Origin of the sequence: Flavobacterium litorale, assembly GCF_019613795.1 — a bacterium.
Lineage (GTDB): Bacteria > Bacteroidota > Bacteroidia > Flavobacteriales > Flavobacteriaceae > Flavobacterium > Flavobacterium litorale.
Genome location: NZ_CP080429.1, coordinates 1,545,280 through 1,602,950, shown reverse-complemented (window position 1 = coordinate 1,602,950; position 57,671 = coordinate 1,545,280). Strand labels below are relative to the sequence as shown.

At 36.2% G+C, this 57,671-nt stretch carries 53 protein-coding genes and 1 tRNA gene (2 of these 54 only partly in view); 24 read left to right on the top strand and 30 right to left on the bottom strand.

Annotated elements, in window-relative coordinates; all coding sequences use genetic code 11:
* Together K1I41_RS07220 and K1I41_RS07215 are read left to right on the top strand one after the other, a co-directional pair.
* On the top strand, positions 1-79 hold the 3' end of the coding sequence (locus K1I41_RS07220; RefSeq protein ID WP_220639706.1) for a FecR family protein. The gene continues 815 nt to the left of window position 1, outside the view; the window shows 79 of its 894 coding nt (coding positions 816-894); its start codon lies beyond the left edge, outside the window; the stop codon is at positions 77-79.
* Complete coding sequence (locus K1I41_RS07215) at positions 76-2,613, top strand: TonB-dependent receptor plug domain-containing protein (RefSeq protein ID WP_220639705.1); 2,538 nt, start codon at positions 76-78, stop codon at positions 2,611-2,613. Before K1I41_RS07220 ends, K1I41_RS07215 begins: the two co-directional genes overlap by 4 nt.
* 95 nt (positions 2,614-2,708) lie before the next feature.
* Here K1I41_RS07215 and K1I41_RS07210 read toward each other — a convergent pair whose 3' ends face one another.
* The 5 genes from K1I41_RS07210 to argS form a co-directional block, all read right to left on the bottom strand.
* Positions 2,709-4,097 (bottom strand): peptide-N-glycosidase F-related protein, encoded by a 1,389-nt coding sequence (locus tag K1I41_RS07210; RefSeq protein WP_220639704.1) that lies wholly within the window; start codon positions 4,095-4,097, stop codon positions 2,709-2,711.
* A gap of 113 nt (positions 4,098-4,210) precedes the next feature.
* Entirely contained in the window at positions 4,211-5,878 is a 1,668-nt protein-coding gene (locus K1I41_RS07205; RefSeq protein ID WP_220639703.1) for an MBOAT family O-acyltransferase, read from the bottom strand.
* Complete coding sequence (locus K1I41_RS07200; protein ID WP_220639702.1) at positions 5,865-7,310, bottom strand: LysM peptidoglycan-binding domain-containing protein; 1,446 nt, start codon at positions 7,308-7,310, stop codon at positions 5,865-5,867. Before K1I41_RS07200 ends, K1I41_RS07205 begins: the two co-directional genes overlap by 14 nt.
* Positions 7,300-8,784 (bottom strand): SGNH/GDSL hydrolase family protein, encoded by a 1,485-nt coding sequence (locus K1I41_RS07195; RefSeq protein WP_220639701.1) that lies wholly within the window; start codon positions 8,782-8,784, stop codon positions 7,300-7,302. The genes K1I41_RS07200 and K1I41_RS07195 overlap by 11 nt, the downstream gene beginning before the upstream one ends.
* Positions 8,785-8,798: 14 nt before the next feature.
* Positions 8,799-10,583 (bottom strand): arginine--tRNA ligase, encoded by a 1,785-nt coding sequence (gene argS, locus K1I41_RS07190; protein ID WP_220639700.1) that lies wholly within the window; start codon positions 10,581-10,583, stop codon positions 8,799-8,801.
* 257 nt (positions 10,584-10,840) lie between these two features.
* Between argS and K1I41_RS07185 the strand changes: the two genes are divergently transcribed.
* A complete protein-coding gene (locus K1I41_RS07185) occupies positions 10,841-13,252 on the top strand; it encodes a TonB-dependent receptor (protein ID WP_220639699.1) in 2,412 nt (803 codons plus the stop codon).
* Positions 13,253-13,359: 107 nt separating this feature from the next.
* Here K1I41_RS07185 and K1I41_RS07180 read toward each other — a convergent pair whose 3' ends face one another.
* The 3 genes from K1I41_RS07180 to K1I41_RS07170 form a co-directional block, all read right to left on the bottom strand.
* A complete protein-coding gene (locus K1I41_RS07180) occupies positions 13,360-13,875 on the bottom strand; it encodes a L,D-transpeptidase family protein (RefSeq protein WP_220639698.1) in 516 nt (171 codons plus the stop codon).
* 74 nt (positions 13,876-13,949) lie between these two features.
* Positions 13,950-14,963, bottom strand: a complete 1,014-nt coding sequence (locus tag K1I41_RS07175) for a 3-oxoacyl-ACP synthase III family protein (protein WP_220639697.1) — start codon at positions 14,961-14,963, stop codon at positions 13,950-13,952.
* A 94-nt stretch (positions 14,964-15,057) separates the two neighbouring features.
* Positions 15,058-16,020 carry an ABC transporter ATP-binding protein gene (locus K1I41_RS07170; protein WP_220639696.1) on the bottom strand — a complete coding sequence of 321 codons (963 nt, stop codon included), beginning with the start codon at positions 16,018-16,020 and terminating at the stop codon, positions 15,058-15,060.
* A gap of 306 nt (positions 16,021-16,326) precedes the next feature.
* On the opposite strand from K1I41_RS07170, the gene K1I41_RS07165 reads away from it, so the two are divergent.
* A complete protein-coding gene (locus K1I41_RS07165) occupies positions 16,327-16,947 on the top strand; it encodes a hypothetical protein (protein ID WP_220639695.1) in 621 nt (206 codons plus the stop codon).
* Between the two features lie 68 nt (positions 16,948-17,015).
* Here K1I41_RS07165 and K1I41_RS07160 read toward each other — a convergent pair whose 3' ends face one another.
* Complete coding sequence (locus tag K1I41_RS07160; RefSeq protein WP_220639694.1) at positions 17,016-17,711, bottom strand: YiaD family glycine zipper/OmpA-like lipoprotein; 696 nt, start codon at positions 17,709-17,711, stop codon at positions 17,016-17,018.
* A gap of 56 nt (positions 17,712-17,767) precedes the next feature.
* A complete protein-coding gene (locus tag K1I41_RS07155; RefSeq protein WP_220639693.1) occupies positions 17,768-18,217 on the bottom strand; it encodes a lipocalin family protein in 450 nt (149 codons plus the stop codon).
* A 237-nt stretch (positions 18,218-18,454) separates the two neighbouring features.
* Between K1I41_RS07155 and htpG the strand changes: the two genes are divergently transcribed.
* The 5 genes from htpG (at position 18,455) to K1I41_RS07130 (ending at position 24,827) form a co-directional block, all read left to right on the top strand.
* The gene (gene htpG / locus K1I41_RS07150; RefSeq protein WP_220639692.1) at positions 18,455-20,341 is read left to right on the top strand and encodes a molecular chaperone HtpG; all 1,887 of its coding nucleotides are present in this window, start codon (positions 18,455-18,457) and stop codon (positions 20,339-20,341) included.
* An 88-nt stretch (positions 20,342-20,429) separates the two neighbouring features.
* On the top strand, positions 20,430-21,773 hold the full coding sequence (locus tag K1I41_RS07145; RefSeq protein WP_220639691.1) for an nSTAND1 domain-containing NTPase: 1,344 nt from the start codon (positions 20,430-20,432) through the stop codon (positions 21,771-21,773).
* Positions 21,774-21,783: 10 nt separating this feature from the next.
* Positions 21,784-22,197, top strand: coding sequence for a DUF2721 domain-containing protein (locus K1I41_RS07140; RefSeq protein ID WP_220639690.1), 414 nt, complete (start codon positions 21,784-21,786; stop codon positions 22,195-22,197).
* Positions 22,198-22,263: 66 nt separating this feature from the next.
* Complete coding sequence (locus K1I41_RS07135; protein WP_220639689.1) at positions 22,264-23,646, top strand: DUF1800 family protein; 1,383 nt, start codon at positions 22,264-22,266, stop codon at positions 23,644-23,646.
* Positions 23,647-23,657: 11 nt separating this feature from the next.
* Entirely contained in the window at positions 23,658-24,827 is a 1,170-nt protein-coding gene (locus tag K1I41_RS07130) for a DUF1501 domain-containing protein (RefSeq protein ID WP_220639688.1), read from the top strand.
* Here the strand turns inward: K1I41_RS07130 and K1I41_RS07125 are convergent, their stop codons facing one another.
* On the bottom strand, positions 24,828-25,442 hold the full coding sequence (locus tag K1I41_RS07125; protein ID WP_220639687.1) for a murein L,D-transpeptidase catalytic domain-containing protein: 615 nt from the start codon (positions 25,440-25,442) through the stop codon (positions 24,828-24,830).
* 144 nt (positions 25,443-25,586) lie between these two features.
* Between K1I41_RS07125 and K1I41_RS07120 the strand changes: the two genes are divergently transcribed.
* The 8 genes from K1I41_RS07120 to K1I41_RS07085 all read left to right on the top strand — a co-directional run bounded on the left by K1I41_RS07120 (position 25,587) and on the right by K1I41_RS07085 (position 32,680).
* A complete protein-coding gene (locus K1I41_RS07120) occupies positions 25,587-26,483 on the top strand; it encodes an EamA family transporter (RefSeq protein ID WP_220639686.1) in 897 nt (298 codons plus the stop codon).
* 281 nt (positions 26,484-26,764) lie between these two features.
* A complete protein-coding gene (locus K1I41_RS07115; protein ID WP_220639685.1) occupies positions 26,765-27,037 on the top strand; it encodes a DUF2805 domain-containing protein in 273 nt (90 codons plus the stop codon).
* 110 nt (positions 27,038-27,147) lie between these two features.
* Positions 27,148-27,429 (top strand): DUF2089 family protein, encoded by a 282-nt coding sequence (locus tag K1I41_RS07110; RefSeq protein WP_220639684.1) that lies wholly within the window; start codon positions 27,148-27,150, stop codon positions 27,427-27,429.
* Positions 27,429-28,019: a hypothetical protein gene (locus K1I41_RS07105; protein WP_220639683.1), complete on the top strand. Its 591-nt coding sequence runs from the start codon at positions 27,429-27,431 to the stop codon at positions 28,017-28,019. Before K1I41_RS07110 ends, K1I41_RS07105 begins: the two co-directional genes overlap by 1 nt.
* Positions 28,016-29,416 (top strand): alpha/beta hydrolase family protein, encoded by a 1,401-nt coding sequence (locus tag K1I41_RS07100; protein ID WP_220639682.1) that lies wholly within the window; start codon positions 28,016-28,018, stop codon positions 29,414-29,416. The genes K1I41_RS07105 and K1I41_RS07100 overlap by 4 nt, the downstream gene beginning before the upstream one ends.
* Before the next feature lie 97 nt (positions 29,417-29,513).
* A complete protein-coding gene (locus tag K1I41_RS07095) occupies positions 29,514-29,810 on the top strand; it encodes a hypothetical protein (RefSeq protein ID WP_220639681.1) in 297 nt (98 codons plus the stop codon).
* A gap of 139 nt (positions 29,811-29,949) precedes the next feature.
* Positions 29,950-31,827, top strand: coding sequence for a T9SS type A sorting domain-containing protein (locus K1I41_RS07090; protein WP_220639680.1), 1,878 nt, complete (start codon positions 29,950-29,952; stop codon positions 31,825-31,827).
* Positions 31,828-31,948: 121 nt separating this feature from the next.
* On the top strand, positions 31,949-32,680 hold the full coding sequence (locus tag K1I41_RS07085; RefSeq protein WP_220639679.1) for a DUF4369 domain-containing protein: 732 nt from the start codon (positions 31,949-31,951) through the stop codon (positions 32,678-32,680).
* 497 nt (positions 32,681-33,177) lie between these two features.
* On the opposite strand, the gene K1I41_RS07080 is transcribed toward K1I41_RS07085, so the two are convergent.
* From K1I41_RS07080 to K1I41_RS07035, 10 genes are all read right to left on the bottom strand, one after another.
* Positions 33,178-33,251, bottom strand: a tRNA-Thr gene (locus K1I41_RS07080).
* A gap of 79 nt (positions 33,252-33,330) precedes the next feature.
* Positions 33,331-33,597 (bottom strand): hypothetical protein, encoded by a 267-nt coding sequence (locus tag K1I41_RS07075; protein WP_220639678.1) that lies wholly within the window; start codon positions 33,595-33,597, stop codon positions 33,331-33,333.
* Between the two features lie 56 nt (positions 33,598-33,653).
* Positions 33,654-34,622 (bottom strand): type I phosphomannose isomerase catalytic subunit, encoded by a 969-nt coding sequence (locus K1I41_RS07070; RefSeq protein WP_220641827.1) that lies wholly within the window; start codon positions 34,620-34,622, stop codon positions 33,654-33,656.
* The gene (locus K1I41_RS07065) at positions 34,619-35,029 is read right to left on the bottom strand and encodes a 6-pyruvoyl trahydropterin synthase family protein (RefSeq protein WP_220639677.1); all 411 of its coding nucleotides are present in this window, start codon (positions 35,027-35,029) and stop codon (positions 34,619-34,621) included. Before K1I41_RS07065 ends, K1I41_RS07070 begins: the two co-directional genes overlap by 4 nt.
* 28 nt (positions 35,030-35,057) lie before the next feature.
* A complete protein-coding gene (gene idi, locus K1I41_RS07060; protein WP_220639676.1) occupies positions 35,058-35,603 on the bottom strand; it encodes an isopentenyl-diphosphate Delta-isomerase in 546 nt (181 codons plus the stop codon).
* Positions 35,604-35,736: 133 nt separating this feature from the next.
* Positions 35,737-35,889 carry a DUF2256 domain-containing protein gene (locus K1I41_RS07055; RefSeq protein ID WP_220639675.1) on the bottom strand — a complete coding sequence of 51 codons (153 nt, stop codon included), beginning with the start codon at positions 35,887-35,889 and terminating at the stop codon, positions 35,737-35,739.
* Positions 35,864-37,171, bottom strand: a complete 1,308-nt coding sequence (locus tag K1I41_RS07050; protein WP_220639674.1) for an ABC1 kinase family protein — start codon at positions 37,169-37,171, stop codon at positions 35,864-35,866. The genes K1I41_RS07055 and K1I41_RS07050 overlap by 26 nt, the downstream gene beginning before the upstream one ends.
* 3 nt (positions 37,172-37,174) lie before the next feature.
* A complete protein-coding gene (locus K1I41_RS07045; RefSeq protein ID WP_220639673.1) occupies positions 37,175-37,834 on the bottom strand; it encodes a TetR/AcrR family transcriptional regulator in 660 nt (219 codons plus the stop codon).
* Positions 37,835-37,965: 131 nt separating this feature from the next.
* The gene (locus tag K1I41_RS07040; RefSeq protein ID WP_220639672.1) at positions 37,966-39,534 is read right to left on the bottom strand and encodes an NAD(P)/FAD-dependent oxidoreductase; all 1,569 of its coding nucleotides are present in this window, start codon (positions 39,532-39,534) and stop codon (positions 37,966-37,968) included.
* A gap of 134 nt (positions 39,535-39,668) precedes the next feature.
* On the bottom strand, positions 39,669-40,742 hold the full coding sequence (locus K1I41_RS07035) for a DUF2891 domain-containing protein (RefSeq protein ID WP_220639671.1): 1,074 nt from the start codon (positions 40,740-40,742) through the stop codon (positions 39,669-39,671).
* A 79-nt stretch (positions 40,743-40,821) separates the two neighbouring features.
* Between K1I41_RS07035 and K1I41_RS07030 the strand changes: the two genes are divergently transcribed.
* Complete coding sequence (locus K1I41_RS07030; RefSeq protein ID WP_220639670.1) at positions 40,822-41,058, top strand: hypothetical protein; 237 nt, start codon at positions 40,822-40,824, stop codon at positions 41,056-41,058.
* A 4-nt stretch (positions 41,059-41,062) separates the two neighbouring features.
* Here the strand turns inward: K1I41_RS07030 and K1I41_RS07025 are convergent, their stop codons facing one another.
* The 3 genes from K1I41_RS07025 to K1I41_RS07015 all read right to left on the bottom strand — a co-directional run bounded on the left by K1I41_RS07025 (position 41,063) and on the right by K1I41_RS07015 (position 44,415).
* Complete coding sequence (locus K1I41_RS07025) at positions 41,063-41,659, bottom strand: MarR family winged helix-turn-helix transcriptional regulator (RefSeq protein WP_220639669.1); 597 nt, start codon at positions 41,657-41,659, stop codon at positions 41,063-41,065.
* 136 nt (positions 41,660-41,795) lie between these two features.
* A complete protein-coding gene (locus tag K1I41_RS07020; protein ID WP_220639668.1) occupies positions 41,796-42,026 on the bottom strand; it encodes a thioredoxin domain-containing protein in 231 nt (76 codons plus the stop codon).
* 190 nt (positions 42,027-42,216) lie between these two features.
* Positions 42,217-44,415, bottom strand: coding sequence for a RecQ family ATP-dependent DNA helicase (locus K1I41_RS07015; protein WP_220639667.1), 2,199 nt, complete (start codon positions 44,413-44,415; stop codon positions 42,217-42,219).
* Between the two features lie 88 nt (positions 44,416-44,503).
* On the opposite strand from K1I41_RS07015, the gene K1I41_RS07010 reads away from it, so the two are divergent.
* The 3 genes from K1I41_RS07010 to lptB all read left to right on the top strand — a co-directional run bounded on the left by K1I41_RS07010 (position 44,504) and on the right by lptB (position 47,136).
* Positions 44,504-45,469 carry a KpsF/GutQ family sugar-phosphate isomerase gene (locus K1I41_RS07010; protein WP_220639666.1) on the top strand — a complete coding sequence of 322 codons (966 nt, stop codon included), beginning with the start codon at positions 44,504-44,506 and terminating at the stop codon, positions 45,467-45,469.
* Positions 45,470-45,505: 36 nt separating this feature from the next.
* Positions 45,506-46,291: a twin-arginine translocase subunit TatC gene (gene tatC / locus K1I41_RS07005; protein WP_220639665.1), complete on the top strand. Its 786-nt coding sequence runs from the start codon at positions 45,506-45,508 to the stop codon at positions 46,289-46,291.
* Positions 46,292-46,380: 89 nt separating this feature from the next.
* Entirely contained in the window at positions 46,381-47,136 is a 756-nt protein-coding gene (gene lptB, locus K1I41_RS07000) for an LPS export ABC transporter ATP-binding protein (RefSeq protein WP_220639664.1), read from the top strand.
* Between the two features lie 26 nt (positions 47,137-47,162).
* Here the strand turns inward: lptB and K1I41_RS06995 are convergent, their stop codons facing one another.
* The 3 genes from K1I41_RS06995 to K1I41_RS06985 are packed head-to-tail and all read right to left on the bottom strand — an operon-like array spanning position 47,163 to position 49,256.
* Complete coding sequence (locus K1I41_RS06995; RefSeq protein ID WP_220639663.1) at positions 47,163-47,546, bottom strand: 2-dehydro-3-deoxyphosphooctonate aldolase; 384 nt, start codon at positions 47,544-47,546, stop codon at positions 47,163-47,165.
* Between the two features lie 51 nt (positions 47,547-47,597).
* Positions 47,598-48,512 carry a glycoside hydrolase family 25 protein gene (locus K1I41_RS06990; RefSeq protein WP_220639662.1) on the bottom strand — a complete coding sequence of 305 codons (915 nt, stop codon included), beginning with the start codon at positions 48,510-48,512 and terminating at the stop codon, positions 47,598-47,600.
* Positions 48,513-49,256 carry a CDP-alcohol phosphatidyltransferase family protein gene (locus tag K1I41_RS06985; RefSeq protein WP_220639661.1) on the bottom strand — a complete coding sequence of 248 codons (744 nt, stop codon included), beginning with the start codon at positions 49,254-49,256 and terminating at the stop codon, positions 48,513-48,515. It lies immediately after the preceding gene.
* Positions 49,257-49,355: 99 nt separating this feature from the next.
* Between K1I41_RS06985 and K1I41_RS06980 the strand changes: the two genes are divergently transcribed.
* The 3 genes from K1I41_RS06980 to K1I41_RS06970 all read left to right on the top strand — a co-directional run bounded on the left by K1I41_RS06980 (position 49,356) and on the right by K1I41_RS06970 (position 52,391).
* A complete protein-coding gene (locus K1I41_RS06980; protein ID WP_445156337.1) occupies positions 49,356-50,429 on the top strand; it encodes a putative type IX sorting system protein PorV2 in 1,074 nt (357 codons plus the stop codon).
* A gap of 15 nt (positions 50,430-50,444) precedes the next feature.
* Complete coding sequence (locus tag K1I41_RS06975; RefSeq protein WP_220639660.1) at positions 50,445-51,578, top strand: lipoprotein N-acyltransferase Lnb domain-containing protein; 1,134 nt, start codon at positions 50,445-50,447, stop codon at positions 51,576-51,578.
* Positions 51,579-51,653: 75 nt separating this feature from the next.
* A complete protein-coding gene (locus tag K1I41_RS06970; RefSeq protein WP_220639659.1) occupies positions 51,654-52,391 on the top strand; it encodes a tyrosine-protein phosphatase in 738 nt (245 codons plus the stop codon).
* 40 nt (positions 52,392-52,431) lie between these two features.
* On the opposite strand, the gene K1I41_RS06965 is transcribed toward K1I41_RS06970, so the two are convergent.
* The 3 genes from K1I41_RS06965 to K1I41_RS06955 form a co-directional block, all read right to left on the bottom strand.
* Entirely contained in the window at positions 52,432-54,822 is a 2,391-nt protein-coding gene (locus K1I41_RS06965; RefSeq protein ID WP_220639658.1) for a GumC family protein, read from the bottom strand.
* A 5-nt stretch (positions 54,823-54,827) separates the two neighbouring features.
* Positions 54,828-55,604, bottom strand: coding sequence for a polysaccharide biosynthesis/export family protein (locus tag K1I41_RS06960; RefSeq protein ID WP_220639657.1), 777 nt, complete (start codon positions 55,602-55,604; stop codon positions 54,828-54,830).
* Between the two features lie 108 nt (positions 55,605-55,712).
* Positions 55,713-57,671, bottom strand: partial view of a polysaccharide biosynthesis protein gene (locus K1I41_RS06955; protein ID WP_374106907.1) — the 3' portion only. Its footprint extends 18 nt past the window's final position; the window shows 1,959 of its 1,977 coding nt (coding positions 19-1,977); the start codon falls outside the window, past its right edge — the gene reads right to left on this strand; it ends in the stop codon at positions 55,713-55,715.

Below are 57,671 nucleotides of genomic sequence, written 5' to 3'. Positions count from 1 at the left end.
TGCCCTAGATAATATTACAACAGCTTATAATTTAAAGCTTGAAAAGGCAGGAGATAAAATCGTATTAACCTCTGAATGAGATTAAACATAAAGTGTTTACTTCTTTTTATACCCATAGTATTTTTCACCCCCAAAACCTTTGGGCAGGATGAAACGCAGCGTATTGCCTTAAAGCAAGTGCTTGATAGTATTGCGGCACAACACCACGTTAAATTTAATTATACCGAAAAAGATGTTTTTGGACATAACATATATCCCCCAAAAACAGCACAACCACTACGCTCAAAACTGGTTTATATAGGCAACAGAACGGGACTTAGCTATAAGGAAAATGGCGACTATATAATACTATATAAAAACAGCACAGCAGAAAAGAAAAAGTTTTGCGCCTATATTACAGATGAATTTAACACCATTATACAAAATGCATCCGTACAGATAAGCGACACTAAAAGTATTGTAGCGGGAGTTGATGGTTATTTTGAATTGAATACGGAGCTCCCCGAAATAATATACGTAGGTCATTTAGGTTACCAGCCTGTTGGCATAGCAGTAACTGAATATACGGGTGATTGCATTAACATAAAGCTGTCATTAGCCCCTTTAGAGTTAGAAGAGTTAGTTACAGAACGATACCTTACATCGGGTATCTCTAAAAAGAAAGATGGTAGCTTTTCAATCACCCCAAAAAAATTCGGTATACTTCCTGGGCTTATAGAGCCCGACGTGCTACTTGCCATGCAGCAACTACCAGGTATAACGAGTATAGACCAAACTGTATCCAACATTAATGTAAGGGGCGGTAGCCACGACCAAAACCTATTTATGTGGAATGGCATTCGGTTATTCCAGACAGGACATTTTTTCGGACTTATATCAGCAATTAATCCCAATATTGCCTATAATATTAAAATTGCCAAAAATGGTACTTCTGCCTTTTATGGCGAAAGTGTTTCAAGCGTTGTTGACATATCTTCACAAAAATCACAAATCGAAAATGGTACCACAAGCATTGGCACAAATATGATTAACGCTGATTTTTATACAAAATTAAAAGTTTCTGAAAGTGCCAATCTCGAAATCTCTGCACGTAGATCGTTTACCGATGTTCTTGATTTTCCTACCTATACCGAATATTCAGAGAGAATATTTCAAAACACCGTAGTAACCGAACTTGCTAACAGTACCGATGTAAACTATAAAAGTGATAAAGAGTTTTACTTTTACGATTTTACAGGACAATACCACCAAAAGTTTGGCGAAAAGCACAATGCCTATTTACATGTAATTGGTATTAACAATAACCTCGATTTTACGCAGGGTACACTAAACGCAACTAACCTAATAACTACCGTTAGTAGCCTGGACCAGCAAACACTTGGTGGCTCTGCAGGACTGGCAACACAATGGACCGATACACACAGTACAAATTTTAGTGTTTATGGTACATTGTACGAAGTAGATGGTACAGATGAATCGTTAGAAACAGAAGAAAGAGTACGACAAGAAAATAAAATACAGGGATACGGTTTTAAGTTTAGCAACACCAACAGGCTTACCGATATGTATAAACTCCATTCGGGATATCAGTTTGACCAACTGAAAGTAGAAAATACAGATGCTGTTGATAGCGAAATACAAACACGAGAAACCAATCAGGTTTTGCGTACGCATGCTTTTATTGGTGAAATAGAATACGACCCCGAGACGGAAGATATATATGTACGTACAGGATTACGGTTTAATTATATTGAACAATTAAGGGCAATATACATCGAGCCGCGATTGCAATTTAATTATCATATTGATGATGCTTGGCAAATGGAAATATTGGCAGAGTTAAAAAGCCAAACCACATCGCAGGTAGTGGAGCTACAAGCTGATTTTTTGGGTTTAGAAAACAGGCGTTGGATATTAGCTAACGATATGGATGTACCCGTACAAAACAGTAGCCAAGTATCTGTAGGGGTTGCCTATAAAGAAAAAGGCTGGCTAATATCTGTAGATAATTTTTACAAACGTGTAAACGGTATTACTACTTATGGGCAGGCTTTTCAGGATCAGTTAGAACAGGTAGATGCCAGAGGGAGTTACAGGGTTTTTGGTACCGAGTTTTTAATACAAAAACAATACAAAAACTTTTACGCTTGGTTAAGCTATACTTGGAATAAGAACGATTATAAATTTGATGATATAGAGCCAAGCAGGTTTAGTAGTAATTTTGAAATAAGTCATAACATCAACTCTGCTGCGATATACGAGTGGAAAAACTTTAAAATTGCACTGGGTTCAAGGTGGTTTACTGGACGCCCCGCAACAGAGCCATTGCTAAACATACCTGTTTATGATAACGAGGGTACACCATCGGTATTATACGAATTCCCTAACAGTAGCAACCTAGATGATTTTTTCCAAGTAGATTTTTCTGCATCCTACCGTTGGGATATAAACAGTAAAGTACGTATGCAGTTTGGGCTATCGGTACTCAATATATTTAACCGTAGTAATATTATTAACCGCTACTATCGTATTAATGCCAACGAGGATATTGAGGTAGTTAATACCTTTGCGTTAAACCGTACACCCAATGCACTAGTAAAAATTAGTTTTTAAAACAGCACCTACTCTGCTCAAACAATAAAACATACTAAAAAAAGCCACTCCTAATCGAGTGGCTTTTTTTATATGAGATACAGTTTAGTACTAAACTATTTCTTTACTATTTTTTGAGTAGCAGTTGTACCATTGGTAAAGGCTGCCGTTACAATGTAAATACCCGATTGTAACTCTGAAAGGTCGGCAGTAGCAGTAGTACCTTTGTATACTGACTGACCTAGTGTATTGGTTACCGTTACATTTTGTACCGTAGTTCCGCTAGTAGTGTTTATGGTTAAAACATCTACAACTGGATTAGGATATACACTAAATGTTGCAACATCAAAAGTATTGGTGCTTAATGCAGGATTATCGCTCTGGATGTATACTGACATTGGGAAATACCCTTGCTCATCTGCAAATTGTGCATCTGGTACTTCTATTCTAAAGCTGTGCTCACCTGCTTCAAGCTGACCAAGTGATACGCTACGAACTGGAATTTTATCTCCTGGACACCAGTTATTCCAAGACCATGCAGCATCAGTATGAGGTCTGGGGTAAGCAGGGGTTGTAGAACAGTCGTAGTAAATGCAGCTTGGCTGTGTATTATACTCAAAGAAAGGTCCACACGAAACACCACCTGGCTTATACATTAGTACTTGCTCTTCATCAAAATAAATAAAATGGTTACGTCTAATATACTCTTCACCACCTGCGTTAGCTCCGTGGTTTGACGTAATAATGTAAAGATTAGCGTTATTTACTGGCTCATCTAACGTAAAATCAATTGTTCTTACTGTTTCGCCAAGTACATCTGTACCCTCTAACGTATAATTTTTCAATTCATATTTATACGATAATGGCAATAGGAAGTTACCTTCATTCTCAATACTGTTATCAAAAGTAGAGTAAAATTCTAATGAGCCCATATATACATCGTTTCTTCCTGCACAGCCTGGTATTTCTACCGCAGCACCACCCTGACCAGGACCACCTTGGTAGCCATATACTTCAAGCTCTATCCATATATCGTACATCGCTGTAATAGCTTCGTCATGAAAAATTGATGTCAAATTATCCAATTCGTACACATACGGTACAGAGTCTGGATTGGTAACGTTCATGTCCATGAAAGGAGTAATAAAACGACCTATCTCAATGCGCTCTACCTCATTATACTCATACGTTGTTGCACCTTTAGGTACCAATGCCAAATTCACATTACCAATCCTGTCATAATTATCACACAAAGGGTGTAATGTAACCGTCATAGTAAGTTTATTACCAAAAGCAGCCAACTGCTCCTCGGTAAGCATTTTAGAATAAGATGAATTGCTGTTTCTGATGGTACCTTCAGGAATAGGCTCATCTACAGTAGCTCCGTACATACCATAATACACAGCTTGATCAAACAAAGTAAGTGTATATGGGTCTTGCGCCAATGCTGTTTTACTTGCAAAAAACGATAAACAAAGTGTTAAATAGAGTAGTGTTTTTTTCATAATGTAAACAATTTAAGCAGCCAATTTAATACTTTTTTTACTTATTACTAAATATAATTTACCCAAAATTACATTATCAATAAAAATGCAAATACATCTCTAAATTATGGTTCTTAAAACTGGAAGTAAATAAATGGTTGCGATTCTGCTGATGCTGTTGCATACACCAACCAATATATTACGCCTAATATAATAGCTTTTCCGAGTAATGGTGTTTTATTAAAAGTATTGCGCATGGTGTTAATTATACCATCGGGTAAAAAGTGCCATACGTAACCTATTAGCATCAATAAAAATACGTTTTGGTACGCTATAAAAATGGTTTTCCATTTAACAAGGTCAAATGTTACGTTACCAATGTTATTAATAACATCCAAAGCCAAGCTAAAATCTTTCGCTCTAAAAAATATCCAACAAAACGCTACAAAATGAAATGTTATAATTACAGATACGAATTTTAGAAATCTGTTATTTTTAGTAGGTATACCTTCTTTTTTAGTTGGAAAAAACTCGGTAACTATTCGGTGTACCGCTAACCCAATACCATGCAAGGCACCCCAAACAATAAAACGAAGGCTAGCCCCATGCCATAAACCTCCCAGTAACATGGTAGTAAGTAAGTTTACGTTAGTAACCATTGTTTTTTGTTTGTTTTTAGCCAATGTAAACGAGAGTATAAACAACGCTAATGCGCTACTACCTATAATTATTGGCCAGTAGCTATTATTTAAATTAACTATGCCCCAAACCATTACGGCAATAAAAAATACTATGGGGAACAGGAATCCTGCAAAGGAGCCGCGACGGTTACCCCCTACCGAAATGTAGAGGAAATCTTTTAACCATGTGGATAACGAGATGTGCCATCTGCGCCAAAACTCGGTAATATTGGCTGATTTGTAGGGCGTTCGGAAGTTGGGTGGCAACTGAAACCCTAAAAGTAATGCTATACCAATAGCCATATCGCTATATCCCGAAAAATCGCAATAAATCTGGATGGAGTAACCATATACTGCTAGCAGGTTCTCAATAGCAGTATAACTATTGGGAGCATCAAAAACCCTATCGACAAAGTTTACAGAGATATAATCGGATATTACTGCCTTTTTTATGAGCCCGCCTATTATTAGGAATAAACCATAATTGACTTCTTGTTTTGTAATGGTAAGTTTCTCGTATATTTTAGGAATAAAGTCTTTTGCACGTACAATAGGTCCTGCTACCAATTGCGGAAAAAACGAAACAAAGAATAAATAGTCGGGTAAACTTTTGGCAGGTGTTATTTCTTTACGATAAATCTCTACCGTATAACTTATAGATTGGAAGGTATAAAAAGAGATTCCTACGGGTAAAATTACATCGTAAAACGCAAATTCGCCACCAAACAAATCGTTATAATTACCAATAATAAAGTTAGTGTATTTAAAATAGCCTAAAAAGGTAAGGTTAACCACAACACTAAACCACACGTATATTTTACGGTACACCTCGTGGGTTTCTCTGTACAAAAAGTAACTCAACGTATAATCGAGCGTAGTGGTAAATATTAGCAGCAAAAAATACATTCCGCTACACTTATAGTAGAAGAATAGTGAAAAGCACAGCACGTAAATAATACGGGCGTGAAATGTTTTTCGGAGTGATAAATACAATGCATAGAATACAACAAACAGCCCTAGAAATAACCCCGAGTTAAAAAGTAAGGGTTTTTCAGGGTTGTAGGTAAACCACTGTTGTACATCTTGCCATGCAACGGCTGGCAAAACATCATTCCATTGCATTTTTGCTAGTATTTTTAAAATTATCAAATGCGCTTAAAAGGGCTTCGGTAAATAGTGTTCCCTGCATTTCGTAACCTTTTACCGAGTAGTGTACTTTATCGGGCGACATTAAGCCTGCCGCAGCATTATTGGGCACACCGTACAACCCACCAAGTTCCGAAAATACATCCCACGAAGCATAATTTTTTGCAGTTTGTTGTGCCAGTATACTATTGGCATAGGCAGCTACAAATGTGTTGGGGTACCTCCTTTTAAATAACGATGGCGGTGGGGTAGTTATTAATAAGCAAGCGTTAGGGTTTTTAGTCCTTATATTATCTATAAATAAGTTTAACTCTTTCATGTATGCCTCTACATCTTCTTTCTCGAACGATTCGTTAGTACCTAACGATATAATGATTAAATCAGGGTTCAATGCAGGTAACTGCTCAAAAAATAGCGGATATTTATTATAATCTACCGCTTTTGCTCCGTTTACACCAATGCTATGGTACAAAATACCTGGAGCATCTTTTTCGAGTATTAAACCGTTTAAATTGTACGATTTTGCCTCGGTATTTGGCAGTAAGTATATTGTAGATAGTGCTTTTTTGCTATGGTAATAATAGGATAACGAATCGGCAACCAGAGGTAACTCCGTAAACTCAGATCGGTTTATTACCTGTTTTTCCATTTCGCCTGTAGGTATTTGCAGTGTTTTACCCGCTTGTATGGCGTTAGAGCGCAAACCGTTTAATTTTTTAAGTGCCGAAACGGTTGTTTTAAATTTTCGGGCGATAATGGATAATGCATCGCCACTTTTAATTTTATAGGTTGTTTTTTTAGGAATATTCGATTTTAGCTCGAATGTATCATCGGTATGCGTAGCAACATCAAAAAGGGGTACATTGCGTGGTGTAATAATTTTTATAGTGTTAAAGTTGTAACTGGTATCGAGTACCGTAGCAGCTATTGCAAAATCTTGTTTGGCTGTAAGTGCAATACCGCTTAAACCTACCTCAACAGTATCTACTACTGGGTACACATTACGGCGCTTGTGCCATGTAATATTCGACCTGTATTTTACATATGGGCTACCATTGGTATGCGCCAGCTTGTGCGGAAAAGAAAACCCGCAGCCTGCATTACCAAAACGCTCTTGTAAGGTTTTGCGTATTTTACCACTTAATATATCGGCTTGGATGTGCGAATCGCCTATATGTACTATGTTTATTTTCCCCTCTTTATTCTCTTCTAGCGCTTGGAGCTTTTCAAAAAATGTTGTTATAGCACTGGGGTTGGTAATTATATTGGTTATAGGTACTGTAGCTACTGAATCGACAGCTATCGAATCGACGCTTATACTATCAACAACTACAGCGGTAGTATCTACCTGTGCCTGTGCAATAGTACAGGTTAATAAAAAAAATATACTGTATATTTTATTCAGCATATATAGAGTCTGTTTTAGTTGTTATAGAATCTTGTTCAATAATAACAGGTAGTGTTTCAGGAATTGAGTCTGCTATAACATCATTCATTTCTTTGTACTGCTCGTATCCTTTGTTAATTTGCTTGTAAATAAGTGAACCTATTTTTTGCGAACCTCTATAGTTAAAGTGCGTGTAATCTTTACCTGCTAATGCGGGTTCTGTTTCTACCCATTTTACCATAGACCCATTCCCACCCATTAACATGTAAAGGTTTATAAATGCAGCATCCGATTGTACTGCGTAACGCTTTTGCGATAACGCTAGTGGTACAACCGCAGAATCGGTTTTCATTTCCATGTTGTACTTGGTAGCTTTATCGGCAGTAGAAACAATTAGTATGGCTACATCTGGAAAGCATTGCTTTAGGTGATTTACCACGCGTTTCATACGTTTTTCGTACCAGCGGTAATTATAACTACCGTAGTTTAACACGTTAGCACCATATTGGAGTACAATTAAATCGTAATGCAGCTCTTTATTAAATGCCTGCATTAAATTGACATTGAATATTGATAACGGTAACCCTGAGTTTCCTCTGCTCGAGAAGTTATCTACGTGTACCCCTTTACCATCATCAAAATTAAAACCGTAAATGGGTATAGAGTCTGTAGCTGTAAATGCTGCTTTAAGCTCTTTAAGGTCGTACGGAGCAACGGTAAGTGTATTAACAGTGTTTTTAGGCACTAGCTTTTTGTAAATAGTATCGTTACCTGTAATAAAAGTTACTTTTCCGTGCTTATTGTTGGATTTGCCGTAAAACAGCTTGGGTTTGTTAAGTACCGATTGTTTGTTGTAACGGCTGGATTTGTATTGTACCCAAGCGGGGTTAATGGTATCGGGTTCCGTAAAAAATACCTGCCCTGTTATACCAAAAGGACTCTCGGGCTTTTTTGTAGTAAGAAACGAAATGGTTTTCCAATTGTCTGAAAATTGGTGGCGTACTGTAGCTCTTGCCGAAGCAGACTCTGAGGTTATGTTTACAAAGCCTACTCCTGCCCCACCAAAGCGTTGTTGTAGCTTGTCGCGTAAATCTTTTACAATTAAATCGCCATCAGTCATCGAGTCGCCAAAATAAGCAATACGCACGTTGCCCTCGCCTGTTTTTTCTAAATTTAATAGCTTTTCGTAAAAAGCCATAAGATGCTGATATCCCGAGTAGGCTTCAAACTGTTCTGTGGGGAATTGTATGCCTTTTTTCTTTTTAAACACTACCTTTTTATCGGGTAAAGTATCTTCTACAGCTACAGTAACAGCCGTAGTATCCATAGCCTGTATTGCTTCTATAGCTAGGCTATCAATAACCATGTTTTTAGCGGGTACATTAACCTCCGAGAAAATTTTTCGGGGTAAAAATTGCTTGCACACCAAGAATACGAAAACCGACAATACTACGATTGCAAAGGATTGAAACAAATAAGGTTTATTGCGGTTCACAAAATTGTGGTTTATTACATTCGTTCTGGCACATCAATACCTAACAATCCGAAAGCTGATTTTATGGTATCGGCTACTTTTTTAGAAAGTTGTATTCTAAACACCTTTTCATTTTCTATTTCCGAACCGAATATAGGCACACTTTGGTAAAATGAGTTGTACTCTTTTACTAAATCGTATGTATAATTTGCTATTAAGGCAGGGCTGTGTCCTGCTGCTGCACTTTGTACTACATCGGGGTACTGTGCTAGTTGTTTTAACAGCTCTTTTTCTTTTTCGTGTAATACAATATCTTCGGGTTGTAGTGTAACCGATACATCAAAATCGGCTCTACGTAATAACGATTGTATTCGGGCGTAAGTGTATTGTATGAATGGTCCTGTATTCCCTGAAAAATCTACTGACTCTTCTGGATTGAACAATATGCGTTTTTTCGGATCTACTTTCAGTATGTAATACTTCAACGCGCCCAGCCCAATAATGTTATATAGTTTTGCTTTTTCTTCGTCGGAATAATCATCAAGTTTGCCCAACTCTTCCGATATGTTTTTAGCAGTTGTAGCCATTTCTGCCATTAAATCATCGGCATCTACTACGGTACCTTCACGGCTTTTCATTTTACCCGATGGTAAATCTACCATTCCGTACGATAGGTGGTACAGGCTACTTGCCCAATCGAAACCGAGTTTTTTAAGTATTAAAAACAATACTTTAAAATGGTAATCCTGCTCGTTACCTACGGTATATACCATACCGTTAACATCAGGATAATCTTTTACACGCTGTATGGCGGTACCAATATCCTGCGTCATGTACACCGCAGTACCATCCGAACGGAGTACTAATTTTTCATCTAAACCCTCATCAGTAAGGTCTATCCAAACCGAACCATCTTCTTTTTTATAAAAAACGCCTTTTGCCAATCCGTCGGCTACAACATCTTTTCCTAAAAGATAGGTATTACTCTCGTAATAATAGCTATCAAAATTAACACCTATATTTTTATACGTTTCATCAAAACCTTTATACACCCAACCATTCATCATCTCCCACAAAGCAACGGTATCAGGGTCGCCTGCCTCCCATTTGCGCAGCATTTCTTGCGCTTCTAGTACTATCGGCGCATTTGCTTTCGCTTCGTCTTCGGTTTTACCTGCTGTTTTAAGCGTTTCAATTTCTTCTTTATAAGCTTTATCAAAAGCTACGTAATAATTACCTACTAACTTATCGCCTTTTATGTTTGCACTCTCGGGTGTTTCGTTATTACCAAAACGTTTGTAAGCCAACATGGATTTACAAATATGAATACCTCTGTCGTTTATAATTTGGGTTTTATTTACTTTTTTACCTGCTGCTTGTATAATTTGGGCTACAGAATAGCCTAAAAGCACGTTACGAACGTGCCCTAAGTGCAATGGCTTGTTGGTGTTGGGCGAGGCATACTCTACCATAGTAGTTTTACCATCGTGCGGTGGGGTTACAAAACCAAACTGCTCGTTTGCTTTTATACCGTTAAAAAAGTTGATGTAATATGTATCTGATATTACGAGATTAAGGAAACCCTTAACCACATTAAAACGCTCTACAACATCGGAGTTTTCTACAAGGTATTCGCCTATTTTTTTACCCAACTCAACAGGGTTGCCTTTTATTTGCTTTAACAGCGGAAAAATAACCATGGTACTATCGCCTTCAAATTCCCTGCGGGTAGCCTGTAGTTCTACTTTATCTAAAGTAATATCGAACAACGCGGTTACGGCTTTCTGAATATGAGATGTTAAAATTTCTGATAGTATCATTTTTATAATCATTTTTTAAGCCTGCAAAGATAAGGATATTTTGATAACACCTTGAAAAGGGCAGCTTTAAAAAAGCGGAATTAACATCAGAAAAAAATGATTAAAAAAAAATTAAATTTTTGTGTAACGAATTTCTGTTTATGTTGTCTTATTGGTATCAATCATCAATCAAAAAACAAAACAACAGTTAAATAAGTATTTTGCGAAGCACCATTTAATGCCCGCTTTTTACAACAATCATCAACCAATAAATCAAAATGAATTTTAAGTTTCTACTGTTACTCCTAATCGGGAGTCTATCAACTGCGTACGCACAAAACCCAGGTAGTATTTCTGGTAAAGTTATCGATAAAGCATCTGCTGCACCCTTACCTTACGTTAGTATTGTTGTTAAAGATGGTAGTAATGTTGTTACTGGTGGTATTACAAACGACGATGGTGAATTCATCATAAAAAAATTACCCCTTAAAAATTATACGGTAGATGTGCAGTTTATGGGTTACAAAACCCAAACTGTTAGTGTAAACATTACAAAAGACGATAAAAGTATAACCATTGGCACGGTAGCACTTGAGGAATCGGCAATGGAGCTTGAGGAAGTTTCTATTGTTAAGGAAATATCTACAATAGAGCAGAAAATAGACCGAAAGGTAATTACCGTAGGGCGCGACCTTACTACAGCTGGAGGTACAGCATCAGAAATTATGAATAATATTCCATCGGTTAATGTAGACCAAAACGGAAACATATCGTTACGTGGCAACCAAAACGTACGTATTTTAGTAGACGGACGCCCAACTAATATTAGCGCAGCGCAATTGCTACGCCAAATACCCTCTACATCCATTAAAAAAATAGAGCTTATTACTAACCCTAGCGCAAAATACAATCCCGAGGGGATGTCGGGTATTATTAATATTGTATTGCATAAAAATGCAAACGATGGGTTTAATGGTAGTTTTAATGCAGGTATTACTTTTGGAGAAACGCCCAAATACAACAACTCGGTAGATATGAATTACCGCGTAGGTAAAGTAAACTTCTTTACCAATATAGGGTCGAATACAGGAATACGTTTTAACGACGGAAATGTGTTTCGTGAAGATATCATGTCCAATCAAACATTTGATATTAGTAATGATAACGAGGGTTTTTTGGGTAAAATTGGTATGGATTACTATATTAACGACAAGAATACCCTATCGGTTTACACCAACCAAAACTACTTTACAGGCTTAGGTGAAGTAGGTATAGGCATTATGTACCCAGAAGGGTCTGTGTTTACCAATACAGACCAATTGGCAACATACGACAACGATAATACAAATAATAGTTATAATCTTGCCTACCAACATAAATTTAACGATGAGGGGCATAAACTGGATTTTGAAGGAAACTACAACGATGCATCGAGCACCCAAATAGCCGATTTTGTTACTACCGTAGGCAATGCAACAAGTGAGTTTGAGGATAGAATTGAGGATGATGGTAAAAATATTACCCTGAACTTGGATTATGTGAATCCGTTAAACGAAACATCGATGCTAGAACTTGGTGCGGAAGCCCGAATAATAGGTTCGGAAAACGACTATACGACTACAAACCCTGACGTTACCAACCCTGCACTACAAAATTCCAACTATACGTACGATTTATACATCTATTCTGGTTATGCCACATTTGGGCAAAAGTTTGAGAAGTTTAGTTACCAATTAGGGGCACGTTTTGAAAGCTATAGAGCCGAAGCAGATTTTAATCGTGGTGATGTTACTTTTACTGATGAATATTTTACCGTATACCCATCGGCATATCTTACCTATACTATGGACGAGAGTAATATGTTCCAGATAAGTTATAGCCGCCGTGTAGACCGACCTAGCTTACAGCAGACAAAACCCGTACGGGAGTTTGCCACGCCACTTATAACATCGTTAGGTAACCAAACTTTAGAGCCACAGTTTACCAACTCGGTTGAAGTGAACTATACCAAAATGTTAGGGCAAGGCTCATCAGTTACTGCGGGTGTATTTTACAGGTTAATTAATAACGAAATAAGCCGAGTGTTATTCCCTGACGAGACTACTGAGAATACGCAAGACCAGATTATGAGTTTTGACAACTTTGATAATAATACATCGTTTGGTTTTGAGGTTTCTGCCAATTACAAAATTACAAAATGGTGGAATGTACAACCTGCCATAGATTTTTCGAGCATCTCGCAAAAAGGTTTAGTATCGGTATTACAACCTGGTACTACCAACGAATACGAATCGGTTATTACCGAAGTAGATGTAGCAGCATTTAACGCAAGGCTAAATAGCAACTTTAATGTTAACAGACGTTTGAGTTTCTTATTATTTGGTTTTTACCGAGGTGCTGTAGATGGTATACAAAATAACATAGAAGAGATGTACAAGATAGACTCTGGAGTACGTTACTCTTTATTAGATAATAAAATGTCGTTAAGTGTACGTTTTAGTGATATGTTTAATACCATGCGTTATGGCTTTAACTCGGAAAACCCATTCCCGCAGAATGGTGAGTTTTTATGGGAAAGCAGTACGGTGTATTTTGGACTTAATTACCGATTTGGTGGTGGAAAAAACAGAGCAATGAAACGTAAACAACGTGATGATAACACTAAGCAATCTGGGGGCGGAATGTTTTAGTTAATTTTAATTTCATGAGCTATGGAATGCTTTTCGTAGTTTAAGTTTAGTTAGTAGCTGACCCCTATGGTGTAAAAACTGTAGGGGTCTATTTTTTTAATTAAAAGCTACGGATTAATTTCTATAACTGCATTGTGTGTAACTGCCAAGTATAATTCGTCTACTTCTGCATCTGTAACTGCTATGCAACCCGCTGTCCAATCTTTCCAACGGTGTAGTTTGCCAATATGCCCCAATCTATTGGGCAACCCATGTATTTTTATAGCTCCTCCGGGCGGCTTACCTAAATTTTTAGCATTCTCTATATCTAATTCGTTCGGGTATGATACTCCCAAGTTTTTATGATAACTACTGTTGGGGTTACGTTCGGTTATATGATAAGTGCCTTCTGGCGTTCGGTTATCGCCCTCGTATTGTTTATGCCCTACAGGTGCTTTGCCTAAAGAGACAGTGTATATTTTTAATAATTCTTTACCCGAATAAGCCTCCATTTGTCGTTTACCTTTGTAAACGATTAACTTGTCTACTACTCTATTTTCAGGCAGTTTTGTTTCTGGATAAAAATAGTAAATGAGAAAGGGTATTATTAAAAATAGAAACCAGCCCATAAATTTTCGTTTCATAAAAATTTCATTTTAAAAGCAAAAAAGCTACCTCAAAGATTAAGATAGCTTTAATGTATAATTGTGGTGTAATGTTACCATTTAATAATAGCACTACCCCAAGTAAAACCACTGCCAAAAGCAGCTAATACTACGGTATCATTATCTTTAACTTTACCTTGTTCCCATGCTTCAGTTAATGCAATAGGTATAGATGCTGCTGTGGTATTACCGTATTTCATAATATTATTATATACTTGGTCGTCAGTCAACCCGAATTTTTGCTGTATAAATTGTGATATTCTTAAATTAGCCTGATGTGGTATGAGCATATCAATATCCGAAACTTGTAAATTATTGGCTTGTAAACCTTCCATAATTACTTCACTAAACCGAACAACTGCATTTTTAAATACAAATTGCCCATTCATATAAGGGTAATAACTTTCGTCATCAGGGTTATTATCTGCAATAATATCGGTTACCCAACGCTTGCCCATACCAGGTGCTATTAACGATAGTTCTTCGGCATGTTGCCCTTCTGAATGTAAATGTGTAGATAAAACACCTTTTGTATTGTCTTCCGTTCTTGATAGTACTGCTGCGCCTGCGCCATCGCCAAAAATTACTGATACTGCACGTCCGCGCGTTGTCATATCCAATCCTGTTGAGTGTAATTCCGAACCTATAATGAGTATATTTTTGTACATGCCTGTTTTTATAAACTGGTCGGCTACCGATAGGGCATAGATAAAACCCGAACATTGGTTGCGTACATCCAATGCTCCAATAGTATTTTTTAAACCTAAATCGCGCTGTACCAATACGCCTGGTCCAGGAAAATAGTAGTCGGGGCTTAATGTTGCAAATACAATAAAGTCTATTTCATCCTTATCAAGTCCCGAGCGTTCTATAGCTACTTTAGCAGCTTTTACCCCCATTGTAGTTGTAGTATTACCATCTCCTTTAGCAACGTGGCGCCTTTCCTTTATACCCGTACGCTCCTGTATCCATGCATCATTAGTGTCCATTAACTCAGAGAGTGCATCGTTGGTAACCACATTTTCGGGCACATAATAGCCTAATCCAGATATTTTTGAGTTGTACATAAAATATTATTTTAATAAATACTTAGTTGTAAAAATAAACATTCCGCAAATTTTAAAAACAATTTGCTACATTAATTTCACTTCCTGCAAATTGTTATTCAAAAGCGTTACGGTTTACTGTTAAGCTGACTTCTTTATTGCTAGGTAATGCTATATGATGTTCGAAAAACACAACTTGCCTACCTAGTGCCGATTTGATGAGATAGTGGTTGCCCTTAAAATAAGATTGTTTTACAACAACCTTTAGCATACCTTCCTCATGGATTTTAAGTTGATGGGGATACAGTAGTATAGTTTCATCTACCTTATCAGTAAGTATTAAGTGCTCTAATTTTATCTCATTAACTTCGCCAAATAATGAGGCAGTATATTTATCTGTGGGTGCGTAGTAAACCTCTTTAGAGGGTGCTTTTTGTAAAACCCTACCTTGTTTAATTACAATGGTTTCATCTGCAAACGAGAGCGCATCGGTACTATCGTGTGTTGCAACTATACAGGTAACTCCTTTTTGCTTTAAGTACGAAAACAGATTACGGCGTAAAGCATTTTTCCTAAAATTATCTATATGGCTAAAAGGTTCGTCTAACAATAAAACCTCAGGCTCTAGTGCTAATACTTTTGCAAGAGCAATGCGCTGCTGCTGCCCGCCACTAAGGTACTGCGCCTTTACATTTGCAAAATTTGTCATCTCTACAATCTCAAGCAATTCGTGTATACGCTGTTTCTTTTTTTCTGGATAAAAGTTAGAGAGGTGTTTCCCTACATTTTCGGCTGCTGTTGTGTAAGGCATTAAATCAAAATCCTGAGTTAAAAACTTCATGTAGGGCATACCAGGTACCAAATTAAATTTAGGTCCTAATACACGCTCATTGTTATAGCTTATTTCACCCTCCTCAAGGTCGTAAAGTCCGTAAATGAGTTTTAGTAAGGTACTTTTACCACAACCGCTTTCGCCAATTACAGCAATGTTTTGACCTTTGATGACAGAAAAAGTTATATTGTTTAAAATTGGCGTATTGGGAATATATCCGAAAGATAAATTTTTAACTGCAAGCATATAGTAAAATTATTACTAGGCAAATGTATTTAAATTAGCTCTATAGGTTGTATTTACTTTTCTTAAAAAAAGGAAAAGAGCACCACTAAATAGTAATACTCTTTTCAATCTAACCAATTAAATAAACATACATTTTACAAAAAAAAAACTAAAAGGTTTTTGAATGTAAAACATTTATACCTTTATTTACGTAAATAATCAAAATTTAGTTTTAATCTAAAAAATAATTATTAAATTTTTTCAGTATTTTTTATTGTTCAGATGTTTGTTACTAATATCTTTACACCAAACTTAAATGTATTAATCATGGTTAGAAAAATTACGCTTTTACTGCTGCTGTTCTCGTTTAGTGCGAATGCGCAACGAGGAGGAGTTGATCAATACTCGCTAGAAGCTGGGTATGGTTTGGGAATTTCGGGAGCCCCTGGCATAACGGAATTTTCGCACTTTGATGTTGGCTTTCGCTACATGGTAGACGAAAACTGGGGAATTAAATTCGATTTTGGATCGGATAAATTTAGGACTGGAAACTCTCCAGAACTTGGTACTGACTACAAAAGATATTCTATTCAGGGGGTTCATAACCTTGGTAGAACACTATCGTTAAACCAGTATGCTAACGGTTACCTTAACCTACTTGCGCACGGAGGTTTAGGCTACTCATCATTAAAATCTACTACCAGAGGTGGTACGGATAACATTGGAAATGTAATTGTGGGCTTAACACCTCAAGTTTATATTAGTGAAAGTTTTGCTTTTACCGTTGATGCTTCGTTTATACTAAACTTTACACAGCATTTTGATTGGGATGGTACTTATCCAGAAGGACGACCTAATAAAAATGCCTTTACGGGCAATTTAACCAACATATCGTTTGGTATTACATACTATTTTGGTAAAAATAAAAATAGAGCCGATTGGCAATAATTTATATTATGATATAAAAAGGGCAGCCAAATGGCTGCCTTTTTTATACTTTTAAGTATCCTAATTTATTATTGTTTTGCCTCTTTTTCAGCATCTTGTATCATTTTTTCATTTGCAGTAATGGCAAACTCTACACGTCTGTTTTTACTTCTACCAGATGCTGTTTCGTTACTTGCTATTGGGTCTTCTACACCTCTACCAATTGTAGTAAAACGAGAGGCACTTAACCCTTTGCTAGAAAGATAGGACTTTACTGATTCTGCTCTTTTTTCAGAAAGTTTTAAGTTATAATCTACAGCACCCGTGCTGTCGGTGTATCCAAAAATCTGGATGTTGGTATCTGGGTATTCGTTAAATACAGGTACCAATTTATCTAAATTTTGTTTTGCTGTACTAGTTAGTGTAGACTTATTGGTATCAAAACGTACCGAATTTTCTCCAAGTGTAAGTTTAATACCCTCTCCTACTCGCTCTACCTCAGCACCTGGTAATTTTTCATCAATTTCCTGTGCTTGCTTGTCCATTTTGTTACCAATTACGCCACCAACAGTACCTCCAACTACACCACCAATTATGGCACCTAATGCTGTATTGCCGCCTTTGCCGATGTTGTTTCCTAAAATTCCTCCTATCACAGCACCTGATGCTGCACCTATACCAGCACCGCGCTGCGTATTGCTGGTATTTTTCATCGCTTCGCACGAACTGATACCTATACTTAATACTATGGCAAGTGCTACTGCATAAATTTTTGTTGTTTTCATAACTATATATCTTTATTGGTTTGTATTTGATGTTTTTGTGATTCGGAAATATTCAATTACATTTTTTGGAATTGGTATATCACATCTACAGTATTACCTCCAACATCTACTCTATCTACAAGCTGAAAGGAATTTTCTGTTTGGTTTCGCATTTTTAAATAATATCCTTGTGCTACTTTTTTAGCTTTTACACCTTCTGTAATTTTTAGCGTAAAGTCACCCTCTTTAGTAATAGTCCAAACTATTGGGCTACTAAATGATGGGCATCCAGGTTTAGAAATATCTATCGTACCTGTATTATTGTTAGATACAAATTTCCACGAACTCCCTTCAAAACACTTAGAGTCCGCAATATTAAAAGAGTTTACCTTAATATAATCGGAGCCCGGATAACTTACTTGGCTTATCGTCCAGTTACCTTTAAGACCTGTTTGCGATTTTTGGTCTAACGACCCACATGAAACAGCTAATACTGTGAATACACATAAAAGAAGAATTTTTTTCATAATCTAAATTATTTGAGTTTGATGTTATCAACAATTTGTATTCAAAGTTACTAAGAATACAAGCTACTTTACAAGCACTATATTATTTTTTTAACAAGAATTGTTTTAAAGTCTAAATATCAAATAAACGTAAACAATTACATTTGTAAGCTAAAATGTCAATTTGTCATATAAAACTGCTTGGTATTCTATTTGAAAGAGGATAACAAACAATAATCTTAAAAAAACATATATACTATGGCAACAGGAAAAATTAATGTTTCGGTAGAAAACATATTTCCCTTAATTAAAAAATTCCTTTACAGCGACCATGAAATCTTTTTGCGTGAGTTAGTATCAAACGCTACAGATGCTACACTAAAATTAAAGCACCTTACTAATATTGGAGAGGCTAGTGTAGAATATGGCAACCCCGTTATTGATATTAAAGTAGATAAAGAGGGCAAAAAGCTACATATTAAAGACCAAGGTATTGGTATGACGGGTGAAGAAGTGGAGAAATATATTAACCAAGTGGCATTTTCTGGCGCAGAGGAGTTTTTGGAAAAGTATAAAGACTCTGCTAAAGATTCAGGTATTATAGGGCATTTCGGTCTTGGGTTTTACTCTGCCTTTATGGTTGCGGAAAAAGTAGAAATAATTACTAAGTCATATAGAGATGAGCCCGCTGTACACTGGACGTGCGATGGTAGCCCAGAGTTTACAATAGAGCCTGCTGATAAAACGGAGCGTGGTACAGAAATAATACTACATATTGCGGAAGACTCTACAGAGTTTTTAGAGGACTCACGCATTAATGAGCTCTTAAATAAGTACAATAAATTTATGCCTGTACCTATTAAGTTTGGTACACGTACAGAAGCACTACCTAAACCAGAGGATGCTCCAGAAGATTATAAGGAGGAAACGGTTGAAGTAGACAATATAATTAACAACCCTAACCCAGCTTGGACAAAGCAACCTAGCGAACTTGAGGACGAAGATTATAAGAATTTTTACCGTGAGTTGTATCCTATGCAATTTGACGAACCATTATTTAATATCCACCTTAATGTAGATTATCCTTTTAACCTTACGGGTATTTTATATTTCCCAAAATTATCTGCTGACTTGCAGGTGCAAAAAGATAAAATACAACTGTACCAAAACCAAGTTTTTGTTACCGATAATGTAGAGGGTATTGTACCCGAATTCCTTACCATGCTACGCGGTGTTATAGATAGCCCAGATATTCCGCTAAACGTATCGCGCTCGTACCTACAAGCGGATGGTGCTGTTAAAAAAATATCCAACTACATTACCCGTAAAGTAGCCGATAAATTAAAATCGTTATTTACTGAAAATCGTGAAGATTTTGAGGCAAAATGGAACGATATAAAAATTGTATTGGAGTATGGTATGCTTAGCGAACCCAAATTCTACGAAAAAGCAGGTGCGTTTGTACTATACCCAACGGTAGACGAGAAGTATTACACATTAGAGGAGCTTAAAGATAAAATTACAGCCAACCAAACCGATAAGGATGGTAAGCTAGTAGTGCTTTATGCTGGTAATAAAGATGAGCAACATAGTTACATTGCCGAAGCACAAGACAAAGGGTATGAGGTATTGTTGTTAGACTCTCCTATTGTATCGCACCTAATACAAAAATTAGAGGCTGATAACGAAAACCTAACTTTTGTACGTGTAGACGCTGATCATGTAGATAATCTTATTAAGAAAGATGAAGAGAAAATCTCTAAACTTAATGATGAAGAGAAAGAGAAATTAAAAACTACATTAGAAGAAATTGTACCTAAAGCTACCTATACAGTACAGCTTGAAGCAATGGATAGTACTGCAGCGCCTTTCCGTGTAACCCAACCTGAGTTTATGCGCCGTATGAAAGAGATGAGCCAAAGCGGTGGCGGTGGTATGTTTGGTATGGGTAATATGCCCGAAATGTACAACCTAGTGGTAAACACAAACCACGACCTTGCCAGTAATATATTGAATACTGAAGATAAGGCTCAACAAGAAGCATTGGTAAAGCAAGCATTGGATCTTGCTAAGCTAAGCCAAAACCTATTAAAGGGTGAAGAACTCACTGCTTTTGTAAAGCGTAGTTTTGATTTGATAAAGTAAAATACACTATATTTTAAATAATAGGGGACTATATTTTAGATAAAGAATCGATAAAATGCTGATATACTCGATAAAAAACCTGTGGTTAATGCTACAGGTTTTTTATTTTTGGAAAGCCGAACTATTGTTATTTACATTACCAACACAACCCCACCGCATGACCAAGATTACACTCAATCAGGTAAACAATGCATTTCTACCATCAAGAGAAATAGCAAATCCAGATAGATTTTCTGGAAGAGAAGAATCCGTTACTGAATGTTATAATGCATTATTATCTGAAGGTACTAATATTGCTATTGTAGGAAACAGGGGGATTGGAAAATCCTCTTTATCCAGACAAATTGTTAATATGAGTACTGGTGATAATAGCCTATTGGATAAATTAGGAATTTATCATGATGAAACTTTGGATTTTTTAACTCTGTATTATGCCTCTGGCGATTCGGTACAAAATACAGACGAGTTACTTAACAGATTACTCACTACAAGAGGGGGGTTACTAGAGTGGATGCAGGAGGTAAAAGCATCTAAAGAAGAAATTGAACAGTTTAAGAAAGAATCAAAAACTGGTCTCTATAAATATTTGGCAAATAAAATTAACTCTAATGTTTCAAGAGAAACGTCAAATACATCAATAGCATCAAACGAAAACATTCAGGTTACGTTTCAAAATGTTGTAATGGACTTGATACGAAGCAAGATAACTAAAAATGGAATTCTTATTGTTATTGATGAGTTCAATCAAATTCCAGATACGTCAGGCTTTGCTTCATTCCTAAAATCGTTAGCAACAAACATTCCTGAACTTAAGTTTTGTATTGTTGGAGTAGCCGATAACATCCAAGAGTTAATGAAAAAGCACCTAAGTTCTGATAGGCTTTTTGCCTGGAGTGTTATAAACCTTAGGAAGATGAATAATGAGGATCTTAGGCAAATTGTTCGTAATGCCGAAGCATCAATTAATAATACTATATTACTTGATGAGGAAGCTACAAATCAGCTCATCGCACTAGCCAACGGGCATCCGTACATTATGCATTTGCTTGGCAAACAAACCTACAAAAGTGCCTATTTAGAGTCTGTACGTAATGTAAGCAGAGAGTACATAAAAAAAGTGCTAACAGATATTGCCGAAAGGGAGGCAGACCCTGTACTAGAAGGTCGTTACCGAAATGCTGTGGCATTATCCAAACAAAGAGAAATAGTGTTAAAAGCACTTGCCGCTAGCGTACAAGAAAATGGTGATATTTTTACTACCGATGCCTACAGAGTTTCGGAAGAGCAGGGTGTAGAAAATGCAAGCCAATACGTTGGGCAACTCGTAAAAGAAGAATATGGCTCCGAATTGATTAAAATTCGAGATAGATATTATAAATTTAAAGACTCGCTGTTCCATACCTATATTACAGCACGACCCCCTTTATTTTAGGCAATTAATTATGCAACTATCGCTCGAAACACCAGCACTACTATTTTCTGCAACATCATTAATACTATTAGCATATACCAACCGCTTTTTAACCATAGCAGGAATAGTACGCGGGCTGAAAAAGAATTACGAAGAGAAACACACCAAAAGCATATTACTCGAAATTAAAAACCTTAATTCGAGGCTAACACTCATACGGCACATGCAAATGTATGGAGTACTCAGCCTATTCTTCTCTGTATTCTCATTAACCTTACTTTTTTTCGACATTCAAACATGGGCCATGTACCTATTTGGTTTTAGTTTACTACTCATGCTAGTATCACTCGCCGTATCATTTTGGGAAATAAGCATATCAGTACGCGCACTACAAATACATCTTAGTGATTTAATTGACGAAGCCAACAAAAAAATAAAAAAGTAATTATGGTAAACTTTTTGCGTTAATAACAGTCCAAACAAATATATTATTCCTTAATTAGGCATTGTTATGAATAGAAGTACACTATGGTCGTTACGATTGGGTTTTAGTGGCAAACAAGCAAAAGCCATAGAGCAACAGGGCATTCAGCAATTCCTAAACAACTCATTTACATCGCAGGTTACAACACCTCCAGATAGCATTTTTAACGATACTCCAAAAACATTAGCCGAAGTAAGACAAATAAGGCAATCTATAAAAGGAAATCGAAAAAAAATAAGGAGCAGTCTTGAAAAAGAAAAAAAAATCTTTTTTAATATGAAAGCGTGGTGGATAGATACGATGGCTACCGAAGCCCATCCGCTAAGGGAAAAAATGACCCTTTTTTGGCACAACCACTACGTAGCCACCTACAAAAAAGTAAAAGTAAACTATTGGCTGTATAGCCATAACAAACTATTACGGGAAAATGCCTTTGGTAATTTTAGAGAACTTACCAAACAAATACTACGCAGTAATGCTATGATAGTGTATTTGGACAATAATAAAAATACAAAAAAAGGATTTAATGAAAACCTGAGCCGTGAACTATTGGAGCTATTTACACTTGGCGAAGGAAACTATAGCGAAACTGACATTACCAACGGAGCTAAAGGGCTTGCTGGCTTGGTAGCTGGCGAATATAATGGCTACTACCGAGAAGCACTAACCAATAATGAGCCGTTTACTTATTTTGGAAAGCAAGGCGTATTTAAAAGCGATGCTATGGTTGATATTATTTTTCAGCAAAAAAACGCACCGTATTTAATAACACGTAAGCTATTACAATGGTTTATATACGATAATCCTTCGGATGAATTGATAGTATACTATGGGGACTACTTGCGTGAACAAGATTACGAGATACAGCCACTACTTAATAAAATATTTACTGAGGAGTTTGCCAAACCTACAGCAGGAAGTAAAATAAAAGACCCATTAACGTATACATTACAATTGCATGATGAGCTGGGTATAAAAAACCAGAACCATAAACTAACAGCATTGTTTATAAGGCAACAAGGCATGGATTTGTTTAGCCAACCTAACGTTAAGGGCTGGAGCGGCGGTACCTATTGGCTTACAGCACAATTGTACCAACAACGTAACCAAATAGCAAACTTGTATTGTAGGGGGAGAAATCTCGATAAAAAAATGCTGCGTTCTGTAGGTAATGAAAATGAGGAATATTTGGCTAATTTTAATGTTAGCCTGCAATGGAGCAAAAATAATAATATTGCCATAATAGCCGAATTAAAAAATAGGCTCTTATTTGATGCTGATGCTATAACACAGGAAAATTTAGAGGCAATACTCACCCACGATTTTAACCCATACGATGAGGGTGCTAATAATGCTGTTATGCGGCTTTTTAATTATATGGTACGAACACCTGAATTTCAATTAATTTAAAAAAGATAATCATGAACAGAAGAAACTTTTTTAAACTTACAGGTACTTGTACAGGCGGCTTACTTATGGTTCCTGATTTTTTATACAATTACGCACTACAAAACATTAGTGGTAATGGTAACAATTGTATCGTATTCATTCAGTTATCAGGCGGTAACGATGGGCTAAACACTTATATTCCTTACCAAAATGAATTGTATTATAAATTGCGTCCATCTGTAGGTGTAAACAAAAACGATATTATTGCTGGCACTAATGGCATGGGGTTCCACCCAAAACTACGCGGACTTGCTGATATACAACAAAAAGGAGACCTCACTGTAATACAAAATGTTGGTTACCCCGAGCCCAACCGATCACATTTTCGGAGTCAGGAAATATGGCAAACAGCAACTGCATCATCAGCATACGGGCAAGATGGTTGGTTAGGGCGTTTCCTAGACCATCATTATAAGGAACACCACCCTGTTGGAGGTATTAATTTCGATAATATTGATAATTTGGCTTTAAAAGGTACAAATCCAAATGCATTAACACTTCAAAACCCAACACGTTTAAAAACCTATGGCAAGCCTGTAAATACAAAACTTTCAGATAATCCGCAATTGGATTTTGTTCGTAAAATAGCAGGCTCGGTTGTAGATGGTGCTGATGCGTTAGAAGCTGCTTTAAATAAAGCGATGCCAAGTGCTATACCATACCCAAAAACCAAACTAGCAAAAAATCTAGCTTGGATGGGACAATTGATACGAGGGGGATTGAACTCAAAAATATACTATACGTCGCTTAGTGGTTTTGATACTCATGGCAATCAAAAATCAGAACATGCTAATCGGCTCGAAGATGTAAACGATGCTGTTTATGCTTTTTACAATGATATGAAAACGGCTAATAAATTACAGGATGTAACTATTGTAATTTTCTCGGAGTTTGGGCGAAGAGTTCAGGATAATGGTAATGGTACTGACCATGGTACAGCAGCACCTATGTTTATTATTGGCGGAAAAAACAACGGGAAAATTATAGGCACAAATCCTGATTTGCTTAATCTTGATAGCAATGGGGATTTACACTATAAAATTGACTTTAGAAGTGTTTATGCATCGCTACTAAAAGATAAGTTTAGTTTTGACGCTACAAAAATTGGCATTACAAATGCTGCATTAAAAGGGGTGTTTTAATTATTCTATTATCCAAAGTAAAACTGGTTTTTCTGTCTTTTTAAGCTTTGCATCCAATTGGCGCATAAAGTTGTTGGATACCGCTGGGCAACCCCAACTTAATGGGCTGTAGTTGGGATAAATTTCTTTATCGGCAACTGCATCCCACGAATGCAATACTATTATCCTGTCTTTAGCATTACTATTGGTTTCTTCCAGTCCCTCAAGCCAATACTTTACATTAATACCCCACGAGCTATAATCACGACTACCCATTTTGTATTTTCCTTTAGAGGAGCAATGGCTTTCGGCTCGATTGCTAAATTTTGCCTTTGTATACTTGGTAGGGTTCTGCCAATAAGCATCACAACTACCATGGGTAACCAATCGTTTATCAGTTATTTTTTTAGCATTAAAATCATAAATGTAAAACCTATTTTTCCCTGAGTGAATACTCATATCTATCAAAAAATAATAATCGGTACAAAAGTTTTCATTTTTACAAAACGCTAATGCTTCAGAATGTGTTGCTGTATAATCTGCAATAGGGTTTACAGTAATAGCTGTAGCGTGCTCTTTTTTAGTGCCATCGGCACAACTAAATAAAGTAAGTAGTAGTACAATAGTAATTCGCATTGGGTTGATTATGTTGATTGTGATAGTACTACAACTATAAAAACAGTTAGTTTAGTATGTAACTAATTGTTTAAATAGTAATAAGTTCCTTTTCAGGTAATTTACATTCCTGTATCTTTGCCCGCTTTTCAAATTCAGATTACCATGTCGCAAAACAATATACTTAAAGGTGTTTTTTTAGTGGGTTTAGGTGCTACCAGCTATGGTATGCTGGCAACCTTTGTAAAACTAGCCTATAATGAGGGCTACACTACTGCCGAGGTAACCTCATCGCAATTTATATTGGGTATATTGGGCATGCTACTTATAAATGCATTTCAAAAAAAACGAAATGGTAGTACTGTAGTAAAAGCATCGGGCAAAGCAATTGGGCAGCTCATGGTTGCAGGTACATCGTTAGGGTTTACAAGCATATTTTACTATTTGGCAGTACGATACATCCCTGTATCTATAGGTATTGTAATGCTAATGCAAACGGTATGGATGGGCGTTGTGTTAGAGGCTATATTAACCAAACAACTACCATCGTTACGTAAAGTTATTGCTGTAATTATTGTGCTTACGGGTACCGCACTAGCTACCAACCTTATAGAGAGTAATACCCTACCCAACTGGCGTGGTATTGCTTGGGGGCTTATGGCAGCAGCATCGTTTACTGCTACAATGTTTACATCTAACCGAATTGCGCTACAATTATCCTCCACACAACGGAGCTTGTTTATGCTACTGGGTGGTGGTGTAATAGTGCTTGCTTTTGCTATTTATACTTGGACAGGTACATTTAATACCGATATATTTTTAAAATGGGGTATTGTACTATCGTTATTTGGTACTATAATACCACCTATATTAATGAATGCAGGTTTTCCGCACACAGGCATTGGTTTGGGTAGCATAGTATCGTCGTTAGAGCTACCTGTTTCAGTAATGATGGCGTATGTACTATTAAGTGAGAAAGTAACCTTGTTACAGTGGACGGGTATTATACTTATTATTACAGCAATAATAGTAATGAATGTTAATAGGCGTAAAAAGGGTTAGTTTTAATGGTAGTGGGGTAAATTCCTTCATCATATTAACTCTTAAAAATATAAATTCAGGATACCCCTATGGCAGTTGTTTGCGCAAATAACCCTGCCGTTTAAAAAAAACTATATTTCCACCCGTTAGATTATTGTTATTTTTTAGTTACTCTTTTTTTTATTTGTTAAAAATTAAAATATATAACGTTTTTACTATACTAGTAATTGGTTTTTTTAGTAATATTGATTACACAAACAACAAAAAATTAAAAATAATATTTGAATAAATTTTTTCATCTGATGAAAAAGAGTAATCGTGCAGCACTAGAGAAAGAGACCATTGATGCAATTGTGAAATTAGCGCAAGAAGAGAAAAAACCACTACAAAAAATTAAAAAGCAATTTGGTTTAGCTGAAAAAGAAGTTATTGATATTATGCGAGAAAACTTACCCGCAGATAGCTTTGAACAATGGAAAAAGAAACACGTATCTAAAAAATCAAAACCACAAAAATTCAATCCTATCGAGGATGACGATGTAGATACAAAATATTACATTAATAAAAAATTTTAATAGAAGTCTACTTTTAGAAAACATTTATTTTAATAAACAAAATATAAATTATTTTTAATTTTATTGAAATGTAATTTAATTTTATTAATTTTGAATTACATTTCAATACTATGATTGTACCTAAACTTCCTGTATCCTGCCCTAGTTGTGCAGCATCATTACAGGTTTCTCAACTCTCCTGCCCCAAGTGCCAAACACAGGTTTCGGGCAATTACCCACTACCCACACTACTTCGGCTTACAGCCGAAGAGCAGCATTTTATACTCCAGTTTTTTATTGCTAGCGGTAGCCTGAAACAAATGGCTACACAAATGGGTAATAGCTACCCTACGGTTCGTAATAAACTGGACGATCTCATCGAAAAAGTAAAAGATTTAATGCCCGAAGAGTAATGAAACATACTTTACTTAATCCCTTTGAGAAATACTCCGAAAAACAGCTCATCCCTTTCGGGCTGCTGTTTACCATTATTGGGTCGTTTTTAGCCCATTTATTCAATATAAGGTTTGACGGTGTGCTGGATTTGCATTTTGCAAAAAACGTGTCTGTGCTAACCCCTTTTATAGATAATGGCATTACTATATCATTACTATTTTTAACACTACTTATTTTAGGTAAATATATTAACAAAAAAACGCGGGTAGTAGATGTGTTTGCAGTAGTAATTATAGCAAGGACACCTTATTACATTGTACCAATAACTAATATAAACAATTTTGCTTTACAAGCTACTGAAGAGTTAATAGGCATAAACCCCAACAACCTAACACTAAGCGCTATTACTGTTGCCTCTTTATTTATTATTACTGTAGCATCAATAACTGCTTTTGTATGGTATATAACACTTTTATACAATGGTTTTAAAGTAGCCAGTAACTTAAAAACAACCAAACATAAAATTTTGTTTGCTGTGGCAATAACGGTAGCAGAAGGATTATCGAAATACGCACTATTACTAATTAACCAAAATACTTTATTATGAAAAAAATTATTATGCTACTAACTCTCCTTATTACTACAGGATTGTTTGCTCAAGATATAGCAGGCTCGTGGTACGGGCAAATTGTTTTTCCTGGCGGAAAACTGCGTATCGGACTCAATATCAAAAAAGTGGAGCAAGGCTATACAGCAACTATGGACAGTCCAGATCAGGGGGTTAAAGACATTCCTGTAGATAAAATAAGCTATGAAAATAAAGTACTAACATTTAATATTTCTGCTATTAGTGCTAATTATAAGGGCGAATACAAGGACAATGGCTTTACAGGCACGCTTACACAAAACAATATGGATATAGCCCTCAATCTTGGTCGTACCCCAATAAAAGCAGATGATAAAGCGAAAGAACGACCACAAGAGCCCAAAAAACCATATCCGTATTACAGCGAAGATGTGACTTTTAAAAACGAAAAAGCAGGAATAACACTCGCGGGAACATTAACCATGCCCGAAAAGGAGGGTAATTTTCCTGCTGTAATTTTAGTAAGTGGTAGTGGTCCGCAAAATAGGGACGAAGAAATATTAGACCACAAACCATTTTTGGTTTTAGCAGATCATCTTACCAAAAAAGGGATAGCTGTATTGCGTTATGACGATCGTGGTGTGGGCAAATCTGGTGGTACATTTTCGGGTGCTACAACTAACGATTTTGCTACCGATGTTGAAGCTGCATTTGCATACCTGCAATCGTTACCATCAATCAATAAAAAAAAGATAGGTATTATTGGGCATAGCGAGGGTGGAACCATAGCACCAATAGTAGCATCTAAAAACGAAGATGTTGCTTTTATTGTGCTTATGGCAGGTACCGCAATACCTGGTGACGAGTTAATGATGTTACAAAATTATTTACTAGGAAAAACAAACGGAATGCCTGAAGAGGAGTTAACGAAACTAGGCGTTATAAACAGAAAAATATACGATGTTATAAAAGAGGAGGAGGATCAGGAGGCTTTACAAGAAAAACTATATACCGTTTTTAATACAGATATGAAACCGCTTTTTATAGCAAATGGTGTACCCGAAGCACAATTAATACCCTATATTAATATGCAATTAAAGGAGCTATCATCGGCTTGGTACGTTAACTTTATACGTTACGACCCTACCAAAGCATTAGAAAACACAGAGTGCCCCATACTTGCTATAAACGGCGATAAAGACTTACAGGTTGCTGCAATTCCAAACTTAGAGGCAATTAAAAGAGCTGCTGCAAAAAGTGGCAACAAAAAAGTGACAACAAAAAAATTAGAAGGGCTTAATCATTTGTTTCAGGAAACTACTTCGGGCGCACCAGCAGAGTACGGTACCATAACACAAACTATTTCGCCAGTAGCATTAAATGAAATATCGAGTTGGATAATTAAACAAGTAAAATAGCTAGTTTTAAATAAATTACGTTAAATTTGGCGTATAAATGTAACAAAATGCTGTTTTAATCTACTTATTATAATAACATACTAACTAAAACTACAATATGAGAAATTTTTTATTCCTATTTATGTTTGTTATTAGTACTGCTGCGTTTGCTGGTACTGACGAGAATAATATTGAAACGGGCTCTGCTACAGAGAAGACTATTGATGGAATAGAAGATGAGATAATAGACCATAATGGTGGTACCGAAAACGATACCATTAAAACACGCAAAAAACCTGTTAAACTAACAAAAGAGCTAAAAGGCGATGGTTCTCGTTTTGACATTAGCATACTTATTGTAGATTTTATAAACAGAAATAACATTAAAATTGCAAAACGCATTTTAAAAGAATAAAATTGAGTAAATACAGATAAAAAAAGACGACCGATTGGTCGTCTTTTTTTATCTGTAACGGTATCATAATATAAAAAATAAAGTAACTGATTTGCAAATATTTAACAAACAAATTATATTGCATAAAAAATCCATACCTATGAAAAAATTATTACTAAGTTTTGCAATTGCATTTGCAAGTATTATTTATGCTCAAAATGGTAATACTGCATGCTCAGAGGCACAGGCACTTTGTGGTGCACTAGGGAGCCCTTTTGTTAACACCTTTAATGCTGGTCCAGCAATACCAGGTCCCGATTATGACTGCTTGGGCTCTCAACCTAATCCATTCTGGTTTTATATACCGATAAGCGATGCCGGAGATCTTTATTTTGCGCTTTCTCAGGAAGGACTACAAGGAAATGGTATTGATATTGATTTTATTTGCTATGGTCCTTTCACTTCGTTAGAAGATTCGTGTAATAACTTAAATGAAGACCATGTAGTTGATTGTAGCTATTCAGCATCAGCACAAGAAACGGCTAGTATAACTAATGCACAAGTTGGAGAGTTTTATATCATGATGGTAACTAATTTCTCAGACCAAGAAGGACATATAACTATTGATATTTTAGAGAATTCGACTGGTGCCATTGATTGTGCTGGTATAAACTTAAATGCATTTTTAGATGCCAATGCCAATGGAGTAAAAGACGATGGCGAAAATGATTTTATGATTGGTACTTTTAACTACGAACTAAATAACGATGGCGTAGTACATAATGCTACAACACCAAACGGTAACTACTTTATATACGAGCCAGAAATGGTTAACACATACGATGTCGGCTTTAATGTGCTACCCTTGTATGCACCTTATTTTTCGGTAACTCCATCTTACTATGAAAACGTGAGCACAACATCCATTGAAACTGTTACTACATACTATTTCCCCGTAACTTTAGTAGAGGAATACGATGATGTAGCTGTTTACATAATTCCAGTAGAGCAACCACAGCCAGGGTTTGAACACGATGTAATACTTAGCTATGTTAACCTTGGTAGTAGTACGGTAGCGGCTGGCAGTATTGACTTTTCAGTAGAAAGTCCGCTTACCATAACAAACGTAGACGAAACGGTAACAGACCTTACCGATACAGGTTTTACGTACAATTTCACAAACCTTGAACCTTACGAAACCGTTACATTTCCTGTAACGCTATCGCTCCCTCCAGATGTTGAATTACTCGGAGATATTGTAACGACTACAGCTATTATAACGCCTCTTACAGGTGATATAACACCTGACAATAATACATCTGTTAATAGCGATATTGTAGTTGGTGCATATGACCCTAATGATAAAATGGAGTCGAGAGGTAGAAATGTATTGATTACTGATTTTGATACTAACGATTACTTATACTACACCATCAGATTCCAAAACTTGGGTACTGCAAGTGCTATAAATGTTAGAATTGAAGATGTACTTAACGAACAATTAGATAACAGTACAGTAGAAATGATACGCTCAAGCCATGATTATATTATGGAGCAAGACGAAAATAAGTTAATATGGTATTTTAACGAAATTATGCTCCCTGCAGCACAGGACGATGAAGAAAGTAGTAATGGTTATGTATATTTTAGAGTTAAACCATTCCCAGACTTTGCTGTAGGCGATGTAATACCAAACGGTGCTGGAATTTACTTTGATTTTAATGAAGTAGTAGAAACGAATGTTTTCGAAACTCATTTTGTAGAAGCTGCATTAAACAATCAAGCATTTACACTTAATAACTTTACATTGTATCCTAACCCAACTAATAATATGGTAACCCTTACATTAGGTAATACCACTACAGATAACATGGCATCCGTAAAAGTTTACGATATAACAGGTAAAGTATTATTTAGCAGTAACGCACCAAGTAATGCTACAAACATAGATGTATCAACATACACTACAGGCATTTACTTTGTGGAGGTGCACACAAATAAAGGAATTAAGCATACTGAAAAGCTAATAGTAAACTAAGTTTTTCAATAATATAAATACTAAAAAAGCTGCCTACTCGGCAGCTTTTTTAATTTAATGAAAGCACAAAAGCTATAATTTTTATTACTTTGCGAAAATTTAAAATTACCAAAACCACTTTATGAAAAAAATTATACTGCTACTATCACTACTTTTTATATTAATTGCCTGTAAAGAAGATAAAAAGCCTGACGATACTAACTTACATATTACAGGGTATATAAAAGGATTAAAAAAGGGTACATTGTACATACAGCATATACGAGATACAGCTTTAATATCGATAGACACTATAATAATTAACGGGAAATCATCTTTTGAGAGCCATTTACAGTTAAATTCTCCAGAGATGCTTTATTTATTTTTAGATAGAGGACAAACCAACTCAATAGATAACAACCTGCCATTTTTTGCTGAGCCTGGCGAAATAAATATAAAAACTACTAACGATGACTTTTTTGAAAAAGCAATTATTACAGGCTCTCAAAATCATGACCTTTACGAGGAGTTCTCAAAAATTAAGCAACGCTTTACCAACAGTAGACTTGATCTTATTGAGAAAAGTATGAAAGCCGTACAAGACAATAATAAAGCACTACAAGATAGCATTTCGGAACAAATGAATCAGGTAACCAAGAGGCACTACCTATTTACCGCAAACTATGCACTGAATAATGCAAGGTATGAGGTAGGTCCTTATTTAGCGTTGTCAGAAATATACAATGCAAAACTAAAGTATTTAGATACAATACAAAAAAGCATGTCCGAAGAGGTAGCTACATCCCGTTATGGTAAAATGCTTACTGAGTATGTTAGAGAAATAAAAGTAAAAAATTCCGATTCTGAGAAATGATGCTTCCATTGAAAGCCCATGTTTATTTCTTTGGAACAAGTCTGATAATCCTTTTGATAGGCATTATGCTGTGCGTTTTTTCAGAAGATATGACGATTGACTTAAACCTAAAAGATACATATTACGTAATATCCACTTCTGATTTAACCTACATACTCGCTATTATATATTCCTTTTTAGGAGTATTGTATTTTTTAATGTATTTTTTAAAATTCAATACGAAAAAAATTTTGTCCCGTATCCATGTAGCAATAACGTGCGGTAGTGTCTTTACATATTGGGTTTTGTACCCGCTTGTTGTTCATCTTGATAAATCAATATTTAGTCCTGATTATCATACTATTTTACTAACTACATTAATATTTTTAGTCCTGATAACGCAATTACTCTTTATCGCTAATATTTTTATTGGCATCGTACAAGGAAAAAAGTAGTAATGTATATGATAACAATAAAAAAAAACGCCTCATGTATATGAAGCGTTTTTTTGTTTATTGAGCCGATGGAGGGACTCGAACCCACGACCTGCTGATTACAAATCAGCTGCTCTAGCCAGCTGAGCTACATCGGCGTCTCAATTCGGGTGCAAATATAAGGTTGAAACCCAAATTTCCAAATAATTTGGAGCACTTTTTACAGCTTTTTTTCTACTAAAGTGTATTGATTTTTTCAACAAGCTGTTTAGCAGACTGTTCGAATTCTTGGTTTATTTGCTTAAAGTGTGCTTTTTTATTTTCTACATCTTTTTTGTTAATCTTTTTAATAAGATCATCAAAAACAGTAATAGCTTCATCAATTAAAGCATCCGATTCTTTTGTTGGTTTTCCTGGAGTTGTCATTTCCCAAATGTAAACAGCTTCTATAATATCGCCTAATACGTAGTTAATGTCTTTCTTTAAATTCTTTACACTTGCCATGTTCTATTTTATTAAAATTTGGTACAAAATTACAATTATTACTTTAAGTTAAGCTATTAAGCTATATATATTTCTAGCAAGGTTGCTTTACCCGAAAGCGAATAGTGTTGCAAAGCAGCAGGTATTAATATTGTATCGCCTTTTTTAAAATTGTATTCCTTTTGGTTTGCTGTAAGGGTATATGCCCCATCAGTACATATGTAAACGGTAAAGCTAGCCCCCTTTTTAGTAACTGCCATATCGCCCAGTAGTGGTAAGTAACCTGTTGTAAAATAAGGGCAATCTACCATTACGTTGGTTGTGTTAGCTGTTTTGGTATACTCTTTTTTGGTTTGCGTAGTATTATAGTTCATCGCATCCAATGCCTGCTCCACATGCAATTCGCGAGAGTTTCCTTGTGCATCTACCCTATCCCAATCGTAAATACGATACGTAATATCACTCGTTTGCTGTATTTCGGCTATTACAATACCTGCACCAATGGCGTGTATGGTTCCTGTTTCTAAAAAGAAAACATCGCCAGCCTTTACCTCAACCAAATTTAATATCTCAACCAGATTCTTATCTTCAAGGTGTTTTATATATTCTTCTGGGCTCGATTTTTCTTTAAAGCCTACTATTATCTTCGCGCCCTCGTCTGCCTGCATTACATACCACATTTCGGTTTTACCAAACGAGTTATGTCGCTTTTTTGCTAGTGCATCGTTGGGGTGCACTTGTATGGATAAATCACGATGCGCATCTAAAAATTTAAACAGTAACGGAAATTTTGCGCCATATTGCTCGTATACTTTATTGCCTAAAATTGCCGCTGGATAGCTGTTGAGTAATTCGGTTAACGATTTACCAGAATAAACACCGTTGCTAACAATACTAACATCACCATCTACATCCGATAGCTCCCAGCTTTCGCCAGTAGTATTGGTAGGTATATGTTTGCCAAGGTCTGTTTTTAATTTGGTACCACCCCAAAGCCTATCTTTCAGGATGGGTTCAAATAGTATAGGATAGAGTTCCATAATTATTCCCCTTTATATGTTACAAAATTTCTTGGTGTTTCATACAGTACTACTTCTAGCGCCATAGCACTATCTATACGCTTTCGTATTTTGTTCCATATTACTACAACAATATTTTCGGCGGTAGGGTTTAATTCGGAAAATTCAGGAACATCAAGGTTCAGGTTTTTATGGTCAAAAGGTTCTTCCACTTCATCTTTAATAATGTCCTTAAGCACTTTCATATCTATTACGTAGCCTGTTTTAGGGTTAACAGTTCCCGTAACACTAACTACAAGCTCGTAGTTATGACCGTGAAAATTGGGGTTATTGCATTTACCAAAAACAGCATCATTCTGCTCATCCGTCCAATCGGGGCAATACAAACGATGCGCGGCATTAAAATGCGCTTTTCTGCTTACGCTTACTTTCATTATAGTATATTTTTTGTGGTTGGATTAGTTACTGCTCCTTTACTAAAGGGCTTTTGTGCTCTTCGAGATAATGATAAAATTCATCGAATATTATTTTAAACCATACAGTATAAATACTAGGATTAGCTTTCATATCTTCCTTTACTGCCTCAATGCTCATCCATTTCCAGCTCTCTGCTTCTTCCTTATTTATATTGGGTGCATCATCATAATATCCTATCATTACGTGGTCTAGCTCATGCTCGGTAAGCCCATTATCAAACGGTGCTTTGTATATAAACGAGAAAAGCTCTTTTAGCTCTGCCTGTATGCCCATTTCTTCCATTAACCTGCGGTTGCCTGCCTGTAAATTGGTTTCGCCCTCACGTTGGTGGCTACAGGTGGTATTGGTCCATAAAAGTGGCGAATGGTATTTTTGTGCTGCACGTTGCTGCAGCATAATTTCGTTTTTGGAGTTAAGTATAAATACCGAAAATGCACGGTGAAGCAGGGCTTTTTCGTGTGCTTCCATTTTAGGCATTAACCCTATTTGCTCGTCATTTTCGTTTACTAAAATTACTTTTTCTTCGGTCATAAAATATTACTATTACTATCAAAAATAAGAAATATAGTTTTTAGAAGTGGTATAAATACTCCTTTTCTGTTACAGCAAAGACCCGCTTAAAACGGGTCTTGACTGAAAATATGAATTTCTAAAAAACTAAAAATTATTTTTTGCGGCAAGCAGCACTACAGTATTTTACTGCTTCCCAGTTTTTTTCCCACTTTTTACGCCAAGTAAAATCGCGCCCACAAGTGGCACAGGTTTTACTTGGCAAGTAGGATTTGTTGCCTTTACTGGAGGTATTTTTTATACCCATAAATATCAATTCGCGACTTTAAGTCGAATAGCAGGCTGTACAGCCCAAAAAAGGTTCTGTTAACATATATAAAGTGTTTAGAGCCTCGGTTACCATTCATCTTTCTTAATGTTTTATCGTTAGCAAATTGCTCACTAAGTTTGGCTATGGTTTCGCTAAATTCAGGGCGACCGAAATCGAAAACATCATGGTTGTACGGTTCTACAAATACAGTAAGGAGTTCTTTAAAGAGGTTAAAGAAATACGCTTCGTCTTCTGGCGAATCGTCTTCACGCAACACACTGAGTTCATATAGTTTTTCTCTAAACAAATCGTCGTTAGCAACTGTAGCAGGTGTTATTAATTTAAAATAAGGTTCCGAGAAATCGTCGGGCAATGCCTTCATACAACCAAAGTCTATTGCTACAAGGTTGGCATCTTCATCAATTAAAAAATTACCTGGATGTGGGTCGGCATGGAATTTTTTAAGTCCATGTATCTGATACATATAAAAATCGTACAATACCTGCCCTACCTTATCACGTTCTTCTTGCAAGTGTTCCTCATTACACCATTCCGAAAGGTGCTTGCCTTCCATCCAATCCATTGTGATGATTTTTTCGCACGACAACTCTGGGTAATACGCTGGGAACTTGAGCTCTGTTAATATGCTGCATGCCTTGCGTACTGCTTCGCTTTGCTGTAACTCTAAGGTATAATCTGTTTCTTCTATTAGTTTTCCTTCAATTTCCTGAAAGTACTCGTCTGATGTTCCTTGTAGGTTAAACATGCGTACAGCAATAGGTTTAACCATTGCAATATCGGTACCTATGCTCTCGCGTATGCCTGGATATTGTATTTTAACGGCAAGATCTTTACCCCCCTTTTTGGCTTTGTGTACCTGACCGATACTGGCTGCATTAATACTTTCAGCATTAAACTCATCAAAAAGCACATGGGGTTCTACACCAAAGTACTTTTTAAAGGTTTTCATTACCAGTGGTGACGATAATGGTGGTACGGAGAACTGGCTTAACGAAAATTTCTCTACATAGCTTTCGGGCAGTAAATTTTTTTCCATGCTAAGCATTTGCGCTACCTTTAGCGCACTACCTTTTAGCTCTTTAAGTCCATCGTAAATATCGGCTGCATTGTCTTCGTGCAAGCCTTCTTTAGTCAGTTCTGGGTTTACTATTTTTTTGCCGTAGTATTTAAGGTAATTGCCACCTACTTTTACGCCTGTGGTTACCAATTTACTAACCCGATCTATTTTATTAACGGGAATGGAGTCTAGTCTTTTCATATACTACGCTGTAAATTTTTCTTTCCATAAAAACTTGCCAAGGTCAAACAGGCTTTGTAAGGGCGTGTTGTACACAAGGTCTGAAGATGCTTTTACCGATTTTTCGATAAATACATCTGTTTTCTCAAAACTTGGTGAAGTGTCTTTCATCCAGAATTTGAATACCGATAAAAACTGCAACCATGCAGCTTCGCGTAACGCTTTATCCTGTGCCTTATCGGCACGTTCGTTTTTCATATCCAAAGGTCTTTCTAGCACCTGCATAGCGTAATTGGTAAATACTTTGCGGAGTTCTTTTAATTTGAGCATATTACGAACCGAAGAGTTATTATCGTCCATAAGGTACATTATAAAACTGCGGTTTGCTGTTGCCATCTCAAAAAACGTAAAGTAGAAAGCCGATAGTTTCTCGGTTCCCGAATAATTAGCATACGCTGGCGATTGCTCTAACATCTCCACAGTATACGTAAACATTTCAGTAAAATAATGGTGTTCTAGCATTTCAAAAGAGCTGAAGTGCGCATAAAAATGGGCTTCTTCAAAGCCATTATCTTTTGCAAATTTGTACACTGTAGCAGGACGATTGCCGTTGATTAGGCAGTAGTCTGAATACTTGGTTATAATATCTGATTTTGTGGGTGCTTTTATTTTTTTTGTTGCCATAACAGAATATATTGTTGTTTAACAAATTTAACTATATAATAAACAGCACTATGTTGAACTTCTGTTAATTATCGTTCAAAAATTTTGAAAGTTCAGAAACTAAGAATTAAGTAATGAGATGCTCGTTATGACTACTGCAAGTTGGTTGCTACACATTTTAGGGCACACTTTTCGCCATCGATAGCTGCCGAAATTATACCGCCTGCGTACCCTGCACCCTCGCCACAAGGGTATAATCCTTTTATTTGTACATGCTCTAGGGTTTCGCGATCGCGTGGGATACGTACAGGTGATGAGGTACGCGATTCTGGAGCGTGTAAAATGGCATCGTTAGTTAAGTAACCTCGCATCGATTTGCCAAATTGAATAAAACCTTCGCGTAATGTTTGCGTTATAAAGTTTGGAAATACCTGCCCCAATTCTACCGATGTTGTACCAGGTACGTAGGATGTTTTAGGAATATCTGTAGATGTTTTACCTTGCGTAAAATCGACCATGCGTTGCGCAGGTACGCGTTGTGTTTTGCCCGCTAAATGCCATGCTTTTTGTTCGATTGCTTTTTGGAATTCCATTCCTGCCAATGCCCCAAATTTCTCGAAAGGTTTAAAATCTTCCAATTTTAATTCGACTACAATACCTGAATTTGCCGTTTCTTGGTCGCGCTTGGAGGGCGACCAACCATTGGTTACCACTTCGCCTTCGCTCGTGGCACAGGGTGCAATAACACCACCTGGGCACATACAGAATGAATACATACCCCTACCTGCAACTTGTTTTACAATGGAATATGGCGATGGCGGTAAATAATTACCTCTGCCCGTAGTAACATCGCAACTGTATTGTATGCTATCAATTAAGTTTTGCGGATGCTCGGCTCGCACACCTAATGCAAAAGGTTTTGCCTCTATGTATATTTTTTTTCTATCTAATAATTCAAAAATATCACGTGCTGAGTGCCCTGTGGCTAAAATAATTTTGTTAGCATTTATCGTATCGTTGTGCTGTGTAACTACGCCTGCAACAGTATTATTTTTTACAATAATATCGGTAACGCGCGTATTAAAAATTACTTCTCCCCCATACTCTATTATCTTTTCGCGCATGGCTTTAATAATATTAGGGAGCTTGTTTGTACCAATGTGCGGGTGTGCCTCTACCAATATATCGGGCGATGCACCAAAGGCTACAAATAATCGGAGAATCCTATCGACATCACCACGCTTTTTAGAACGGGTGTACAACTTACCATCGGAATACGTACCTGCGCCACCTTCGCCATAGCAATAATTGGAATCGGCGTTTACAATATGGTCACGATTTATGGCTTTTAAATCCCTACGGCGTGCCTGTACATCTTTACCACGCTCTAAAACAATAGGCTTCATCCCTAGCTCTATAAGTTGTAACGCTGCAAATAAACCTGCCGGACCTGCCCCTATAATAATTACTTCTTGGCTATTGTTTACATTTTTGTAATTGGGTAAGGTAATGGGAGCTTCAGTAAACTCTTCGTTATAATATACTGCTACTTTAAGGTTTACTTTTACGGTGCGCTGCCGTGCATCTATAGAGCGTTTTAATATTGCTAAATGCCTTACCTCATCAGGCTTTATATGCATTAGTTTTGCTACATGGCTAATGAGTAAAGGTTTTTGTGCTGCTACCTCGGGCGCAACCTGTATTTGTAATTCTCTGGGCATGGCGCAAAATTAAGACATTTTTTGGCATTGCGAGAAACGAAATAGCCTTTTCATAGTATCCCGATTGCCACACTCCGCTGCGTTACGCTCGCAATGACGAGTGACTTCTTGTAAGTAAATACTGAAACTATATATTACTCCCCCTTCGGGAGTTTGGGGGATTTCTCCTCAAAGGCATGTAATGCAAAAGAGGCGAGCCAATGTTCTCCTTCATAGTTTCCGTCTACTATAGCGGGTAACGAGTAGGTTAAATGGTTATCTGCTAATGTTTTTAAATGCCCTAACTTTTTGGGGTATTGGTTTGCCAAACGATAAAAATTCCACGCACGGCTAAAATTAAGTCCATCCAGGTGAACCAAATGCCCGTCACTCCTATCGGATACTTTACCGAACTCCCAAGTATAATTTTTATTGAATAATGCTGGAGCAAAACCTTTAAGCCATTGTAAAAAGTCTTTTTCGGGCAGTATACGTTGCATTATACCTATTTCTTCCATACATGGCGATAAAAAATCGGTACCGCTTGGCTCCCAGTCAAAAGGGCAATCTGTATCGTTTTTAAAAAGTCGTAAGGCATTTTCCTTAATACTATTTTGCAGCGCTTTGTTGTTACTGTGAACAGCATAATCCCAAGCGAACGACATCCCAAAAGCTGTATTGGTATGTGTACCAACGCGCAACGGATAGTTAAGTTTTGGTAAAAATTCAATGTAACGTTCGGATATTAAATTACTCAGCGGTTGCAGATTTTTAGCCAATTGCTGTGCAAAAGGCGTATTGTAACTATCCAACTCCAGTTGTAATTTAAGCAACCAAGCCCATCCATAGGTACGCTCATACGATTTATTATGTTTTTTGATTAAATAGGCTATTTCGGTTGCAATATTTTCTTTAGAGAGATTTATTTTCAGTTTCTGGATTGCTTCTTCTTTCCTATCCAAATCAGGAAAATGTTTTAGCAGATACACCAAACTCCAATGCCCGTGTACGGACGAATGCCAGTCGAAACAACCATAAAAAGCAGGGTGTAACGCCTTAGGGGAGGCAATTTCGGTAGAATCGGCTAATAGTTGGCTTAATTTATTAGGATATTCTTGTTGCAAACATTTTAAGGGCAAGCCTGCAAGCCCGTTGGCGCGCTCTGTAGTTAATTGTTGTGAAAAGGATAACGAAGTAGTTAGTAAAACAGCGTAAAGCATATATTTCATAAAGTGATGTCTTTACTCCAAAGATATTTATTTTGGATACAAAGTTTATAACTTTGCGCTCTTAAACTTTTAAGTATACATGAGAAAAATAAAACTGATATGGGATTTTCGTGGTCCTGCTGCTGCAAAAACTGCTGAACATCACGAAATTCACCTAAAAGAATATATAGCAATAGAGAAATTGCCTTTAAATATTACAGGTTTTGAAGCTGTAAACGAAATGCATGCTATAGCTTGGATGGTAGTAACGGATGATTTTATGATAGGTGTTCGTGATGCTTTAAAGCCACACCGTGGGGAAGTATATGAAGGATAATGGTTTATTTCGACTCAAATTCAGGACAATCAATCCTTATATCCTGTATTTCTAGGTTTTGATGTAATAAGCCACAAAACGGAGTGTTATCTTTTTTGGAGTAATGATTGCATGCTAAACACATTCTTTGCACATTAATTATATCTAATTTGTTTAACTCTACAATTATTGTAGTAATACTGTGCCATAAAGCTAATTTATCAATAGCTGTAGATTTTTCAATAATATGAGTTAAAGGGTTCACAAAATTATCTGTATCCAAAACGGCTTGTTCTCCTTTAGCAGTCAATTGTATCGTATAACTACGGGTATCTTTAGTGTCGGGTACTTTGTTTATGAATCCTTTTTGTTCTAGTGTTTTAACAGTATCGCTTACTGTTGGTTTTGTAATATGAAATTCTTGAGCTAAATAACTAACGGTAGATTTTTCTTGTGAATGATTTGCGATAAAAATAAGTACCTGAATTTGTATAGGACTTAAATGGAATTGCTTAGCTTTTTCCCAAAGTAACGTTTTAAATACTTGCGAAATACGCTCTATACCTGCAATAATTTTATTATCGAGATTTTCGTTTTGGGTATTTAAATTAAAAATAGACATACGCAGGAGTGTTATACCAAATAGAATTATAACAGGTTATAATTCATCTTCGTCAAACATAATCATTTTTTAATAAATTTAATACCTATAGTTAAAGCAAGTCCTATTGCAATTGCAATAGGACTTTGTAGGCTTATTATTTTAAATCGGACATTGATGCTCCAAAATTTATGTGTAATACATTCCCGTTTGGAGTTACCAAAGCTGGAACTGATTTTACACCTGCCTTTTCAGCATCACTCATTTTAGATTTGTCGTTTACTAAATGTACAATCTCTACATTTGAACTACCAACGAGTTCGATAATATCATGTTCTGCACTAACACAAACAGGACAACCTGCGTGATAAAAAATTGATTTACTCATTTTTAATGATTTTAAAGTTTTTACTAATAACTCAGTGTAATTGCAATTACAATACAAATATAGTTAGATATCCTAACTAAAAATAAATGAATATTTTTTTAATATAACTTTAACATATTTATATTCGCAAAAAAGGAGGGGGTATAAGTTAAACTTATACCCCCTCCTTTTTAAAGTAAAACAGCTTCCTTTAATTGGCTACCTCACTAATAAACTTAATACGCATTAGTCGCAGCTCTTCAGTGTCATAATCGCCATCAAACTCTTCTAATGCTGCTTTTATATTATCGGATTCTGACTCCATAAAATAGTCCTGAATTTCTTCTTGCTGATCCTCGTCTAAAATTTCATCTATCCAATACTTAATGTTGAGGCGCGTACCCGAATATACTATTTGCTCCATTTCTTTGAGCAAACCTTCCATATCGAGTCCTTTTGCTTTCGAAATATCATTTAGCGGTAGTTTTCTATCAATATTCTGGATTATGTATAATTTCAAACCAGAGTTTGCTCCTGTAGATTTTACCACAAGGTCGTCAGGACGTACAATATCATTTTCCTCAACATAATTGGCTATAAGGGCTACAAAATCTTTACCATATTTTTTAGCCTTGTTTTCGCCTACACCGTGTACACCGCCAAGCTCCTCAACGGTTACAGGATATTTTAATGCCATATCCTCCAACGAAGGGTCTTGGAATACTACAAATGGTGGTACTCCCAGTTTTTTAGCTACTTTTTTACGTAAGTCTTTCAACATACTTATTAGCACCTCATCGGAGGTTCCAGAAGATTTTGACGCCGTTATGGTTGCCTCATTATCGGTATCATTGTACTCGTGGTCTTCACTCATCATAAACGATGATGGACTTTGTAAAAATGCTTCGCCTTTAGGTGTGATTTTTATTACACCGTAGGACTCTATATCTTTAGAGATATAACCTTCTACTAAAACTTGGCGTATAAGCGCCATCCAATACTTCTCGTCAAAAGCAGCTCCTTTACCAAAAAAGGGTTGTGCATCGGTACGGTGCGATTTTATTACTGCATTTACCTTGCCTACTAAGGTAAATATCACCTCTTTGGCTTTGTATAACTGTTTGGTGTCTCTTATCGTTTCAAGTAGTGTTACTACTTGGTCTTTTGCTTCTACTTTGGTTTTTGGGTTACGAATATTATCATCCATATTAGCACCCTCACCATTTACCTCATCAAATTCTTCTCCAAAATAATGCAGCAAAAATTTACGGCGCGACATGGAGGTTTCGGCATAAGCCACTACCTCTTGCAGTAACGCATATCCTATTTCTTGCTCGGCTATGGGTTTGCCCGACATAAATTTTTCGAGCTTCTCAATATCTTTGTACGAGTAATAAGCCAAACAATGCCCTTCGCCACCGTCACGTCCTGCCCTACCTGTTTCTTGGTAGTAGCTCTCTAACGATTTGGGTATATCATGGTGGATTACAAAGCGTACGTCAGGCTTATCTATACCCATACCAAAAGCTATGGTGGCTACCACCACATCTACATCCTCCATAAGGAACATATCCTGATGCTTGGCACGTGTTTTACCATCTAATCCAGCGTGGTAGGGTACAGCACTAATTCCGTTAACTTGTAACACTTGTGCAATTTCTTCCACTTTTTTACGGCTAAGGCAGTATATAACGCCCGATTTACCTTTGTGCTGCCTGATGAAACGGATAATATCCGATTCTACATTCTTTGTTTTGGTACGTACCTCATAAAAGAGATTCGCTCTGTTAAACGATGCTTTAAAAACCCTAGCATCGGACATATCTAGATTTTTCAGGATATCTTCCTGTACTTTAGGCGTAGCAGTAGCTGTAAGCCCTATAACGGGTACATTATCGCCTAACTGTTTTATAATATGGCGTAAGTTACGGTACTCAGGGCGAAAATCGTGTCCCCACTCTGAGATGCAGTGTGCCTCATCTATCGCCACGAAAGAAATAGTAACCCCTCTAAGGAAATTTACATACTCTTCCTTTGTTAACGATTCAGGAGCAACGTACAACAGCTTTGTTAACCCTGAAGTAATATCTTTTTTAACTTGATTGATTTCTGTTTTGGTAAGTGAAGAATTGAGTACATGGGCAACACCAGATTCTGACGATAGGCTACGAATAGCGTCTACCTGATTCTTCATAAGGGCGATTAAGGGGGAAACCACAATAGCAGTACCCTCTAGGGCTAGTGCTGGTAGCTGATAACATAACGATTTACCGCCACCCGTGGGCATAATTACAAAGGTATTATTACCAGAAATTATACTTTTAACGACATCTTCTTGTAGCCCTTTGAATTTGTTAAAACCAAAATACTTTTTTAACTCTTTATGTAAGTCAATTTCGGTTGATTTCATTATTTATTAATAGTAAATTACATAAATTTGCAGAACCTAAATATACAAAAATCTTTAATACGCACAACTTTTTAAACATTTACAAAGTTTGATAAATACAGATACTATACTAGCTTCGGCTAGAGCTACAATTCTTTCTGAGAGTGAGAGTATTGCTGGTTTAACGGAATACCTAGATGATGATTTTGTTACCGCTACAGAAACTATTTTTAACGCAAAGGGCAGGGTTGTAGTTACCGGAATAGGTAAAAGCGCCATTATTGCGTCTAAAATAGTAGCTACACTCAATTCTACAGGTACACCATCAGTTTTTTTGCACGCATCAGAGGCTATTCATGGCGATTTAGGTATGGTTCAACCGGGCGATGTAATTATCTGTATCTCTAAAAGTGGTAATAGTCCCGAAATTAAAGTACTTGCACCACTATTAAAACGCTATAACAATACGCTAATTGGCATGACGGCTAATAAAAATTCCTTCCTAGGAAAGGAATCCGACTATATTTTGCATGCTTATGTAGCATCAGAGTCGTGCCCCAATAATTTAGCGCCTACCAACAGTACCACAGCACAATTGGTGCTGGGCGATGCCCTAGCAGTATGCTTAATGCAACTCAGAGATTTTAAAAGTGAAGACTTTGCCCTATACCACCCTGGTGGTGCGTTGGGTAAAAAATTATTGCTACGCGTAGGCGATATGCTAGATGCTACGCATAAGCCACAAGTAAGCCCCGATTGCAGTATTAAAAAGGCAATTGTAGAAATATCGGAAAAACGGTTAGGGGTTACAACTGTAATAGACAATAATAAGGTTGTAGGTATTATTACTGATGGTGATATACGACGCATGCTTAACGACAGGGATAATATTGCAGGCGTTAAAGCTGCTGATATTATGACGAAAAGCCCTAAAACCATAAAAACAACCGCAATGGCTACAGAAGCACTCAATACCATGGAAAACTTTGCTATAACGCAACTTGTAGTAGCCGATGATGGTGTTTACAAAGGCATACTGCATTTACACGACATATTAAAGGAAGGAATAATTTAAGAGATGGCAAAAAAGAGCAAAAAAAATCCAGTCGATATGTCATTTCTAGATCATCTGGAAGAGCTACGCTGGTTACTCGTACGAGGTACAATAGCCATTATAGTATGTGCAGCTATTGCCTTTACATTTAGTAGCTTTATTTTTGATGAAATTATTTTTGCTCCTATAGATGGTGATTTTATTACCTACCAGTTTTTTTGCGATTTGGCAAACAAGTACGATCTTGATAAGAGTTTTTGCATGGAAAGACTTCCGTTTGAGATACAGAGCCGTACTATGGATGGGCAATTCTCTACTGATATCTGGACCTCTATAGCTGTAGGCTTTATATTGGCATTCCCTGTAATACTATGGGAGTTCTGGAAATTTATAAGCCCTGCATTGTACGAAAGTGAACGCAAATACGCCGTTGCTTTTTTATTTTGTACTTCTGTTCTGTTCTTCTTAGGAATATTATTCGGATACTATATAATTACACCGCTTTCACTCAACTTTTTGGGCAATTACAGGATTAGTGATGTTGTTAAGAATGATATCGACTTACAATCGTACCTCAGTATTATTAAAACAACCTCAATATCGTGCGGGTTAATATTTGAGCTGCCTATAATAATGTATTTCCTATCTAAAATAGGCTTAGTTACTGCGGTTACATTACGTGGCTACCGTCGTTATGCTTACGTTATTATGTTAATTATAGCGGCTATAGTAACCCCACCCGATGTAGTTAGCCAAGTAATTGTTACTATACCCTTAGTTATTTTATATGAGATAAGCATCCTTATTGCTGCTCGTATTGACAGAAGGAAGAAAGTAGTGTAATACAATTATTAAATGTATATTTAGTTGCTGTTTTTGTACATTATGGCATAAAAAATGTACCAACTAAAAACAGTATAATACAACATAACATGATTTTAAGAGCAGATAACTTAGTAAAAACATATAAAGGCAGAAGCGTTGTAAAAGGCATTTCGGTACAAGTAAGTCAAGGCGAAATTGTTGGATTACTAGGACCCAATGGTGCTGGTAAAACAACATCGTTTTACATGATTGTAGGGTTAGTAAAACCGAATAGTGGAAATATTTATCTTGATGATATGGAGATAACCGATTTCCCGATGTACAAGCGTGCCCAAAATGGTATTGGTTATCTGGCTCAGGAAGCCTCTGTTTTTAGGAAATTAAGTATTGAAGATAATATATTAAGCGTTTTACAGCTTACAACCCTCTCTAAAAAAGAACAGGAAGCTAAAATGGAATCGCTTATTGATGAGTTTTCGTTACAGCACATACGCACCAATCGTGGCGATTTACTATCGGGAGGTGAGCGTAGGCGTACCGAAATAGCGCGTGCATTGGCTACCGACCCTAAGTTTATTTTACTTGATGAGCCTTTTGCAGGGGTAGACCCCGTAGCTGTAGAGGATATTCAGCGTATTGTAGCGCAGCTAAAAAACAAAAATATTGGTATCCTAATTACCGACCACAACGTACAAGAAACGCTTGCCATTACCGACAAAACGTACCTAATGTTTGAAGGTGGTATACTAAAAGCTGGTAAGCCTGAAGAATTGGTAGAAGATGAAATGGTACGTAAGGTGTACCTTGGGCAAAATTTTGAGTTGCGTAAAAAGAAACTTGATTTTCAAAAAAATGTTGAGTAAACTGAAATGAAAAATAAATAAAGTACTCAATCTTTCATCAAAAACCCTTTTGGCGCATACAATTTATCTTTATCGTACATATTCAAATAAAGCTTCTTCGTTACAGTATCGCCCTGAATCTTTACTTCGTAAAGATCAAGCATACCGCCTCCTAAAGCAGCTTTTTCGCTCTTAAAAGGGCAACAACTTCCCAATCTTTTAAAATAAACTGGCTCTCCATTTAACCCTGTTAGGCTATGCAGGTATTTCCGCTCATTAGAGGGACCATTTGAAACTCCGCCGACTTTTATCGGATTATCTTCTGAATAACCATAATCCGCAGCAACTTTGCTTGCTCTATTATGAGAAGTTTTTGAGGCGCACCCTACAAGAACAATTGTTAAAAATAAGGTAAGTAATTTAATTTTCATGGTGTAATTGATTTGGTTTTTATCAATGCTAAATATAAAATAATCCAACTATTAATTACCGCTATCTAAAATAAGCATACCTGTGAGTTCTTCCAAATTTCCGTTATAAATATTTACATCTACATTGCCGTTAATACCTTTAATCTGGGCTTTATCGGTAAATTGCCAAAACAACCACTCATCGCGTATTCTATCTTTAAAAAAGCTATAATTGGCTATCCACAGTTTGTAATCTGAAAATTCTTCTTTTAAGAAATCAGTATAAAAACTCTCGCCACTATATATAATAGGTGCTACATCATAGTGTGCCTCTACCCTATCCAACCAGCGTTGCAACCCTATTTTAAGGCTATCCATACTTTGCTTGTTGGGTAACCTTTCTATATCGAGTACAGGCGGTAAATCGCCTTCAGCTAATTTTACAGTAGCAATAAAATTATTGGCTTGCGCCATAGAGTTCTCGTCAGGGCGGTAATAGTGGTAAGCACCACGCAAGTATCCGTTTTGCTTGCTACGCTTCCAGTTTTCTGCAAACTTAGTATCGGTTTTATCTTTACCAGCGGTAGCACGTATAAATATAAAGTGTAGCGGAAACTGTTCTTCGGCTTGCTGTAACTCTTTCCAGTTTATTTCACCTTGATAGTGCGACACATCTATACCAAATATTTTATCGCTATGGCGCCCTACTATATCGTAAATACGGAGGTCGGCTATTTTGCGCTCTTCTTTTGTAAGCGTATCTATGTTTTTACTGGTTGTAAAGCCCAAGTAATATAACACCCCGTTACGATAATGGTACCCTACTGCTAGTATTACAACAGTAACTGATAGCAATACTACGTACTTTAATGTTTTTAAGAATGATTTTCCCTGTTTCTTTTTAGATTTTCTTGTAGAGGCAACCATCGTAGGCTTTTTGGGCTTTCGTTGCGTAGTTTTTCTCTTATTTAACGGAGTACGCTTCATTTATTCGGTAGGCTGCTGTGAAAATAAATTGTTTATTACTGAAAGTACAACGTAAGCAATAATTATTAGCGGAATGGCAAGATATTTTAGTATTATTAATAAAACCAACGCTAAAACTAAAAAGCCTATTTGCAGTTTATTATCTTTAAAGTTGAACTGTTTTATTTTTAACGAAAATAATGGTATTTCCGCGTTAAGCATGTAAGCACTTAAGGCAGTTATACCCATAAGCACATAAGGGTTCATAAGCATATTGTATACAATACTAGTATTTGGCGAATCATCAAGTATTAACGGTAAGCTCAATATAAACAAAGCATTAGCAGGCGTTGGCAGCCCAATAAACGACGTTGTTTGCCTTGTATCTACATTAAACTTTGCTAGCCTGTAGCACGATGCCAATGTAATAATAAACCCAATATAGGGTAAAAAGTAATGGAGTAAATGCTCAGACACATCTGCACCTGAAAAATCGTATATAGTATAAAGCATTTTATACATTACCACACCTGGTACAACTCCACTAGTAACCATATCGGCAAGTGAATCCAATTGCAAACCAACTTCACTTTGCACCTTTAATATTCTGGCAAAAAAACCATCCCAAAAATCGAAAAATATACCTAAGCAAACAAACGCAAATGCCATTTCAAAATCATTATTAAAAGCACATATAAGTGCTAATAGCCCCGAAAAGAGGTTAAGTAGCGTAATAAAATTGGGAATATATTTGCTAAAAGGCATGGTTTGTGTTTTTATAAGGGCAAAGTTAGCACAATAAGTTAATTGAAATAGAGTTTAGTAATTGAGAATTTTATGTAATATTTGCACAAAATAATTGTATTGAGAAAGTTTCTTGTAATCATATCACTTTTTATATCCCTTTATACTTACGCACAGTCGGTTAGAAAATACTCTAACGAATTTATGAATATTGGTGTAGATGCTGCTGCGTTGGGTATGAGCAATGCCGTTACAGCGCATACTAGCGATGTAAATTCGGGCTACTGGAACCCTGCAGGGCTATTAAAAGTAAAAGATAAGCAAGTTGCCTTAATGCACGCTAGTTATTTTGCTAATATTGCACAGTACGATTATGCTGGTTTTGCGATGCCTATAGACGACCGTTCTGCATTCGGGATATCAATTATACGCTTTGGTGTAGATGATATACTAAATACTACCGAACTTATAGATAGTGAGGGAAATATAGATTATAACAGAATTAGCTTATTCTCCACAGCCGATTATGGTATTACAGTATCCTACGCAAGGGCATTACCATTAGATGGGCTAAACTACGGTGTTAATGCCAAAGTTATACGCCGTGTTATTGGTAAGTTTGCCAACTCGTGGGGGTTTGGTTTTGATATTGGTATACAATATGAAACTGATAACGACTGGAAAATAGGTTTAATGCTTCGGGATATAACAACAACCTATAATGTTTGGAGTATTGATGAAGATGAATATGCTAGTGTACAAAATGCCATACCTGGAGAAAACCAAGAATTACCCGAAACTACCGAGATAACTTTACCAAAAGCACAACTAGGTTTTGCAAAAAAGTTTTTAATACGACATGATTACAGCATTTTAGCTGCCGCCAATTTAAACATGCGATTTGCGCAAACAAACGATATTATTGCAACAGAAGCTATTAGTATAGACCCCGCAGTTGGCTTTGAGTTTGGTTACATCGACCTTGTTTTTCTTAGAGGTGGTGTAGGTAACTTTCAGACTATTACACAAATAGACGGATCGGATAAATTGGGGTTTCAGCCCAACATTGGGCTTGGGTTTAAATACAAAGGCATATCTGTAGATTATGCGCTTACCGATATTGGCGACCAAAGTGCTGCACTATACTCAAATATATTTTCTCTTAAAGTAGATTTGGGTACCTTTACACGATAAAAATCAATCCCAAAAATGCGAAGTTTTATTCTTACCTGCATACTGCTTGTATTATTTTTTACTTCATTAAAAAGCAATGCACAAATACCACTATCAAATCGGGCAAAGGTAACTTTACTAACCTGCGATGCTGGAGAGGAATTGTATTCTGTTTTTGGACATACTGCAATTAGAGTGGCCGACCCGAGCATGGGACTGGACGTTGTTTACAATTTTGGAGCCTTCGATTTTAGTACGCCCAATTTTTACCTAAAGTTTGTAGAAGGTAACTTGCAATATTTTGTATCCATCGGCTCATACAACGATTTTATCGCAGAATATCAATATTATCAGCGTACGGTGTACGAACAGGAGCTAGTACTTAACCTATCGGAAAAGCAAGCTATTGCTGATGAATTGAATAGTATTTTATTATCTGAAGAAAGACGCTTTTACACCTATAAATTTATAGATAGAAATTGTACCACTATGGTTGCCGATATTATTAGTGATAATATTGATACAGAATTATCTATGGACATCTCGGATAAGGGTAAAAGCTACAGAGCAATTTTATACAATTACCTAGATAATCACTTTTACGAAAAGTTAGGTATTAACATGGTATTTGGTAACGAAACAGATAATACTATAAGTGAGGTTTTTTTACCTTTTCAGCTTAAAGAAAGTTTGGAAAACACTACACTACAAGGTAAACCGCTAGCAAAACCTGCTAGCATAATAGTACAAGGTAATAATGGTGAGTACAGAGTATTGTTATGGAACAGCTTTTATAGTTTTGTTATTACTATGCTTTTACTAATATACTTTACCAAAAATAAAAAAGTAATGCTAGCCTACATGGTTGTAACTGGGCTATTAGGAATCTTCTTTTGCGCAATAGGCTTTTATTCCTCCCATAGCGAGATAAGCCAAAACCATAACACGCTATTAATTAACCCTATACTCTTATTACTGGCTTATTTTGTAGCAACAAATAAAACTAAAGCTGCAAAAGTAACTACTTATATTTGTGGTGCTCTGTTACTCATTTACGTTCTGTATATACTAAACAAAGTACATATTACTATAATGCTACCTATTATTGCACTACATATAGTAGTATTTTTACGAGTTATACAGCAACAAAAACAGTTTGCAAACAAGTAAAAACAAATAGCACACTGCGTTTTGTGATTGAATTTTTACACTATTTTTGTGTAGTACAATTAAAAAAAGCACAATTTGTTATTCTTCAAAAAACCTAAAACAAGGCTCGTAGATATTATTCCTGATGGTTATGTAGATATCCACTCCCACTTATTACCTAGTATAGACGACGGTGCCAAAGACGAGGACGATTCCAATTTATTAGTAAACACCTTAATGGACTATGGTTTTAGCCAGTTTATAACAACACCCCATGTATTGAATGGGGTTTGGAATAATACTTCGGAAGGAATAAAGGCTACCGAAAAAATAGCATTGAATGCGCAACTCCAAAATAACATTAATGTGCCTTTTAAAGCAGCAGCAGAGTATTTGATAGACGATACTTTTATGACGCTTTTTAAATCGGAGCCGTTACTAACACTTAAAGACGATTATGTGCTAGTAGAAATGTCCTACTTAAACCCACCAATGCAATTGTACGATATATTATTTGAGTTGCAACTACAGGGCTATAAACCTGTATTAGCACACCCAGAACGATATATGTTTTACCATAACAACATGGAGGCATATAAAAAACTAAAAAAAGCGGGGTGTTTGTTCCAGATAAATTTACTCTCGGTTACTGGGTATTATGGTAAGCCTGTTCTTGATAATTGTAAAATGCTACTTGATGAAGATATGATTGACTATGCGGGTTCTGATACCCATCATACACGCCATGCAGCAGCATTAAAAAACCCAATACTATTAAAGAAATTTAAAAACTTGGAGAAGGCTTTAAATAACAATTCCCATTTTAAGATGTAAAATGGGAATTGTTATTATATAATACAAGTAGTTTTTATACTTACTGTTTATTTCTACCTAAAATTTTATCTAAAATGGTACGTTTCTTAACTTCTACTCCATAACCATAGCCATAGCCATACCCGTAACCATATCCGTAGCCGTAACCATACCCGTAACCACTTTTTTGATGTGTATCATTAAGCAAAATTGCCATATTTGGTAATTTCTTATCTTCATATAACGACTGTGGTATCGAAAGCATTTGCTTATCCAAGTAGCCATCTCTAGCCACGTATACAACAGAGTCTGCATATTTAGCAATTACCAAAGTATCTGTTACCAAACTCACTGGTGCCGTATCAACCACAACATAATCATATTCCTCGTTAAGTCTGCTAAACAGCTCTCCAATTTTAGGGTTCATAAGTAGCTCAGCAGGGTTAGGAGGTATAATCCCTGGCGGTAATACATCAAAGCTATCAAACCCTGGTTGTTTAACAATATAACTATCTAGTGTTGTTCCGCTAGTAGATAGGTAATTACTCAATCCTTTAGACGGTAAACTTATATACTCATCCAGTTTTGGGTTTCTAATATCCATACCTATAAGCATTACTTTTTTACCTGACAATGCAATTGTAGCGGCAAGATTAACTGATATAAAGGTTTTACCTTCTTTTGGTATGGTTGAGGTAACGAATATTGTTTTAGCATTGCCCTCTGGAACCTGACCTAGCATAAACTCTAAGTTAGTTCTTATAATTCTAAGAGACTCCGCAGTACTCGATCGACTATTCATGCTAATCAACTCATTACTAGACTCTGTTCTTGGAACATCACCTAAAAAGGGTATTGAAAGGTTTTTAATATCCCTGTATCCATGTAACTTGGTATCTAAAAGATCCCTAATGTAGATTATGCCGAAAGGAATAATGCAGCCCAATATGATTGCTGCCATATAGATTAGTTTTGCCTTTGGAGATACGGGTATATCGGCAGCGAGAGCGGGATCTATAATTTTAGCATTAGGAGCTGTAGATGCCAATGATATGGCTGTTTCTTCTCTTTTTTGCAGTAAGTAAACAAATATAGCCTCTTTTAAGTTTTGCTGACGCAGAATAGATTTATATTCTCTTTGTTGTGTTGGTATATCTGATATTTTACCTAAAAGCTTTTGCTGTTGTTGCTCAAGATCCTGTCGCCTTATATTTAAGGTATTTTTTAGCCTATCTAAATTGGCAATAACATTTTCCTTTAACGATGCCAATTGCTGGTCTAGCTGAATAATAATCCTATTTTCTTCAGTGGCACCTTGGGCTTTTTTATTTCTCTGAAGCATTAGAGCATTATACTCCTCTATTAAGGAGGAAGCTGCTGTTGCATCTACGGCAGTAGGTGCTAAAATATTTGCTGGAATTAACTCTGTGTCTGATGCAGATAATACAAAATCTCGCAACGATTTAACAATGCGTAGTTGTGTTTCAGTCTCTATAAAGCTCTTTTCAAATTCTGAAGCATTTTGTAAAAACAATCCACTTTCAGAAATTATATCTGTAACACGATTTTTCTTTTTGTAAAGTTCACCTTGTTTTTCAACATCACCAAGCTCTTTCATTATAAGGTCAAGCCTGTCATCTATAAAATCGGCAGTATTTTGGAAAACTAAACTTTTATCACGTTTAGCATCCTTATTGTAGTTTGCAATAAGCGTATTCAAAAAGTCTTCCGCACGAATTTTTACGGCATCTACTATAGATAACTGAACAACACTGGTACGCTCACTAACAAGCTTTACATTAAGCTTGCTCTTATATCTTTGTGTTACTTTAAGTATTGGTTCTATAAAAAAAGTAACATCAAAACCTTCTTTACCTTCAGTTTGGTTAACTACAGTATAATTACCATTCTTGTGGTTTATAACCTGACCAAATTTATACGTCCCTAACTCATTATCTTCTGTATCAAAAAGTGTAAAATTACTACCTCCTTTATACAATACTCTAAATTGTGAACTGTTGGTAACAGCATCTTCATCTGAAAGAATTACTTTTATTGGAGATTTTTTATATAAATCAACTGCTTTAACTGTTCCTTTTCGTATATAACGCAAGTTTAAATCCAAATCTCTTACAGTATACTCTATAATTGTACGAGATTTAATAATTTCAATTTCATTATCAACGGTGCTTTTAATACCGCCCATCATATCCATTTCACTTAAAGAAGCGAGCTCTGACACCATACCTCCTTTTTTATCATCCTTAACCATAATAATTGCAGAAGCACTATACTTAGGAATACTATAGCGTAAATATATAAAAGCTAATAAGATAAACGATGTTACACCAAGTACAAACCATGGCCACTTGCGCAAATACCTAAAAAATACATCTTTAAGATTAAAGTTAGAATCCAGCTCTTCCTTGAAATTATTATTTTCCTTTTGCATTTATCTTATCTTGTGCTTAAAGCAATTATAGTAACAATTAATGACAAAGCTGATATTGCAACCGTTAGGTTAGGCCCTATCACAGATGAGTTTACTCTTGTTTTATTCGGTTTTACATACACCACATCGTTATGATTAAGGTAGTAAAAGGGACTATTTACAATGTTTGCATCTGTTATATCAACAGTATTAATAGATGTTACTCCTTCATCTTCGCGTATAACAATAATGTCTTTTCTTTTACCATAAATGGTCATATCTCCAGCACTACTCAACGCTTCAAGAATTGTAATTCTATCACCCGTAACCTCTACAGGTCCTGGTCGGGAAACCTCACCCATTACAGAAACTTTAAAGTTGATTACTCTTAAATTCACAACAGGATTTGTAAGTTGCTTTTCAAGTAGTTTCTTAATCTTAGCTTCAGCTTCAATACGTGTTAAACCTGCCAGTTTTACTTTACCAATACCTGCTAAATCTATATATCCATTTTGGTCTACCAAGTAACTTATAAGCGCATCATTATTATTGATGTTAGTCATTTGGTTACTTTGTAGGGTAAGGTAAACAAGGTTAAATGGAGCTGCTAAAGAAGGTTCATCGGCAGTAACAGTAATGATAAGTTTATCATCTGGTCGTAATACATTTTGATATTCTAGAATACCACCCTCTTTGTTGTTTTCCGTATTTGAAGTATCATTAAAGTAAATGATTTTTTTATTCGAAACACAAGAATTTAAAGTAAGTAGTATAGTAAGAAAAACTATTGCTTTTTTTATCATGAAAAATCTTATTGAATATTTGAACCCGAATCTATACAATAAGTAATAAATTCTGCGCAAAGATAATTTTTTATTGTTAGGATATATTACTTTAATATAAAAAAATCATTAGTCTACTGTACTCTTATCCAGCGACTGGAAAGCAGAGTTCATACTTATAAACTCTGGTACAATAGCTTTCATTTTTGAAACTACCTCGATACCCGAATAAGTTGAGGCAGCTTCTATCAAATCAGCAGTAAGGTATTCTAAATGTGAAAAATCATCGTATACCTCTTGTGCTATCATTATTTTTTCATGGTGCGTAGGCAATGTTTTAGAGGTATCATTAAGCAATTCCTCATAAAGTTTTTCACCTGGTCGTAAACCCACAATTTTTATCATGATGTCCTTATCTGGTATAAAGCCTGCCAATCGAATCATCTTTTTAGCAAGGTCTATAATCTTAACAGGTTTACCCATATCAAAAATGTAAATTTCGCCACCTTTGCCCATAGCACCTGCCTCTAATACAAGCTGGCAAGCTTCAGGTATCGTCATAAAATACCTAATAATATCAGGATGCGTAAGCGTTATAGGTCCTCCGTTTTCTATTTGTCTAGTAAACAACGGCACTACCGAACCATTAGAACCCAACACGTTACCAAAGCGTGTTGTAATAAATTTAGTATGTGTTTTATTTTCTGCTAATAACTTGTTGTGTAAAGATTGTACATATTTTTCGGCTATCCTTTTGCTTGCTCCCATTACGTTACTAGGGTTTACAGCTTTATCTGTAGATACCATTACAAAGCTATCCACCTGATACTCACAAGCAAGATCAGCAACGTTTTTAGTACCTGATACGTTTACAAAGACGGCTTGCGAAGGGTTCCCTTCCATTAACGGAACGTGCTTATATGCTGCCGCATGATATACGACATCTGGGTTGTAACGTTTAAAAATTTCGTTTAATTCTATCCTGTTTTTAACATCTCCAATAACAGTAACTGACTCTGACTTAACTTCCATCTTGCTTATTTCAAGACCAAGGTTGTGGAGTGGTGTTTCTGCCTGGTCGAGCATTACGACACATTTGGGATTAAATTGAACAACTTGGCGTACAATTTCGCTACCTATGGAGCCTGCTGCTCCTGTTATTAGTACTGTTTTATTTTTTAGTTGGCTTGATATCGAATTATTATCAAGTACGATAGGTTTACGCTCTAATAAATCCTGAATTTGGAAGTTTTTAATCTTTTTAGAGATTTCTTTCTCATCTTCCCAATCGGATACTAAAGGAACGGTATAAACTTTATAATTAAAGTCTAAACATTCATCTACAATGGTAAGTTTTTCGTCTTTAGTAAGGCTCTTATCTGCAATAATTAATGCCTGAGCACCAAACACACGCATAAGTGTAGACGTTTTCTTTTTGTGTTGTAGAATGGGTAAGCCTAAAATCATTTTCGATTTATTCTGGCTGTACTTATCAATAAAACCTACTAATTTAAACCTCCCTGGCACTTCCGATTTTAGGGCGTTAGCTACTGCAATGGCATTAGCATCTGTACCATAAATGATGGCTTTGGCAAGGTGTTGTTTTTTTGTTTGATTAAGGTAGTTTTCAAAAAACTGCTTAATTAAAACTCTGTACAAGAATAAACTTGTAAACGAGAAAACTGCATTAATGAGTATACCTATATTTAGGAATACCAAATCGCCAGTAAGCGATTTGTACATGCTATTAAAAGCAAGTAATAAAAAAGCTGCTGTAAACTGTGAGAAAAATATTTTTACGGCATCAATATATGATGAGTGCCTAATTATACCCGAATAGGTCCTGAATACACGGAAAGTTGTAATACTTATAAGAAGATAAACTGGTACACTTACTATATATAACTTAGGGTTTATGTATAAAACACCTGTTCTGTGTATTAAAACGTACGATAGGACACCCGTAATACAGATAACAAATACATCTATTACAAGGATAATCCAGCGCGGTAAATAGCCTAGATTGTCAAAAAGCTTCCAGATTTTTGTATCATTAACTGCTTTTTCAACGGCATCTAATGATTTCTT

Excerpts from the sequence above, each read along its gene's own strand:
- K1I41_RS07215 (WP_220639705.1), top strand. The coding sequence starts at position 76 with ATGAGATTAAACATAAAGTGTTTACTTCTTTTTATACCCATAGTATTT.
- K1I41_RS07210 (WP_220639704.1), bottom strand. The coding sequence starts at position 4,097 with ATGAAAAAAACACTACTCTATTTAACACTTTGTTTATCGTTTTTTGCA.
- K1I41_RS07205 (WP_220639703.1), bottom strand. The coding sequence starts at position 5,878 with ATGCAATGGAATGATGTTTTGCCAGCCGTTGCATGGCAAGATGTACAA.
- K1I41_RS07200 (WP_220639702.1), bottom strand. The coding sequence starts at position 7,310 with ATGCTGAATAAAATATACAGTATATTTTTTTTATTAACCTGTACTATT.
- argS (WP_220639700.1), bottom strand. The coding sequence starts at position 10,583 with ATGATACTATCAGAAATTTTAACATCTCATATTCAGAAAGCCGTAACC.
- K1I41_RS07185 (WP_220639699.1), top strand. The coding sequence starts at position 10,841 with ATGAATTTTAAGTTTCTACTGTTACTCCTAATCGGGAGTCTATCAACT.
- K1I41_RS07180 (WP_220639698.1), bottom strand. The coding sequence starts at position 13,875 with ATGAAACGAAAATTTATGGGCTGGTTTCTATTTTTAATAATACCCTTT.
- K1I41_RS07175 (WP_220639697.1), bottom strand. The coding sequence starts at position 14,963 with ATGTACAACTCAAAAATATCTGGATTAGGCTATTATGTGCCCGAAAAT.
- K1I41_RS07170 (WP_220639696.1), bottom strand. The coding sequence starts at position 16,020 with ATGCTTGCAGTTAAAAATTTATCTTTCGGATATATTCCCAATACGCCA.
- K1I41_RS07165 (WP_220639695.1), top strand. The coding sequence starts at position 16,327 with ATGGTTAGAAAAATTACGCTTTTACTGCTGCTGTTCTCGTTTAGTGCG.
- K1I41_RS07160 (WP_220639694.1), bottom strand. The coding sequence starts at position 17,711 with ATGAAAACAACAAAAATTTATGCAGTAGCACTTGCCATAGTATTAAGT.
- K1I41_RS07155 (WP_220639693.1), bottom strand. The coding sequence starts at position 18,217 with ATGAAAAAAATTCTTCTTTTATGTGTATTCACAGTATTAGCTGTTTCA.
- htpG (WP_220639692.1), top strand. The coding sequence starts at position 18,455 with ATGGCAACAGGAAAAATTAATGTTTCGGTAGAAAACATATTTCCCTTA.
- K1I41_RS07145 (WP_220639691.1), top strand. The coding sequence starts at position 20,430 with ATGCTACAGGTTTTTTATTTTTGGAAAGCCGAACTATTGTTATTTACA.
- K1I41_RS07140 (WP_220639690.1), top strand. The coding sequence starts at position 21,784 with ATGCAACTATCGCTCGAAACACCAGCACTACTATTTTCTGCAACATCA.
- K1I41_RS07135 (WP_220639689.1), top strand. The coding sequence starts at position 22,264 with ATGAATAGAAGTACACTATGGTCGTTACGATTGGGTTTTAGTGGCAAA.
- K1I41_RS07130 (WP_220639688.1), top strand. The coding sequence starts at position 23,658 with ATGAACAGAAGAAACTTTTTTAAACTTACAGGTACTTGTACAGGCGGC.
- K1I41_RS07125 (WP_220639687.1), bottom strand. The coding sequence starts at position 25,442 with ATGCGAATTACTATTGTACTACTACTTACTTTATTTAGTTGTGCCGAT.
- K1I41_RS07120 (WP_220639686.1), top strand. The coding sequence starts at position 25,587 with ATGTCGCAAAACAATATACTTAAAGGTGTTTTTTTAGTGGGTTTAGGT.
- K1I41_RS07115 (WP_220639685.1), top strand. The coding sequence starts at position 26,765 with ATGAAAAAGAGTAATCGTGCAGCACTAGAGAAAGAGACCATTGATGCA.
- K1I41_RS07110 (WP_220639684.1), top strand. The coding sequence starts at position 27,148 with ATGATTGTACCTAAACTTCCTGTATCCTGCCCTAGTTGTGCAGCATCA.
- K1I41_RS07105 (WP_220639683.1), top strand. The coding sequence starts at position 27,429 with ATGAAACATACTTTACTTAATCCCTTTGAGAAATACTCCGAAAAACAG.
- K1I41_RS07100 (WP_220639682.1), top strand. The coding sequence starts at position 28,016 with ATGAAAAAAATTATTATGCTACTAACTCTCCTTATTACTACAGGATTG.
- K1I41_RS07095 (WP_220639681.1), top strand. The coding sequence starts at position 29,514 with ATGAGAAATTTTTTATTCCTATTTATGTTTGTTATTAGTACTGCTGCG.
- K1I41_RS07090 (WP_220639680.1), top strand. The coding sequence starts at position 29,950 with ATGAAAAAATTATTACTAAGTTTTGCAATTGCATTTGCAAGTATTATT.
- K1I41_RS07085 (WP_220639679.1), top strand. The coding sequence starts at position 31,949 with ATGAAAAAAATTATACTGCTACTATCACTACTTTTTATATTAATTGCC.
- K1I41_RS07075 (WP_220639678.1), bottom strand. The coding sequence starts at position 33,597 with ATGGCAAGTGTAAAGAATTTAAAGAAAGACATTAACTACGTATTAGGC.
- K1I41_RS07065 (WP_220639677.1), bottom strand. The coding sequence starts at position 35,029 with ATGAAAGTAAGCGTAAGCAGAAAAGCGCATTTTAATGCCGCGCATCGT.
- idi (WP_220639676.1), bottom strand. The coding sequence starts at position 35,603 with ATGACCGAAGAAAAAGTAATTTTAGTAAACGAAAATGACGAGCAAATA.
- K1I41_RS07055 (WP_220639675.1), bottom strand. The coding sequence starts at position 35,889 with ATGGGTATAAAAAATACCTCCAGTAAAGGCAACAAATCCTACTTGCCA.
- K1I41_RS07050 (WP_220639674.1), bottom strand. The coding sequence starts at position 37,171 with ATGAAAAGACTAGACTCCATTCCCGTTAATAAAATAGATCGGGTTAGT.
- K1I41_RS07045 (WP_220639673.1), bottom strand. The coding sequence starts at position 37,834 with ATGGCAACAAAAAAAATAAAAGCACCCACAAAATCAGATATTATAACC.
- K1I41_RS07040 (WP_220639672.1), bottom strand. The coding sequence starts at position 39,534 with ATGCCCAGAGAATTACAAATACAGGTTGCGCCCGAGGTAGCAGCACAA.
- K1I41_RS07035 (WP_220639671.1), bottom strand. The coding sequence starts at position 40,742 with ATGAAATATATGCTTTACGCTGTTTTACTAACTACTTCGTTATCCTTT.
- K1I41_RS07030 (WP_220639670.1), top strand. The coding sequence starts at position 40,822 with ATGAGAAAAATAAAACTGATATGGGATTTTCGTGGTCCTGCTGCTGCA.
- K1I41_RS07025 (WP_220639669.1), bottom strand. The coding sequence starts at position 41,659 with ATGTCTATTTTTAATTTAAATACCCAAAACGAAAATCTCGATAATAAA.
- K1I41_RS07020 (WP_220639668.1), bottom strand. The coding sequence starts at position 42,026 with ATGAGTAAATCAATTTTTTATCACGCAGGTTGTCCTGTTTGTGTTAGT.
- K1I41_RS07015 (WP_220639667.1), bottom strand. The coding sequence starts at position 44,415 with ATGAAATCAACCGAAATTGACTTACATAAAGAGTTAAAAAAGTATTTT.
- tatC (WP_220639665.1), top strand. The coding sequence starts at position 45,506 with ATGTCATTTCTAGATCATCTGGAAGAGCTACGCTGGTTACTCGTACGA.
- lptB (WP_220639664.1), top strand. The coding sequence starts at position 46,381 with ATGATTTTAAGAGCAGATAACTTAGTAAAAACATATAAAGGCAGAAGC.
- K1I41_RS06995 (WP_220639663.1), bottom strand. The coding sequence starts at position 47,546 with ATGAAAATTAAATTACTTACCTTATTTTTAACAATTGTTCTTGTAGGG.
- K1I41_RS06990 (WP_220639662.1), bottom strand. The coding sequence starts at position 48,512 with ATGAAGCGTACTCCGTTAAATAAGAGAAAAACTACGCAACGAAAGCCC.
- K1I41_RS06985 (WP_220639661.1), bottom strand. The coding sequence starts at position 49,256 with ATGCCTTTTAGCAAATATATTCCCAATTTTATTACGCTACTTAACCTC.
- K1I41_RS06975 (WP_220639660.1), top strand. The coding sequence starts at position 50,445 with ATGCGAAGTTTTATTCTTACCTGCATACTGCTTGTATTATTTTTTACT.
- K1I41_RS06965 (WP_220639658.1), bottom strand. The coding sequence starts at position 54,822 with ATGCAAAAGGAAAATAATAATTTCAAGGAAGAGCTGGATTCTAACTTT.
- K1I41_RS06960 (WP_220639657.1), bottom strand. The coding sequence starts at position 55,604 with ATGATAAAAAAAGCAATAGTTTTTCTTACTATACTACTTACTTTAAAT.